Annotated in this window: 48 protein-coding genes and 3 pseudogenes (1 of these 51 cut by a window edge); 22 read left to right on the forward strand and 29 right to left on the reverse strand. The window is 75.1% G+C overall.

The features are described 5' to 3' along the window. Positions 1-377 (forward strand): annotated as a pseudogene (locus AB0D10_RS36765) (ABC transporter ATP-binding protein); the annotation flags it as partial. Further along, on the forward strand, positions 374-1264 hold the full coding sequence (locus AB0D10_RS36770) for an ABC transporter permease (RefSeq protein WP_360264276.1): 891 nt from the start codon (positions 374-376) through the stop codon (positions 1262-1264). The pseudogene AB0D10_RS36765 and the gene AB0D10_RS36770, both read left to right, overlap by 4 nt. A gap of 150 nt (positions 1265-1414) precedes the next feature. Here AB0D10_RS36770 and AB0D10_RS36775 read toward each other — a convergent pair whose 3' ends face one another. After that, positions 1415-2056: a maleylpyruvate isomerase N-terminal domain-containing protein gene (locus AB0D10_RS36775; RefSeq protein ID WP_360264279.1), complete on the reverse strand. Its 642-nt coding sequence runs from the start codon at positions 2054-2056 to the stop codon at positions 1415-1417. Continuing rightward, positions 2053-3549 carry an MFS transporter gene (locus AB0D10_RS36780; protein WP_360264282.1) on the reverse strand — a complete coding sequence of 499 codons (1497 nt, stop codon included), beginning with the start codon at positions 3547-3549 and terminating at the stop codon, positions 2053-2055. The genes AB0D10_RS36775 and AB0D10_RS36780 overlap by 4 nt, the downstream gene beginning before the upstream one ends. A 185-nt stretch (positions 3550-3734) precedes the next feature. On the opposite strand from AB0D10_RS36780, the pseudogene AB0D10_RS36785 reads away from it, so the two are divergent. Next, positions 3735-4580, forward strand: a pseudogene (locus tag AB0D10_RS36785) (MFS transporter); the annotation flags it as partial. Positions 4581-5202: 622 nt separating this feature from the next. On the opposite strand, the gene AB0D10_RS36790 reads toward AB0D10_RS36785, so the two are convergent. Next, complete coding sequence (locus AB0D10_RS36790; protein WP_360264285.1) at positions 5203-5991, reverse strand: hypothetical protein; 789 nt, start codon at positions 5989-5991, stop codon at positions 5203-5205. 140 nt (positions 5992-6131) lie between these two features. After that, a complete protein-coding gene (locus AB0D10_RS36795) occupies positions 6132-8897 on the reverse strand; it encodes an SdrD B-like domain-containing protein (protein ID WP_360264288.1) in 2766 nt (921 codons plus the stop codon). Positions 8898-9294: 397 nt separating this feature from the next. On the opposite strand from AB0D10_RS36795, the gene AB0D10_RS36800 reads away from it, so the two are divergent. Further along, on the forward strand, positions 9295-10263 hold the full coding sequence (locus tag AB0D10_RS36800) for an NAD-dependent epimerase/dehydratase family protein (RefSeq protein WP_360264291.1): 969 nt from the start codon (positions 9295-9297) through the stop codon (positions 10261-10263). 605 nt (positions 10264-10868) lie between these two features. Here AB0D10_RS36800 and AB0D10_RS36805 read toward each other — a convergent pair. The 3 genes from AB0D10_RS36805 to AB0D10_RS36815 all read right to left on the reverse strand — a co-directional run bounded on the left by AB0D10_RS36805 (position 10869) and on the right by AB0D10_RS36815 (position 14085). Next, complete coding sequence (locus tag AB0D10_RS36805) at positions 10869-11477, reverse strand: hypothetical protein (RefSeq protein WP_360264294.1); 609 nt, start codon at positions 11475-11477, stop codon at positions 10869-10871. A 103-nt stretch (positions 11478-11580) separates the two neighbouring features. Next, complete coding sequence (locus tag AB0D10_RS36810) at positions 11581-12627, reverse strand: TerD family protein (protein WP_360264297.1); 1047 nt, start codon at positions 12625-12627, stop codon at positions 11581-11583. 186 nt (positions 12628-12813) lie between these two features. Continuing rightward, the gene (locus AB0D10_RS36815) at positions 12814-14085 is read right to left on the reverse strand and encodes a cytochrome P450 (RefSeq protein ID WP_360264300.1); all 1272 of its coding nucleotides are present in this window, start codon (positions 14083-14085) and stop codon (positions 12814-12816) included. Positions 14086-14154: 69 nt separating this feature from the next. Here AB0D10_RS36815 and AB0D10_RS36820 point away from each other — a divergent pair, with 69 nt between their 5' ends. Then, complete coding sequence (locus AB0D10_RS36820; RefSeq protein WP_360264303.1) at positions 14155-15414, forward strand: pyroglutamyl peptidase; 1260 nt, start codon at positions 14155-14157, stop codon at positions 15412-15414. A gap of 152 nt (positions 15415-15566) precedes the next feature. On the opposite strand, the gene AB0D10_RS36825 is transcribed toward AB0D10_RS36820, so the two are convergent. After that, the gene (locus AB0D10_RS36825) at positions 15567-16067 is read right to left on the reverse strand and encodes an inorganic diphosphatase (RefSeq protein WP_360264306.1); all 501 of its coding nucleotides are present in this window, start codon (positions 16065-16067) and stop codon (positions 15567-15569) included. Between the two features lie 118 nt (positions 16068-16185). Between AB0D10_RS36825 and AB0D10_RS36830 the strand changes: the two genes are divergently transcribed. Together AB0D10_RS36830 and AB0D10_RS36835 are read left to right on the forward strand one after the other, a co-directional pair. Continuing rightward, positions 16186-17055: a hypothetical protein gene (locus AB0D10_RS36830; RefSeq protein WP_360264309.1), complete on the forward strand. Its 870-nt coding sequence runs from the start codon at positions 16186-16188 to the stop codon at positions 17053-17055. A gap of 77 nt (positions 17056-17132) precedes the next feature. After that, positions 17133-18209, forward strand: coding sequence for a restriction endonuclease (locus tag AB0D10_RS36835; RefSeq protein ID WP_360264312.1), 1077 nt, complete (start codon positions 17133-17135; stop codon positions 18207-18209). 83 nt (positions 18210-18292) lie between these two features. On the opposite strand, the gene AB0D10_RS36840 is transcribed toward AB0D10_RS36835, so the two are convergent. From AB0D10_RS36840 to AB0D10_RS36855, 4 genes are all read right to left on the reverse strand, one after another. After that, positions 18293-20188: a CocE/NonD family hydrolase gene (locus tag AB0D10_RS36840; RefSeq protein ID WP_360264315.1), complete on the reverse strand. Its 1896-nt coding sequence runs from the start codon at positions 20186-20188 to the stop codon at positions 18293-18295. Continuing rightward, on the reverse strand, positions 20185-20610 hold the full coding sequence (locus AB0D10_RS36845; RefSeq protein WP_360264318.1) for a hypothetical protein: 426 nt from the start codon (positions 20608-20610) through the stop codon (positions 20185-20187). The genes AB0D10_RS36840 and AB0D10_RS36845 overlap by 4 nt, the downstream gene beginning before the upstream one ends. Positions 20611-20705: 95 nt before the next feature. Next, on the reverse strand, positions 20706-21458 hold the full coding sequence (locus AB0D10_RS36850) for a Mut7-C RNAse domain-containing protein (protein ID WP_360264321.1): 753 nt from the start codon (positions 21456-21458) through the stop codon (positions 20706-20708). A 229-nt stretch (positions 21459-21687) separates the two neighbouring features. Continuing rightward, complete coding sequence (locus AB0D10_RS36855) at positions 21688-22968, reverse strand: MFS transporter (protein WP_360264324.1); 1281 nt, start codon at positions 22966-22968, stop codon at positions 21688-21690. A gap of 668 nt (positions 22969-23636) precedes the next feature. On the opposite strand from AB0D10_RS36855, the gene AB0D10_RS36860 reads away from it, so the two are divergent. After that, complete coding sequence (locus AB0D10_RS36860) at positions 23637-25877, forward strand: molybdopterin cofactor-binding domain-containing protein (protein ID WP_360264327.1); 2241 nt, start codon at positions 23637-23639, stop codon at positions 25875-25877. A gap of 86 nt (positions 25878-25963) precedes the next feature. Continuing rightward, the gene (locus tag AB0D10_RS36865; RefSeq protein WP_360264330.1) at positions 25964-26425 is read left to right on the forward strand and encodes a (2Fe-2S)-binding protein; all 462 of its coding nucleotides are present in this window, start codon (positions 25964-25966) and stop codon (positions 26423-26425) included. 95 nt (positions 26426-26520) lie between these two features. Here the strand turns inward: AB0D10_RS36865 and AB0D10_RS36870 are convergent, their stop codons facing one another. From AB0D10_RS36870 to AB0D10_RS36895, 6 genes are all read right to left on the reverse strand, one after another. Next, entirely contained in the window at positions 26521-27126 is a 606-nt protein-coding gene (locus tag AB0D10_RS36870; protein ID WP_360264333.1) for a TIGR03086 family metal-binding protein, read from the reverse strand. Positions 27127-27251: 125 nt separating this feature from the next. Further along, positions 27252-28001 (reverse strand): SDR family oxidoreductase, encoded by a 750-nt coding sequence (locus AB0D10_RS36875; RefSeq protein WP_360264414.1) that lies wholly within the window; start codon positions 27999-28001, stop codon positions 27252-27254. Between the two features lie 326 nt (positions 28002-28327). Then, positions 28328-29104: a transglycosylase family protein gene (locus AB0D10_RS36880; protein WP_360264336.1), complete on the reverse strand. Its 777-nt coding sequence runs from the start codon at positions 29102-29104 to the stop codon at positions 28328-28330. A gap of 556 nt (positions 29105-29660) precedes the next feature. Continuing rightward, on the reverse strand, positions 29661-30329 hold the full coding sequence (locus AB0D10_RS36885; RefSeq protein ID WP_360264417.1) for a response regulator transcription factor: 669 nt from the start codon (positions 30327-30329) through the stop codon (positions 29661-29663). A 100-nt stretch (positions 30330-30429) separates the two neighbouring features. Then, on the reverse strand, positions 30430-32097 hold the full coding sequence (locus AB0D10_RS36890; RefSeq protein WP_360264339.1) for a histidine kinase: 1668 nt from the start codon (positions 32095-32097) through the stop codon (positions 30430-30432). 128 nt (positions 32098-32225) lie between these two features. Further along, entirely contained in the window at positions 32226-34799 is a 2574-nt protein-coding gene (locus AB0D10_RS36895; RefSeq protein ID WP_360264342.1) for a SpoIIE family protein phosphatase, read from the reverse strand. 93 nt (positions 34800-34892) lie between these two features. Here AB0D10_RS36895 and AB0D10_RS36900 point away from each other — a divergent pair, with 93 nt between their 5' ends. The 3 genes from AB0D10_RS36900 to AB0D10_RS36910 all read left to right on the forward strand — a co-directional run bounded on the left by AB0D10_RS36900 (position 34893) and on the right by AB0D10_RS36910 (position 37418). Next, a complete protein-coding gene (locus tag AB0D10_RS36900) occupies positions 34893-35249 on the forward strand; it encodes a DUF4326 domain-containing protein (protein WP_360264345.1) in 357 nt (118 codons plus the stop codon). A gap of 184 nt (positions 35250-35433) precedes the next feature. Next, entirely contained in the window at positions 35434-36753 is a 1320-nt protein-coding gene (locus tag AB0D10_RS36905) for a PQQ-binding-like beta-propeller repeat protein (RefSeq protein ID WP_360264348.1), read from the forward strand. Positions 36754-36782: 29 nt separating this feature from the next. After that, positions 36783-37418, forward strand: a complete 636-nt coding sequence (locus tag AB0D10_RS36910; protein WP_360264351.1) for a uridine kinase — start codon at positions 36783-36785, stop codon at positions 37416-37418. Positions 37419-37450: 32 nt separating this feature from the next. Here the strand turns inward: AB0D10_RS36910 and AB0D10_RS36915 are convergent, their stop codons facing one another. Together AB0D10_RS36915 and AB0D10_RS36920 are read right to left on the reverse strand one after the other, a co-directional pair. Then, a complete protein-coding gene (locus AB0D10_RS36915) occupies positions 37451-38284 on the reverse strand; it encodes a DNA-formamidopyrimidine glycosylase family protein (protein WP_360264354.1) in 834 nt (277 codons plus the stop codon). Positions 38285-38337: 53 nt separating this feature from the next. After that, the gene (locus tag AB0D10_RS36920) at positions 38338-38787 is read right to left on the reverse strand and encodes a universal stress protein (protein ID WP_360264357.1); all 450 of its coding nucleotides are present in this window, start codon (positions 38785-38787) and stop codon (positions 38338-38340) included. A 174-nt stretch (positions 38788-38961) separates the two neighbouring features. Between AB0D10_RS36920 and AB0D10_RS36925 the strand changes: the two genes are divergently transcribed. Further along, the gene (locus AB0D10_RS36925) at positions 38962-39345 is read left to right on the forward strand and encodes a hypothetical protein (RefSeq protein WP_360264360.1); all 384 of its coding nucleotides are present in this window, start codon (positions 38962-38964) and stop codon (positions 39343-39345) included. 1 nt (position 39346) lies between these two features. Here the strand turns inward: AB0D10_RS36925 and AB0D10_RS36930 are convergent, their stop codons facing one another. The 3 genes from AB0D10_RS36930 to AB0D10_RS36940 all read right to left on the reverse strand — a co-directional run bounded on the left by AB0D10_RS36930 (position 39347) and on the right by AB0D10_RS36940 (position 42223). After that, the gene (locus AB0D10_RS36930; RefSeq protein ID WP_360264363.1) at positions 39347-40333 is read right to left on the reverse strand and encodes a zinc metalloprotease; all 987 of its coding nucleotides are present in this window, start codon (positions 40331-40333) and stop codon (positions 39347-39349) included. 96 nt (positions 40334-40429) lie between these two features. Beyond that, positions 40430-41092 (reverse strand): AAA family ATPase, encoded by a 663-nt coding sequence (locus AB0D10_RS36935; RefSeq protein ID WP_360264366.1) that lies wholly within the window; start codon positions 41090-41092, stop codon positions 40430-40432. Between the two features lie 204 nt (positions 41093-41296). Then, positions 41297-42223 (reverse strand): LLM class F420-dependent oxidoreductase, encoded by a 927-nt coding sequence (locus AB0D10_RS36940; protein WP_360264369.1) that lies wholly within the window; start codon positions 42221-42223, stop codon positions 41297-41299. 154 nt (positions 42224-42377) lie between these two features. On the opposite strand from AB0D10_RS36940, the gene AB0D10_RS36945 reads away from it, so the two are divergent. Continuing rightward, complete coding sequence (locus tag AB0D10_RS36945; protein WP_360264372.1) at positions 42378-42731, forward strand: DUF6401 family natural product biosynthesis protein; 354 nt, start codon at positions 42378-42380, stop codon at positions 42729-42731. Here the strand turns inward: AB0D10_RS36945 and AB0D10_RS36950 are convergent. Continuing rightward, on the reverse strand, positions 42665-43579 hold the full coding sequence (locus AB0D10_RS36950; protein WP_360264375.1) for a hypothetical protein: 915 nt from the start codon (positions 43577-43579) through the stop codon (positions 42665-42667). The two genes, AB0D10_RS36945 and AB0D10_RS36950, sit on opposite strands and share 67 nt — an antisense overlap. 200 nt (positions 43580-43779) lie before the next feature. Here AB0D10_RS36950 and AB0D10_RS36955 point away from each other — a divergent pair, with 200 nt between their 5' ends. After that, complete coding sequence (locus AB0D10_RS36955) at positions 43780-44544, forward strand: alpha/beta hydrolase (RefSeq protein WP_360264378.1); 765 nt, start codon at positions 43780-43782, stop codon at positions 44542-44544. 71 nt (positions 44545-44615) lie between these two features. On the opposite strand, the gene AB0D10_RS36960 is transcribed toward AB0D10_RS36955, so the two are convergent. Beyond that, complete coding sequence (locus AB0D10_RS36960; protein ID WP_360264381.1) at positions 44616-45038, reverse strand: hypothetical protein; 423 nt, start codon at positions 45036-45038, stop codon at positions 44616-44618. Positions 45039-45265: 227 nt separating this feature from the next. Continuing rightward, positions 45266-46267: a winged helix-turn-helix domain-containing protein gene (locus tag AB0D10_RS36965; RefSeq protein WP_360264426.1), complete on the reverse strand. Its 1002-nt coding sequence runs from the start codon at positions 46265-46267 to the stop codon at positions 45266-45268. A gap of 252 nt (positions 46268-46519) precedes the next feature. Here AB0D10_RS36965 and AB0D10_RS36970 point away from each other — a divergent pair. Continuing rightward, positions 46520-47287, forward strand: a pseudogene (locus AB0D10_RS36970) (helix-turn-helix domain-containing protein); the annotation flags it as partial. Here AB0D10_RS36970 and AB0D10_RS36975 read toward each other — a convergent pair. Together AB0D10_RS36975 and AB0D10_RS36980 are read right to left on the reverse strand one after the other, a co-directional pair. Further along, a complete protein-coding gene (locus AB0D10_RS36975; RefSeq protein ID WP_360264420.1) occupies positions 47268-48740 on the reverse strand; it encodes a HAMP domain-containing sensor histidine kinase in 1473 nt (490 codons plus the stop codon). The pseudogene AB0D10_RS36970 and the gene AB0D10_RS36975 sit on opposite strands and share 20 nt — an antisense overlap. 62 nt (positions 48741-48802) lie before the next feature. Next, positions 48803-49519, reverse strand: a complete 717-nt coding sequence (locus tag AB0D10_RS36980; protein ID WP_360264384.1) for a response regulator transcription factor — start codon at positions 49517-49519, stop codon at positions 48803-48805. 246 nt (positions 49520-49765) lie between these two features. On the opposite strand from AB0D10_RS36980, the gene AB0D10_RS36985 reads away from it, so the two are divergent. The 4 genes from AB0D10_RS36985 to AB0D10_RS37000 all read left to right on the forward strand — a co-directional run bounded on the left by AB0D10_RS36985 (position 49766) and on the right by AB0D10_RS37000 (position 53147). Then, positions 49766-51145, forward strand: a complete 1380-nt coding sequence (locus AB0D10_RS36985) for a ferredoxin reductase family protein (RefSeq protein WP_360264387.1) — start codon at positions 49766-49768, stop codon at positions 51143-51145. Between the two features lie 52 nt (positions 51146-51197). Beyond that, the gene (locus AB0D10_RS36990; protein ID WP_360264389.1) at positions 51198-51698 is read left to right on the forward strand and encodes an FMN-binding protein; all 501 of its coding nucleotides are present in this window, start codon (positions 51198-51200) and stop codon (positions 51696-51698) included. Between the two features lie 30 nt (positions 51699-51728). Further along, positions 51729-52481, forward strand: a complete 753-nt coding sequence (locus AB0D10_RS36995) for an FAD:protein FMN transferase (protein ID WP_360264423.1) — start codon at positions 51729-51731, stop codon at positions 52479-52481. 336 nt (positions 52482-52817) lie between these two features. Then, entirely contained in the window at positions 52818-53147 is a 330-nt protein-coding gene (locus AB0D10_RS37000; protein WP_360264392.1) for a hypothetical protein, read from the forward strand. Positions 53148-53287: 140 nt separating this feature from the next. Here the strand turns inward: AB0D10_RS37000 and AB0D10_RS37005 are convergent, their stop codons facing one another. Continuing rightward, the gene (locus tag AB0D10_RS37005; RefSeq protein WP_360264395.1) at positions 53288-54328 is read right to left on the reverse strand and encodes an NUDIX domain-containing protein; all 1041 of its coding nucleotides are present in this window, start codon (positions 54326-54328) and stop codon (positions 53288-53290) included. 249 nt (positions 54329-54577) lie between these two features. Between AB0D10_RS37005 and AB0D10_RS37010 the strand changes: the two genes are divergently transcribed. Both AB0D10_RS37010 and AB0D10_RS37015 read left to right on the forward strand, forming a co-directional pair. Continuing rightward, positions 54578-55834, forward strand: coding sequence for a sensor domain-containing protein (locus AB0D10_RS37010; RefSeq protein WP_360264397.1), 1257 nt, complete (start codon positions 54578-54580; stop codon positions 55832-55834). Then, positions 55822-56338, forward strand: partial view of a response regulator transcription factor gene (locus tag AB0D10_RS37015; RefSeq protein ID WP_360264399.1) — the 5' portion only. 140 nt of this gene lie beyond the right edge of the window; only the first 517 of its 657 coding nucleotides appear in the window; its start codon is at positions 55822-55824; its stop codon lies off the right edge, out of view. The genes AB0D10_RS37010 and AB0D10_RS37015 overlap by 13 nt, the downstream gene beginning before the upstream one ends.

Below are 56338 nucleotides of genomic sequence, written 5' to 3' on the forward strand. Positions count from 1 at the left end.
TGATGGCCGAGATGGAACACACCGCCGACCGCTTGGTGGTCATCGGCCGCGGCCGGCTGATCGCCGACGAGAGCCTCGCCGAGTTCTCGGCCCGCGCGGGCCGCGCCGCCGTGACCGTCCGGGCAGCCGAACCCGACCGACTGGCCGCCGTGTTGACGGCTGCGGGTGCCACCGTCCGGCCCGAACCGGAGGGCGCCCCCGCGGTGACCGCACGCGCCCTCACGGTGACCGGACTGGACTCCGCCCGGATCGGCGAACTCGCCCTGGAGCACAGGCTGTTGCTGCACGCCCTGACCGACCACAGCGCCTCCCTGGAGGAGGCGTTCATGGAACTGACCGCCGACAGCGTCGAGTACCTCACCGGAGAGCCCCGATGACCAGCGCACCGAAGATCAGCCCCCCGCAGAACAGCGCCCCAGCGAGCAGCAATCCGCAGAGCAGCAGCCCGCGGAGCAGTCCCCCGGAGACCAGCGGCTTCGGCGACCTGCTCGCCGCCGAGTGGATCAAGTTCTGGTCGCTGCGCTCGATCCCCTGGGTACTCGGCCTCAGCGTCCTCACGATCATCGGCGCCGGCCTCAAGTCCGCCCAGTACACCCACGCCCACTACACACCGGGCGACGGCGATCCCGCGGTCATGGCGCAGGTGGCCCTCTACGACGCCTTCAACCTCGTCTGCGCCGACGTCCTGATGCTCGTCGGCGGCGGCCTCGGCGCGATCGTCATCGCCGGCGAGTACGCGACCGGCCTGATCCGCACGACGCTGGCGGCCGTGCCGGACCGCCGGGCGGTGCTGGCGGCCAAGGCGTGCGTGCTGGCCGCCGTGATGTTCGGCTTCGGTGTGGTCAGCATCGGCGTCTCCTTCGGCGCCAGTCAGGCGATCCTCGCCGATCTGGGCATCGGGCAGTCGCTCACCGACCCCGCCGCCCTCCGGTACGTCTCGGCGGCCGTCCTGTTCGGCCCGGTCTGCGCGCTGGTCGGTCTCGGCCTCGGCACGCTGATCCGGCACAGCGCGGGGGCCGTGGTGGGCACCGTCGTGGTGCTGTTCTTCGTCCCCTCCCTCGTCACCGAGCGCTACCGCTGGACGGCCGACCTGCTGCACGCCCTGCCACTGCCCGCCTGGCAGCGCCTGGCCCGCATCTCCCTGGCCGGCCTGCGCCCCAGCGAGTACCCGGCGACCGTCGCGGGCTCCTGGATCACCTTCGCGGCCTGGTCACTCGCCTCGGTGGCGGTCGCGGCGTTCGTCATCCACCGCCGGGACCACTGACCCGAGCCCCTGTCCGGCGCGGCGCGGCCGGCAAACGTCGGCAACAGCTCGAACAGCACGAACAGCGGGAACAGCGGGAACAGCGGGAACAGCGGGAACAGCGGGAACAGCGGGAACAGCGCGCCCTTCGGGAACGCCGGTGACCGGGGCTCAGAACGCCGCGATACTCCCCGGCGCCCGCTCGGCCCGGCTGAGGGCCCGCAGCACGCCGACCCAGCCGTGGCGCCGCACGGCGAGCCGGACCAGCAGCCCGGCCACCGAGTCGGCGGTCTGCGGCGGGAGTCCCGGGGTCGGCACCCCGACGCTGACCGCCAGGTCGTCGGCGTGGACGGCCAGTTCCATCGTGCGGGTCGCCAGCAGGTCGTCGAGGGTCAGCGACCACGGCCCCCAGAACGGCAGCCGGGCCGGCCGGTCGCCCGCCGCCGTCGCCAGGGCGGTCGTCAGGTCCGCGACCGCGCCGGCGACCCGCCGGTGCAACGCCGCCGGCCCGGCCGCCGCGAACGCCTCGCTGCCCTCCCGGATCCGCACGTTGATCTCCGCCTCGGGCGCGGCGCCGATCCACGCCACCCGGGCGTAGTGGTCCAGCAGACCGACCGTCTCCTCGGCCGGCGCCGCGGCGGCCAGGGCCTCCGGTACGCACAGCACCTGATAGGCCAGGTGCCCGGCGAGCCCCCCGACGCTCCACTGCGCCAGAGCGCTCGGCCGGCGCCACGCCCCGGCCACCTCGGGGTGGCCCAGCAGCCGCTCGGCCGCGCCGGCCGCCGCCAGGAAGTCCGCCCGGGCGTCCGTCACGATCGGTTCCCCCTCAGGCCGGGCCCGTCCGGCAACCGGCCGGACACCGTCTCCACCACCGCCACCAGCAGCGCCGCCAGCACCAGGCCGGCCGCGACCGACACGCCCAGTTGGAAGGCCGTCGCCCAGTCCGGGTGGCGGCCCTGGGCGTGGCCGAAGAACACCGAGCCGACGACCGCGATGCCCACCGCCGAACCGACCCGCTGCGCGGTCTGCAGCACGCCGCCCGCGCTGCCCGCCCTGGCCACCGGCACCTGCTGGAGGGTCAGCGTCTGGTTCGGCGCGATCACCAGCCCGCTGCCGGCCCCGGCGACCAGCAGCGGCAGCGCCGTCGTCCAGCCCACCCGGGGGCCCGACCACAGCTCCACGGCGAGCGCCGAGGCCAGCAGGCCGGCCAGCACCAGCAGCAACCCGGCCACCACCAGCCGTCGGCCGAGCCGGCTCACCAGCCGCCCGCCCACCGCGGCGGCCACACCCGAGCCGACCGCGAACGGGGTGATCGCCAGCCCCGCCGTCAGCGCCGAGTAGTGCAGTCCGACCTGCAGGTACAGCGTGAAGATGAAGAAGATCGCGGTGAACCCCGCGAAGTACACCAGCGACAACAACACCCCCGCCGCGTACGGGCGCACCGCGAACAGTGCCATGCTCACCAGCGGTTCGTGCCGCCGCCCGTAGTGCACCTCCCAGCCGACGAAGGCCGCGAGCAGCACCGCCGACACCGGCAGCAGCAGCCAGCGCGCCGGGCCGTGCCACTGCTGCGCCTGGACGAACGGCAGCAGCAGCGCGACCGTGCCCGCGCCGAGCAGCAGCACGCCGACCGGGTCGAAGTCGCGGTGCCCGGCCCGTTCCGCGGCGGGGGCGGGCGGCGGGAGCAGCCGGTGGGCGAGCGGCAGGGCGGCGATGCCGATCGGCAGGTTGACCAGGAACACCCAGCGCCAGCCGTCCTGCGGGCCGAAGAGGTGGATGAGCAGCCCGCCGAGCAGCGGTCCGACGGCGGTGGACAGCCCGATGGTGGCGCCGAGCGCGCCGAAGGCCCGGCCGCGCTCGGCCCCCCGGAAGAGGGTCTGGATGAAGCCGGACACCTGCGGGACGAGCACGCCGCCCGCCGCCCCCTGGAACAGCCGGGCCAGCACCAGCCACTCCTGGTTCTGCGCCGCGCCGGCCAGCGCGCTGGCCGCGGTGAACAGGGCGAGCCCGGTGAGGAAGACGGCCCGCCGGCTGCGTGCGTCACCGAGCCGCCCGGACGGGACGAGCACCAGGCCGAAGGCCAGCGCGTAGCCGCTGAGCACCCACTGCAGTCCGCTCTCCGACATGTGCAGCCCGGCCCGTACGGTCGGCAGGGCGACGTTGACGATGCTGACGTCCAGCAGGGTCATGAACCCCGCGACCAGGCAGACCGCGAGTGCCCGCCAGCGCCGAGGATCGGCCCGCCCGGCTGCGGCGGAGGCGGGCCGGTCCGGGTGCGCGGTGCCGCGCGGGGGGTCGGGGGTCATGGGGTGCCTCCTCCCTGGGTCCGGGGCGGCCTTCGGCCCGGCCGGTGGGCGGCGGGCCCGATTCGGCCCATCGTGGCCCGGCGCCCCCCGTACCGCCACCCGGGCCACCTGCCGTCGCACCCGCCGTCGCACCCGAACGGTCGAACCGGATCGCGGTCGGCGCCCGCACCTCGGAGGCTGACGGCATGACCGTCGCCACCGGAACCCCACCGTCCGCCCCGCCGGTACTGGACCTCCGGCAGCGGAACGTCGTCTTCGGCGCCATCGTGCTCGGCATGCTGCTGGCCGCCCTCGACCAGACCATCGGCGGCACCGCGCTGCCCACCACCGTCGCGGACCTCGGCGGGGCCGCCCACATGTCCTGGGTGGTGACCGCCTACCTGCTGGCCGAGACGGTCGCCACCGTGCTGGCCGGCAAGTTCGGCGACCTGTACGGACGCAAGCTGCTGTTCCAGATCTCGGCGATCGTCTTCGTCGGCGGCTCCTTCCTGTGCGGCCTGGCCACCGGCATGACCCTGCTGATCGCCTGGCGGGCCGTCCAGGGCGTCGGCGCGGGCGGCCTGATGGTCACCGCCATGGCGCTCATCGCGGATGTCATCCCGCTGCGCGAACGCGGCAAGTACCAGGGCGCGATCGGCGCGGTGTTCGGCGTCGCCACCGTCATCGGTCCGCTGCTGGGCGGGCTGTTCACCGACCATCTGTCCTGGCGCTGGGCGTTCTACGTCAACGTGCCGATCGCGGTCGTGGTGGTGATCGCCGCCGCCCGGACCATCCCCTCGGTGCGCTCGGCGACCCGGCCGGTGATCGACTACCTGGGAATCGCCCTGGTCGCGGTCGGTGTCGGCGCACTGATCCTGGCGACCAGCTGGGGCGGCAACCAGTACCCCTGGAGCTCCGGTGTGATCATCGGCCTGTTCATCGGCGGAGCGCTGGCGCTCGGACTGTCCTGCTGGGCGGAGACCCGCGCGGCCGAACCGATGCTGCCGATGCGGCTGTTCCGCAACCCCGTGTTCACGGTCTGCTCGATCGTGCGCGGCGTGGACATCCGCACCGTCCGGAACATCGTCGCCGACGCCGACACCCGGGTGGACCTGGCCGGGGCCTGGGCCCTGATGACCGCCTCGTCCACACCGAAGCCGGCACCCGAGAGGTCCGGGCCCTCGGCCGCGCCTGGTCCGAGTGGCTCAACGCCCGCCTGGACGCCGACGCCGGCCGGCCGCGCAGCCCGCAACTGCGCACCGCAGCGGACGCCGTCGCCTGGCGCCTGCTGGTCGAGGACCTCACCAACGGCCTCCCGGCCCACGCCCGCTCGACGGACGGCGCGCGGGTCCAGGGCCTACAGCCCGGCGGTGTCGAGGTCGAGGTCGAGGTCGAAGGGCTCCGGGAGGCGGACGGACGTCCCGAAGGGGTGCGGGCCGCTCTGCCGCGCGCAACCGAGCCGGGTCGGTTCGCTGTACAAGAGGCAGCTGCGGTCCTGCCGGTCGATGAGCAGGTACAGCGGCGCACCGTACTGGCCGTAGCGGCGGCGCTTGACGACCGGTCCGTATCCGCGTTCGACGGGGAGCCGACCTCGACGATCAGGAGGGTCTGGTCCGGCAGCAACGCCCCCTCGGTCTCCGGCCGGGTCGACTGCCGCACGCCGGGCGGGTGCCGTCAGCCCGCCACCCAGGGGGCCTCGGGGAGTACAGCGCCGCTGCCGTCGCGGCCGGTGAAGTCCGCCGTGGTCGGCGTGCCCAGGCCGGGCATCCGCATCGTCACCCGCCGCAGTGCGCCGTCTCCGTCGACCCAGTACGTCAGCGGCGAGCGTTCGCCGTCGGGCGCGGAGCCCTGGGCGCGCGGCCCGGCGACGCGGTCGTAGCTGCGGCCGTCGATGCGGTCGCGGCCCAGCCAGCGCGCCCCGGACTGGGCGAGCAGCAGCGGGTTGTCGGGGCGGTCCGCGCCGAGCTGGACCACCAGGCGCAGCCCGGAGTCCAGGGGGTCGGCGGTGTAGGAGCGCGGCGACCAGCCCTGACGTGGCACGTGCTCGGCCTGCTGCCAGGCCGGACCGTCGACGCCGGCCGGTTCGGGGGCCAGGCCGAGGCCACCGGTGTCCCAGACGACCAGCCCGTGGTCGAGGGGGCCGCTCGCCCCGGTGGTCCGGTAGCGGCCGACGCCCCGGTGGGTCCGGTAGTCCACGACGCCCTCGACCCGGATGCCGACGCCCCCGCCCTCGTCGGCGGTGAGCGTCACCCCCACGGGGCTGGCCTGGTAGAGGTTCAGCCGTGACAGGGCCAGCCGGGCGGCCTCGTCCGTGGTGACCGGCCGTTCGGTGGCCTCGTCGGAGACCGTCCGGTAGACGACCAGGCCGCCCGCCGCGGTGGCGCAGACCGCGGTCGCGACCAGCGCCCGGAGCCAGGGGCTCCGCCACCGCCGCCGGGTCTCGGTCTTCGTCTTCCGGGCCATGCGGGTGCCTTCTCTCGTGGGTGGGTCGTCGGTGGACGGTGACGGCAGTCGGGCGGGTCCGGGGACCGTGGTCCTCGAACCCGCCCGATCCCGCACCGGCACGGGGGCGTGCCGGCGCCGGGTGTCCGGCGCCGGGTGTGCTAGTCCTGCCGGACGGCCCTGCGCCTACGGGCCAGCAGCACCAGCGCCGCACCGAGGACGAGCAGTACCGCCGCGCCCGCCACATAGAACGGGATCGCCGCGCCCGCACCGGTGTTGGGCAGGTGCCCGGGCGCGGGTGCCGGCGGGGCCGGCGGCGCCGGGACCGGGGTCGACGTCGTCGGCGGCGGCGTCGGGGTCTCGGTCGGTGTGGGCGTGGGCGTGGGCGTCGGGGTCGGCGTCGGGATCAGCCGGTTGACCGCCGTCACCGAGACCCCGTCGTCGAGGTTGCCCGAGGTGAGCACGAGCGGTCCGAACACCGTGGTCTCCGGGGCCGAGTAGCCTTCGGGCGGGCTCAGCTCCTGCCAGTAGTAGGTGCCCGGCACGCCGTTGCCCTGGCAGAGCCCGTCGGCCCCGGTGGTGCACGGTTCGCCCACCTTGGTGTCGGGCTTGTCGCCGGTCGGCTGCAGCCCGTCGGTGCCGTTCGTCTCGTGCCACAGCTGGAACTTGGCACCCGACAGGGGTTTGCCGTCCTGGTCGTGCTTGACCAGGCGCAGCGCGCCCTCCTGTTGGCGGAAGCCGAAGTCGTAGGTGTGGTCGTTCTCTCCGGGGCCGCCGGTGGTGAGTGCCCGTTCCGGGTACTTGCCGCTGGTGGGGACGATGCCCTTGGAGTCGATGAAGTGGTTGTCGCCGACGTCGTGTTCGGTGGCGACCCACTGGAACAGCGGGCCGTCCTTGGCGTAGTCGGCCGGGTTGTCCAGCTTGATGGTGTACTTGGTCTTCGGCTTGAGGCCGCCCTCGACGTTGCTGTCGTCGAAGTAGTACTCGCCGCGGGCCGTGGTCTTCGTCGTGCCGACGAGCTTCCCCGACTCGTCGTACAGGTGGACGGTGGCTCCCGGGACCGGGCGCTGGCCCGGCAGTTGGAGGCCGCTGCGCTCGGGGTCGTACCAGACCCGGTTGCCGATCTGGAGCGGCGCCTGGTCGCAGAGCACTTCGAGGTCGCCCATCGCGGCGCCCTTGCCGAAGGGCGGGAGCGGCCCGACGGGGTTGAGCCGCAGGCCGCCGTCGGCCTTGCCGTCGCGCTTGTCGAAGCCCGGGCCGTAGCCGAACGCCATGCCGTTGGTGTCGTAGCCCGAGGTCGCGATGGAGTCCTCGACCTTGGAGAACGCCATTCCGGCGTTCAGCGCGTTGTTGTGGCCGATGCGGTTGTTGTCGAAGAACCGGGTGCCCCGGGTGGTGGCCCCGCAGCCGTTGTTGGTGTCCAGCACGTAGGTGCCGTTCACCAGGCAGGCCTTGTTGAGGTCACCGCCGGGCAGGACCTTGGCCATCGTGCCGGCCGTCGGTCCGGCCGCCGACTGGTCGCCGAAGCGGTCCCGGAAGGCGATCAGCATGGAGCCGTCGGTCTCGAACGCGATCTCGGCCACCGCCGGCTCGGGGTTGGCCATGTAGTCGGTGCCGCAGGACCGACCGTTCTGCGTGGCCGGGTAGGTGTCCTGCCACGGGAACCAGCCCGCGCCGGGGCAAGCCGTGCCGACCGTGTTGCCGCGCGGGTAGTCGAGCGGCTGCTCCAGGACGGCCTTCTTGAACGTGCCGGTGGCGAGGTCGAAGGGCAGCACCACGGCCCGCAGGTCCGAGGCCTTGCCGGTCGACTCGCCGGAGCAGACACCGCCGAGGTAGCCGGTGCCGTCCTGCAGCCCGAGGCCGTACGGCCGCCAGTCCCCGGCCGCCGGGCAGCCCGGGTCGGGGACGGCGTACGCGGCCTTCGGTTCCGCCGCCGTCGGCCCGGTGGCGTCGTAGCGGTAGACCTTGCGGTCGTGGAGGTTGACGACGAACAGGTCCTTGCCGTCGTCGCTGATCTTGACGGCGCCGAGGCTCTCCTTGCCCACGGCGGGCAGGAAGGCGTCGTCGTCACCCGGGCCGTGCGGCGTGCTGCCGGCGTCCGGGACGGTCGCGAAGAGGGTGGTGGTCTTCTTCGCCGGGTCGGTCACGTAGATCGCGCCCGGGCCGCCGGGGCCGTACGCCGTGGTGCGTTTGGCCGAGGCGGTGGTGAAGAGCCGCTTGTCGGCCCGGTTCCACGCGACGCCGTAGATGTTGCCGGTCTGCTCGGCCGTGGCCAGGTCGGTCACGGTCGCGTCGGTGCCGGCCACGCCGCGGGCGCTGTACGGGAAGGTGACCAGGGTGTGCGCCGACGCGCCCTCCCTGGGGGCCGGCTGACAGGTCGACACCAGCGGCGCGTTCTTCTGGCAGTAGTCACCCGGGCTCCACAGGCCCGTGGTGAGTTCGACCTTCTTGCCGCCGGTGAGGTCGACGAACTCCTCGTTGCTGCTGAGCTTGTTCGGCGCGCCGGTGAGCCCCTCACGCGAGGCGAAGGCCGGGAACAGCACGCCCGGCTTCGGGTTCACCACCTGTACTCGGTACTTGCCGCCGGTCACCTTGGCCGCGGCCGGGGCCAGGGTCACGGTGCCGTCGGCCGCCGTGGTGCCCTCGATGCCGGCACCGGCGCCGTCCGTGAGCGTCACCTTCACGCCTGCCATGCCCGGTTCCAGCACCGGCGTCCACACGCCGCTGGTGTCCACGGCCCGGATCACCCGGACCGTCACCGTGCCGTCGCCCGTCTGCGGAAACGCCGACGGGGCCGCGGCCAACGAGCAGGCGCCGATCGCGGCGAGTGCCACCGCGCCGGCCGCGGTCCGGCGGCCGAGCCCGTCCGGTCGCCGCCGGTCCGCGCCTCGCGCGGCGCCGGCTGTTCGTTCACTTGTCGTCGTCATCCCTGCTCTCATCGTCACGTTGGGGCACTGTCCAGTGGGGTCTGCCACCCGATCTCGCGAGGGAGTTCGTGTGTGGCGGAAACCCGCCATTGTTAACGGGAGCTTAAAGCGGCCTCACGGAAGTTCGCAGGAAAACAAGGAACTTTGACGTCGCGTCAGACGTTTCGACGGCCGTCGCACCACTGCACTCTCCGCCCGGCTCCACCCCCCTGACCTGCGGAGGAGCGCGACCCGCCGCGAGCCGCCGCAGCCGGACACCGCATGAACCTGTCGACAATCGAACACGGGTCCCGCCCCGTCCGCACACACCGCGCTCCAAATCACCTGCCCCGGTGGCGACTTCCGTCCCCCCGCTCCCACCCGGCGCGGCCGAAACCCGCTCTGGCACGATGGCCCGATGCGCATACTGATCATGGGCGGAACCAGGTTCGTCGGCCTCCACTTCGCCGAGGCGGCCCTCGCCGCCGGACACCACGTCACGGTGCTGCACCGCGGCAGGTCCGGCACCCACCTGCTCCCCGACGCCACCCACCTGATCGCCGACCGCGACGCCGACCTGTCCGTGCTGCGCGGCCGCCGCTGGGACGCCACCGTCGACGTCAGCGCCTACTATCCCCGCCAGGTCCGCGACCTGGCCGCGGCGCTCGACCCCGGCGCCGCCGGGCACTACCTCCTGGTCTCGTCGATGGCGGTGTACGACACCCCGGCCGCCCCGGCCTTCACCGAGGACTCCCCGCTGCGCCCCGCCGACATCCCGGAGCCCGACGCCGTCACCGGCGAGACGTACGGCGTCCTCAAGGTGCAGTGCGAGCGCGCGGCCCGGGAGGCCTTCGGCCCGGAGACGTTGCTGGTCCGCCCGACGTACGTGATCGGCCCCCACGACTACACCCACCGCTTCGACTACTGGGTGCGGCGGCTCGCCCGGGGCGGCGAGGTCCTGGCCCCGGGCCGGCCCGACGCGCCGCTCCAGGTCGTCGACGCCCGCGACCTCGCCGCGTGGATGCTGACGCTGCTGGAACGGAACGCCTCCGGCGCCCTCCACGCCGCCACTCCCCCGCCCTTCACCTTCGGCGACCTCCTCGACGCCGTCGCCTCGGCCGTCGCCCCGGCCGGCACCACGGTGACCTGGGTCGCCGAGGACTTCCTGCGCACCGCCGGCGTCCCGGAGCGCGCGCTCCCGCTGTGGCCCGGCAGCCCCGAGCTCCGCGCCACCAACACCGCCGACCCGGCCGCCGCCCTGGCGAGCGGCCTCCGGCTCCGCCCGGTGGCCGACACGGCCCGCGACGTACCGGCGTTCGAACCGCTGCCGGAGACCCTGACACCCGAACGGGAGGCCGAGCTCCTCGCCGCCTGGCACCGCCGGTAGCCGGACCGGCTCCGGGCCGGCCGGGAGCGGTACGACCGGCTCCGAATCGCGCCGGGGTTTCCGTCACGTCAGCAGCGCCGACCGCACCGGCCACCCGTCGGCGCCCACCCCGGCCCGGCGCACCACCCCGGCCACCTCGACCGCACCTACCGCGGCTGAACTCGCCCCTCCCCCGGACCTGCTGTGCGCCACCGGCTCAGCTCGGCAGCAACGCCACGGCCCCGGCCCGGACATCTCCCGGGCCTGGGCCGCCGCGCGCCGTGAGCGGACCACCGTGGACCGGCTGCCGTGAACCGGCTGCCGTGAACCGACCGCGGTGAACCGGCCGCCGTGAGCGGCGCCGGCGCTCCGCCCCTCAGCCCGCGAGGGGCGGGTTGAGGCGGGCGAAGGCCTCCTGCCGCCGGACCGCTGGACGAGGCCGCCGCCGACCGTGCCGCGGCCGCCGCCGAGGCCGCCGCCCGCGCCGGGGCATACCGGCGCGCCGACGGTTGAGCGCGCGAACGGCCGCATGACGCAAGCGCGTCGTGCGGCCGTCGAATGCGGTGCATGCAGTGCGTACCGTGGACGCGGTGCATGCGGTTCATACGGTGGATGTGGTCACGAGATCAGTCCTCGTCGAGGTCCTCGTACTCCTCCCGGAGGTTCTCCACCACGTCGCTCCAGAGCTCGGAATCCTCCGGCCCCTGACCCAGCTCCTCCAGCAGCACGACGAATTCGTCCAGCGCGGTCTTCGCCTCGCCGTTGCGGATCCGGCCGTCGAAGCGGGCCAGCAGTGCCAGCGCGCCGATCAGCCCCGGCAGGGAGCCGGCCGCCTCGCCGCGGTGGCCGCTCGCGTGGTCCCAGCCGTTCGGGTCGTAGATCTGCACGGTGCCGGATTCCGCGTCGACCATCATGTGCAGTTCGCCGAACGTCCCGACGCAGTACCCCCAGTTGCTCGGCGGGGTGTCGTCGTCCGGCGTGCGGTTGCCGAACAGCTCGTCGAGGTCCGCCTCCCACATCCCGCGCTCGGGCAGGCCGGTCGCGTCGTAGTCGACGAGGTCGACCCCGACGGCCGGCAGTCCCACCCCGGCGAGGAACTCACGGGTCCCGCAGTCCTTCAGGCGCTCGGGCAGCGTCTCGGGCCGCCACAGCGCGCCCGGACCGAAGCAGGACTCCAGCCAGGCCGCGGTGGGGGTACGGGCCGCGGCGAGCAGCCCGGCGTCAGGCGTGGTCATCGGTGTGTCTCCCCCGGTCGGAACGGTGTGCCGACGCCATTCAAACGCACCGCTCCGACAACGGGGGCCGCCGGGGTGCCGCCCTGACGGCTCGCCCGGCGGCTCAGAAGAGGCCGTCGTCCTCGTAGTAGTTGTTGACGACGACCTCCGGGCCGTCGTCGAACGCCTCGCTCAGCAGGGCGCCGCCGACCAGGCCCGCCGCGCCCGCGCCGATCAGCGCGCCGGTGCCGAAGCGGCGTCCGCCGCCCTGGTCCTGCCGGCCCTGCTGGACGGGCGCCTGCGGGTACCCCTGCTGCTGGACGGGCTGCGGGTACCCCTGCTGCGGGGTGTAGAACGGCGGGACGGTGGTCTGCACCCGCTGGGCGCAGGCGACGCAGGTCTCGATCTGGCGCGGCACGCCCCACTGCGGCGACCACAGCACCGCCGTCGTGCCGGCACCGTGCGAGGGGTCGAAGAAACACGTCACGGGGGAACTCCCTGGTACTGGCGGGGTCTGCGGAACGGGGGGCGCTGCGACGGGAACCGCCGGCGGCAGCGGGGCCGGCGGCACGGCCGGCTTCACCGGGGCAGGGGCGGGCGGGGCCGCCGGAGCGGGCTGCAGGACGTCCACGCCGAAGTCGGCGGCGATGCCCGCGAGCCCCGCGGCGTACCCCTGACCGACGGCCCGGAACTTCCAGTCCGCGCCGTGCCGGTAGAGCTCGCCGAACACCATCGCCGTCTCGCTGCCCGCCTCCGGCGCCACGTCGTAGCGGGCCACCTCGGCGCCGCTTTCCGGGTCGGTGATCCGGACGTACGCGCCGCGGACCTGCCCGAAGCTCTGGCGCCGCTGCGCCGCGTCGTAGATCGCCACCGCGAAGACGATCTTCTCCACGGCGGCGGGGACCTCTGCCAGCCGGACCTCGATCTGCTCGCGGTCGGCCCCGCCGGAGCCCCCCTGGTGGCGGACCGAGCCGTCCGGGCTCCGCAGGTTGTTGAAGAACACGAAGTTCTGGTCCGAGCCGACCTTTCCGTCCGCCCCGCACAGCAGCGCACTGGCGTCCAGGTCGTACCCGCCCGCGGCCGTCCAGCCGAGGCCGACCCGAACCACCCTCAGCCCGGGGGCCTGCTTGCCCAGGGAGACGTTGCCGCCCTTCGTCAGGGCCACACTCATGGGACTTCCTCCACGACCGTACGAGTTCCGCTGTTCGACTACGACAACGCTGTAGAACTCGCACCGGTTCCCGGCCCCGCCGTCAGGATCGCGTCAGTGCCGCGCCCGGGCCGGGGGCCGGACCGAACCCGGCCCGGCCCCCGCCCCGCACCGCACCGCACCGCACCGCACCGCACCGACCACGGATCAGTACCGGACGGGGAGTTCCAGCAGGCCACGGGCCCGCAGGGTGGGGCGGTGGCGCAGCTGCCCGACCGGCACGCCGAGGGCGAGGCCGGGGAAACGGCGCAGCAGTGCGGTCAGCGCGACGGCGGTCTCCATCCGGGCCAGCGGCGCGCCGAGGCAGTAGTGGATGCCGTGGCCGAGGGCGAGGTGGCCGGTCTCGCGGCGGCGCAGGTCGAGCCGGTCGGGGTCGGCGAACTGCCCGGGGTCGCGGTTCGCGGAGCCGAGGGCGAGCAGGACGGTCTCCCCCGCCGGGACGGTGACGCCGCCGATGCCGACGTCCTCGCGCGCGAAGCGGCGGATGGCCAGCGGGGCGGGGCCGTCGTAGCGGGCGAACTCCTCGACGGCGCCGTCGATCAGCTCCGGCTCGGCGCGCAGGGCCGCAAGCTGCTCGGGGTGGGTGAGCAGGGCGAGGACGGCGTTGGCGATGAGGTGGACGGTGTTCTCGTAGCCGGCGAAGAGGATGAGGAAGGCGAGCGAGGTCAGCTCGTCCTCGCTGAGCCGGTCGTTCCCGGCCCCTGCCCGACCACCTTCCCGCCCCTCGCCGACCCGCCCCTCGCGCACGGCCTCGCCCCCGGCGGACTCGTCCCGCACCGACTCGTCCCGCACCGCGATCAGGTCGGAGAGCAGGTCGTCGCCGGGTCGGGTGCGCTTGCGCTCGATCAGTCCGGTGAAGAATCCGAGCATCGCCTTGACTGCGGCGCGGGTCGCCTCGGGCCGCTCGGGGTCGGGGGTGATCAGGCTGTCGGTCCAGGCCCGGAAGTCGTGCCGGTCGTCCTCGGGGACGCCGAGGAGGTCGCAGATGACGGTGATCGGCAGCGGTGCGGCGTACGCGGCGAGCAGGTCGGCGCGACCGGCCGGGGCCATGGCGTCCAGCAGTTGTTCGGCGACCTTCTCGATCGGGGCGCGCAGGGCGGCGATCCGGCGCGGGCCGAAGGCCTGGGCGACCAGGCGGCGGATCCGGGTGTGGTCCGGCGGGTCCATGTTGAGCAGGTTGGCGTCCAGCGCGGGCGGCAGCGCGAAGCCTCGGTAGTTGCCGGGTGCGGCGTGCGCCTTGTCGAGGGCGAGCCGCGGGTCGGCGAGGGCCTGGCGCACGTCCGGGTAGCGGGTCACCAGCCAGACGGGCAGGCCGTCGGGGCCGACGACCCGGTGGACGGGAGCGTCGGCGCGCAGCCGGGTGTAGCTGCCGTACGGGTCGGCGATCAGGGTCGCGAGGGTGAGGTCGGGCGCTGTCACCCGCCCAGCCTACGGGCCGTGCGGCGGCACCCTGGCGGGGCGTCAGGTCCGGACCTATTGTCAGGTGACATGACACTTCTCCGCCGTACCGCCGGACTGGCCGCCGCCCTCACCGGAACGCTCGCCGCCCTGCTCGCCCCGGCAGCCGCCCACGCCGACGCGGGCGGCTGCCGCACCGTCACCACGGCGGCGCCCGACGCCGAGCAGGCCCGCCTCCAGGACGCCCGCACGGCCGCCTTCACCGAGCGGTCCGGCCTGCGCGACCTGCTCCGGGGGTTCCCGGCCGCCCTGTGCTCCGCCCGCACCGCCCACCGGGCGGAGCAGGTGGTGGACGCCTGGGGCCGGGCGCTCTGGCAGGCCGGCGTGGACCGCGCCCAGGGCCGGCGGCCGAGCGGCGAACTGCCCGCCCGCGACGACCGCCCGCTGTACTGGACCCGGCTCGCCATGACCGTGCGGCTGGCGGACTGGCAGCCCGGGTTCACCGTCGACCGCGCCGGGCTGCGGGCGCGCTTCGAGGACGCCTCGCGCGGCCTGGGCGACCGCTTCGCCGCCGCGCCCGGCGTGCGCCGGATCTTCGTCAGCGGCTTCGACCCGTACGGCCTGGACAGCGAGCCGCGCCGCGCCAACCCCTCCGGCGCGGCCGTCCTGCAGCTGAACGGACGGCGGATCACCCTCGCCGACGGCAGCACCGCCGAGGTGCGGGCCGTCGTCCTGCCGGTCCGCTACCGCGACTTCGACGAGGGCATCGTGGAACGCGCCTTCGGCCCGCACCTGGTGCCCGGCCCGCAGGCCGCCGACCTGATCACCAGCATCAGCCAGGGCTACCCCGGCACGTTCACCCTGGAGGCCTGGGCCGGGCGCGCCCGCTCCGCCGACCCGGCCACCGACAACGTCGCCGCCCTCTCCGGCGGGACGACCCGGCACCCGGTCGACGCCCCCGGTCTGGCCGCCGGGCCCCAGTTCATCCGCACTACCCTGCCCACCGACGCCATGACGGCGGTCCAGCAGCCCTACCCGGTGCTGCTCAACACCCCCGTCACCGAGATCCCCGCCGGCGCCACCGACCCCGTCGTCCGCACCGACGGCCCCACCCCCGGCTCCCGCGCGGTCGCCGGCGGCGGGGGCGGCTACCTCTCCAACGAGGTCGCCTACCGCTCCAACCGCCTGCGCCTCGACCTCGCCCCCGGTCTCCCCGGCGGCCACCTCCACACCCCGGTCCTCACCGGCCTCCCGGCGGACCGGAACCGGCTCACCGCACCGGAGTTCGAGCAGAACGAGGCCGCGATCGCCGATCAGGTCCGCGCCGTCCTGAGCAGCGCCCGCCTCTGACCCTCAGCTGACGGCTCCACCCCGCAGCGGACGGCTCAGCCCCTCAGCCGACGGCCCGGCCCGTCGCCCGGCGGCCCGAGGAGGCGGCGGCCCGGGGGCGTGCGGGCCGGCCAGGAGGCGGCCGGCGGCGCGCCCCCGCTCCACTCCCGCCCTCACGCCGGGCCGGCGAAGTGCGTCCCCACGGCCCGGGCGCGCGAGGCGGCGATCTCCGCGTGGGCGGCCTCGCGATCCGCCCAGTGCGAGCCCTCGACGGACTTGCCGCGTTCCAGGTCCTTGTAGACCCGGAAGAAGTGGGTGATCTCCAGCAGGTCGAACTCGGGCAGGTCGTCGATGTCCTGCAGGGAGGTGTAGCGCGGGTCACGGGCCGGGACGCAGAGGACCTTCTGGTCGGGGCCGCGCTCGTCGCGCATCACCCACATGCCCACCGTCCGGCAGGTCAGCACGCAGCCGGGGACGGCCGGTTCGCCGCCGAGCACCAGGGCGTCCAGCGGCTCGCCGTCGCCGCCGAGGGTGCCTTCGACATAGCCGTAGTCCGCGGGGTAGCGAGTGGCGGTGAACAGGGTGCGGTCGAGGCGGATCCGGCCCGCCGCGAAGTCCATCACGTACTTGTTCCGCGACCCCTGCGGGATCTCGATCATCACCTCGAACTCCACCGCGGCCTCCTCCTCGGCTCCTCGGGAGAGCGCACGGACTCCCGGAGAGAGTGTCGGCAGTTCGGGCACCCTCCGAAACCGCCTCCGCCATTCGGCGGAGTCCACTAGCATCCGGGCCATGGGGAGCTGGCGGGTCACGGTCACGGACCACCGACGCAGGAGCGGCGGACGGCCGCAGGGACGCCCGGAGGGCCCGCTGGCCCGACGGGACGGGCTGGAGATACACGGCCGCGATGGCGAACTCAGCTGCGTCGAGGCCGCCGGCCGGGTCCGCTGGCGCCGGCCCTGCCCGGGCCGGCCGAACGCGGCCCACATCTCCGCCGACCGGGTGCTGGTCACCACCGACTCCTTCGACTACACCGCCTGGGGCCACCTCGGCCCGGCCCTGCTGCTCGACCTCGCCGACGGCACCCCGGTCGCCGAACTCCGCGGCGAACGCGCGGCGGCCCTCGGCGGCGGCCGCTTCGCCCTCGGGCTGGAGGGCTACGACACCTTCGACACCTGGGCGTACGACCGGGACGGCACCCTGGTCGACTCCTGGCGCAGCTACGGCCACTACGTCGTCGGCAGCGGCCTGCGGGTGGTCGAGACGGACCGCCGCCGCCCGACCGCGAGCCGGGTGGTGCGGCTGCTGCCCGGCGGGCGGATCGAACGCGGCCCGCTGCTCGCCGACCCGCAGGCCCCGGAGCCGCTGGTGCTGCCCGACGGCACCCTCCTGGTCCTCGACGCCGGGACCCTGCGGGCCGTCGGGCGCGACCTGGACGACGCCGTCCTCGCCGAACTGCACCCGCTGGCCCCCGACCGGCAGCACCGCTTCACCGGCTCGCTGCACCGCACCGGCGGCCGCCTCGACGTGAGCCTGGTCGAACGCCACCCGACCCGGATGGGCGCGTACACCACCCACGCCTGGCGGCTCGAACTGCACCCGCCGCACCGGGGCCGGGCGGACGCCCCGCCGGCCCAGGTATCGATTGAGCAGCGGAACTGACGGGCCGACAATACTTCGCCCACGATTCCCCTACGGTGACGCCTGCAACAATCGTCACCTGCAAGAGGGGGCACTCCATGTCCCGGAGCCGGAAACTCCACCGCCTCAGCAACCCCGACGCCGACGAACGCCGCGCCCAGCGCGTGCTGTTCCGCCACCTCCGCGACGACACCAACGCCAACCGCGGCCGGATGGCCAAGCGGGTGCGCGAACTCCAGCTCCTCGTGGCGATGGACCCGGTCGAGTTCGAGCAGCTCGTCGCCCGGCTGATGGAGTCGATGGGCCTGAAGGTCGAGCTGACCGCCCGGTCCCGGGACGGCGGGGTGGACGTCCGCGGCGTCGACACCGACCCGTTCCGCGGCGGCAACGTGATCGTGCAGGTGAAGCGGTACCGCGACACGGTGCCGCCCTCGGCCGTGCGGGACCTCTACGGGACGCTGCGCCACGACGAGGCCGCGACGAAGGCCGTCCTCGTCACGACCAGCCGGTTCGGCCCCAGCTCGCACCAGTTCGTCACCGGCAAGGCCGTCACCCTGATCAACGGCTCCGAGCTGGTCGGCCTGCTCAAGCACCACGGCTTCCACGAGGTGTTCGCGGCCGCCCAGGAGGAGTCCTCCGTCGAGGCGGCCGGCCTGGACGGGCTGCCCGCGATCGAGATCGCCGCGGAACCCGCCCGGCTGCTCCTGCACTGGACCGGGGAGGAGGAGTACGACATCGCCGCCCTGGTCTGCCGGGGGAACGTCGCGGTCTCCGACGACCACCTGGTGTTCTACAACAACGGCTCCACCCCCGACGGCTCGGTCCGGCTGGTGACCGGCTACGAGGACGCCAACGCCTGCCTGATGGTCGACTTCGACGCGCTGCCGGCCGACGTCGACCGGCTCGTCGTCATCGCCGCGGCCGACACCGAGAACCACCCGGACGCCACCATGGCCGGGTTCGCCGGACCGGCACTGATCCTGGAGACCGGCGCCGAGCAGGACGCCGCCGTGATGCACCTGGCCGACGGCGCGGAGACCAACACGGCGATGCGGCTCGGCCGGTTCGACCGCGACGCCTCCGGGGACTGGGAGTTCACCCCGGCCCTCGCCGGCTACCCGGGCGGGCTGCGCCAGGCCGTGGTCGCCTACGGCCTGGAGGTCGACGAGGCGTAGGCCCCGTCCGGCCACCGGGGCCGTCCGGCGGCGGAGGCTCCACCGCCGGACGGCCCCACCGTGAGGGCACGGCGCCGCCGCTCTCAGCCCACGACCGGCAGTTCCAGCACCGATCCGCAGTCCCCGCCCCACCCGATCCGGTAGCTCGCCCGCCCGTCGGCCGGGAGCAGCTGGAAGGAGTCCGGGTTGGCGGCGGCCACGGTGAGCCGGATCCGTTCGCCGGCCCGGAACAGCACCGAGACCGGCTGGAGGTCGATGGTGACGCGCTGCGCCTCGCCCTGCGGGAAGTCCTCGGCATCGTTCGCCGCGTAGGTGCGCGGCGTGCGCAGCCGGCGCCAGTCGGGATTGTCGTCCCGGTCGGCCACTTCCCGGTCCTGCAGGGCGAGTTGGCCCTCCGTCAGATACGTGACACGGCCGTCCGGGGCGACGTCCTCCAGGTACACGTGCAGGGCGCCCCGGGCCGATCCGGTCAGGCCGGTCACGTCGAGGGTGACCTTTCCGTTCCCGGTGACCCGGGTGTCGGCGGTCAGCGGCGCGGTGGTGTAGCCGAGCAGCTTGGCGTCGACGGCGGCGCGGTCGGGGTAACTGACCTCGTCGCCGCTGAGGTTGGTGTTCCAGCGGTCCAGTGGGCCGGTGCCGGCGGTCGGGTCGAGGCGCAGCAGGTCGGCGCCGGTGCGGCGGTCGTCCGGCCGGCGGCCGAGCGTGTTGCCGGCCCCGGGGTAGAACGCCTGGGTCCGGGTGCCGGGCACCGGCCAGCGGGTGGTGGTGCGCCAGAGGCCCTCGTTGAAGGTGTAGTAGTGCACCTGCCGGGTGCCGTCGGGGCGGGCGTCGCCCCGGACGTAGCGGTCGAAGAAGTCGGAGGTGCGCCGGTCGAGCACAGCGTGTTCCGGCTCGGTGAGCGGGCGGGCCGGCTGGAACGGGTCGGCGAGCCAGCCGGCGCCGTGGTTCCAGGGGCCGATCCAGTCGTCCTGGGTGTCGGCGAGGCCGGTGAACTGGGACAGCACGCCGTTCGCGGTGCCCGCGTCGAGCCAGCCGGCCCTGGTCAGGATCGGCACCCCGCCCGCCTCGACGGCGTCGGTCCGTTCACCGACGCTGCCGACCGTCCAGCTCTTCGGTCCGTCCCGGTAGTCGCGGAAGACGCCGGAGTCCGCCATCTCGACCAGGTTGGCGTTGCCCGCGTGCTCGGCGCGGGCGGCGGCGAGCAGGGCCGGTCCGTCCGGGCCGTCGACCGGGCGGGGCTGGAGGCCGGTGAGGCCGGTGCTCGCGCAGAGCTCCCGGGTCCGTTCGTCGGTGTCGCAGGTGGTGCCGCCGGCCTGGTCGAGGATGCGCAGCAGCAGCGCGTACGGGGCGAGCCGGGGCTCGATGAGCGCGCCGCCGGGGCGCACCAGGTCCTCGTAGGGGTCGAAGTCGTAGGAGATCGGGGCGGCGGCGGTGATGTGGTGGTTGCCGAGTGCGGTGGCGAGCATCGCGGTGTCGCCGCTGTAGGAGATGCCCGTGGTGCCGACCCGGCCGTTGGACCAGGGCTGGGCGGCGATCCAGTCGCTGAGCGGCCCGCTGTCGGCGACGGCGGCGGCGCCCAGTTCCGAGGTGAGGGTGCCGAAGGAGGCGCCGGTGCCGCGCAGGTCGGCGATGACGAAGGCGTAGCCGCGGGTGGTCCACAGCCCGGACTCGCCGTCGGCGCCGCCGGGTTCGCCGGGTTCGCCGGCCCGCACCCGGGCCCGCCAGTAGCGCTGGGTGACCAGGACGGTGGGCAGGTTCGCGCCGGCCCGGGTGCCTTCGGGCAGATGGACGTCGACGGCGAGGCGGACCCCGTCGGGCATGGTCACGTAGCGCGACTGCAGGGACGGTTGAACGGCTCCCGTGGCGGGCCGGGCCGGCCCGGCGGCGGGCGCGGCAGCCGCCGGGACGACCGTGAGCCCCAGCACCGCCGCGGCCGCAGCCAGCGCCGCCAGCGGGCGGCGCGGCAGCGGGCGCCTCATCGGACGGTCGCCTTCCAGGGGCCTTCCTCCGGGCGTGCCTCGCCGTCCGTCCCGGGCCAGGGCGGCATGGTGACGGCGGTGATGCGCAGCGGCCCGGCGGAGTCCTCGTCCGCCCGGAACTGGAACGCGGTGCCGAGCGGTACCGACACGGCGGTGCCGGGAGCGAGCCGTACGGTCTCCTCCCGGCCGCCCTGGCGGCGCCAGAGTTCACCGCTGCCCGCGGTGACCTGCCACAGTTCCTGGACGGTGGCGTGCGAAACGGCACGGGTCACCTGTCCGGGAGCGAGCGCGAACACCGCAAGGCTCCCCCGCCCCTCCAGGACCAGCAGCGGGTACACCTCGGCGCCGTCCGGGGCGGTGACCGCGGGGGTGTCCCCGGGGTCCGCGGTACCGAAGGGCGGGTGCTGTTCGTGAGTGCTCATCCGACGACCTGGCCTCTCTCGTGCAACCGAGTAGCGTGGGTCTCGTCCCCCACCGCCGATGGGACCACGGCTGCCGGGGCGCCCGCCAGAGCGGGCTACCCGGAGACGACCCCGAGGTGACCCCGACCTTCCCCGAAGTCCCGGACGGCTTCGGTGACGATCGCCTCCAGCCGGGCGTGGTGGGCGCCGCGCCAGTAGGCCTGCCCGCACTCGGTGCACTGGGCGAAGGCGTCGTAGGAGCGTTCGGTGCCGTCCCGCAGCTGCTCGCGGACCGAGGTCTTGGTGGCCGCGCGCAGGGTGCCGTTGCAGGTGGTGCAGCGGCTCCAGGGGGCGAGCGGCGGGGCGAAGCGGGAGAGCACGTCGCGCAGCTGCTCGGCGGGGCGGTGGCTGTAGACGTAGGCGCCGGCCCAGAGTTCGCGGCGGCGCAGCAGGCCGCGGTCACGCGAGAGCATGATGCGCTGCTCGGCGGCGGATCGGGCGGCCAGTGCGGCGTCGCCGATGTCGGGGTTCTCGTAGGCGGCGTCCACGCCCAGCAGGCGCAGTCGGCGGGCGAGGGTGCCGAGGTGGACGTCGAGCAGGAAGCGGGGCGCCGTCGCCGAGGGCTGCGGCCTGGTCACGGCCCGGACGGCGATGTGCTCGCCGTCGGCCGGAACGTGCGCGTCGGGGACGGCCCGGCCGTCCGCCAGCAGGGCGCCGACCTCGGTGAGCGGGACGCCCAGGGACTCGACGACGTGACCGAGGGTGGAGACACCGTCGGTGCGCAGCTCGGTGCGGCCCGCCCGGCGGGGCGCGGAGACGAAGAGGTGCAGCTCAGGGGCGAAGTCGAGCCAGATCTGGGGTCGGTCCACGCGGCCAGCATGCCAGCGCGCGGCGGGTTGGGGCCACCGGTTTCCGGCTTCCCCCGCCGGTTGTCCGTCCCGGACCCCCGCGCAGCGCCCACCGCACCCGCGTGCTCTCCCGCTGCACGCGCCCCGCGCGCCCATGCACCCGCGCGCCCATGCACCCGCGCACCCGTCACACCGCGCGCCCGCGCATCCACCCGCCACCCACCCGCCACCCACCCGCCGTCCGGCGCCGCTACGCGCCCTCCGCCGCGGCGCCCGTCACGACCGGCGGCGCCGGTGACACCGCGTGACCGCGGTCCCGCTCCGCCCACCGGGCGACCGGCCCCATCGCGTAGCCCGCCGCGAGGAACACCCCGCCCAGGACCAGCCAGCCCGCGAGGCCGCCGTCCAGCAGCAGCGCGGTGAGCAGCAGCGGCCCGAGGGTACGGGCCACGGCGACGCCGGTGCCGAAGAAGCCCTGGTACTGGCCGATCCGCTCCGGCGGGGCGAGGTCGAAGCCGATCTGCCAGGAGCCGGCCGACTGCCGCATCTCGCCGGCCACCTGCAGCACGGACGCCGCGACCAGCAGCGCGCCGACCGCCCAGACCGGCACGTCGAGCGCGGACAGTCCGAAGACCGCGCAGCAGCCGAGCAGCAGCACCCCGGCCGAACGGACCGCCCGCGCGGCCGAGTCCAGCCCGGTGACGTCCCGTGCCGCCCGGACCTGGAACACCAGCACAGCCAGGGTGTTGAGCACGAACAGCGCCGAACCGAGCCAGCCGATCCCGGGGGCGCGCTGGGCGATCCAGAGCGGGATGATCAGGCTGAGCAGCGGCATGCGCAGCAGTAGTACCGCGTTGATCAGGGTGACGGCGGCGTACCGCCGGTCGCGCAGCACCGCCAGGCGCGGTCCGGTGCCGGACTCCTTCGGGCCGGGCGGGACTTCGGGCAGCCGGCCGAGGACGAGCGCGCCGATCAGCAGGCCGATCGTGGTGACGACGAAGGCGCCCAGGTAGGCGGTCCGGGTGCCGACACTCAGCGCGATGCCGCCGACCGCCGCGCCGACGGCCAGGCCCCCGTTGAGGGTGGACTGCAGGTGGGCGAGCAGTCCGGTCCGCTCCCCGGCCGGCACCAGGCCGGCGACCAGCGCCTGCCGCGCCGCGGTCAGCCCGGACTGGGCCGTCGCGTAGAGGCAGACCGCGACCAGGAACAGCGGGTAGGAACGGATCGTCAGGAAGGCGGCGGCCACGGCCGCGGCCGCGAGCCCGAGCGCCACCGCGGTGCGGCGCGGGCCGCGCCGGTCGGCGAGGTGGCCGAGCGGGACGCCCGCGACGGAGCCGAGCGCCCAGCCGACGGCGAGGCCGAGACCGAGGGCGGTCGGTGACATGCCGACCACGCGGGTGAAGTAGAGCGCGGAGCAGGTGTAGTACGCACCGTCGCCCACCGCGCTCGCCAACTGGGCTGCGGCCAGGGTCCGCTGGGGGCCGGCGGGCGGCAGCAGGCTGCCCGGCCGGGCGGCTCGGTCGGTCGGCACGTCTCTCCTTCGGTGGTGACGGACCGTCACCGTTCGCCCGACGGGGGGCCTTCCACCCACGGACGGGCGACAGCACCGCGGCGACGAGCGGCGCACGGGCCGGACGTTCACAACCGTCGGCGACGGTTCGCCACCCACCCTAGGCAGAAACCGGCCCAGCCGACAGATCCAGTGATCAAGGAATTTCCTGGGCCACTTCCGTCAGCCGCCGCACCGCCGACCGAGCGCTGAACCCTCGTGCGACACCGTCCCGTTGGGGTCTCCGCGCGCTTCGGGAGGGCCTCGCCCCGGCCTTCCCCGCGCCACCGAAGTGCCGTCCGTACCCGCTCCGAATCCGCTCTCCCCGAACGCTGCAAAACCGCGATCGGCCAAGCCTGGGGCCAACTTTGACCGTGTTGACCCGTCAGTAGCGCCCTTTTATGCTCGACGGCGTTCGCGATCCGGCACCGGGGCCGGGGCCGCCGTGCCCGCCCGATCCGGCGCCGTCTCCGGCTCGAAGGGCTCCTCCCATCAGCACCTCCGTCGCGCCCTCGAACCCCACCGGACACCCGGAGCCCACCGGACACCCGCGCGCCCCCACCCTCCCCGGCTCCGCCGACCGCCCGTCCACCGCCACCCGCCCGGGCACCGCCGACCGCCGCGACGCGACAGCGGCCGCCGGGGCCGGCGTGACCCGCCGCCGCCGCTTCCTCACCTACCTGCTGGCCGCGCCCACCCTCACCGTCGGAGCCCGCCTCGGCCTCGACGCCGCCGACCCCGCCACCGCACGGGCCGCCACCCCGGGTCCCGGACAGGCCGCCGGGCAGGCCGTCCACGCCGCCGCGGCCGCCCGGGACGCCGCGTCCCCGCGGCTGGTCGGCCTGCCCGGAATCCCGGACATCGTCGACCTCGGCGACGCGATGATCCTCGCCGGACTGCCCACCTCGCACCTGCTGGTCCTGGAAGTCACCCCCGCCGGGCGGGCCGTGCTGCACCTGCCCCGGCTGGAGGTCGGTCAGGGCCTGACCACCGCGATCGCGATGCTGGTCGCCGAGGAACTCGACGCCCGGCTCGGCGACGTCGACGTGCCGCTCTCCGACGGCCGCCCCGAACTGCTCTTCAACCAGCTGACCGGAGGCTCCAACTCCATCCGCTCGCTGTACGACCCGGTGCGCGGCGCCGCCGCCGCCGCCCGCGCCCGGCTGGTGACCGCAGCCGCCAGGCGCTGGAACGTTCCCGCGCCCACCCTGCGCACCGCCGACTCCACCGTCCTCGCCCCCGACGGCCGACGGCTCGGCTACGGCGAACTCGCCGCCGCCGCGGCCGCGATCGCCGCGCCCGCCGTCCCCGCCCTCCCCAAGGCGGCGGACCGGCTGCGGCTGGTCGGCCGGCCGACCGGCCGGATCGACGCCCGCGACATCGTCACCGGCCGCGCCCGGTACACCGGGGACCTGTCCGTGCCCGGCGCCGTCCCCACCGTGGTCGCCCGCCCCACCACCGTCAACGGCACCCTCAAGTCCCTGGACGCCTCCGCCGCCCGCGCCATGCCCGGGGTGCTCGGCGTGGTGCAGGTCCCGAGCGGCGTCGCCGTCCTCGCCGAGACCTTCGACCAGGCGCTCAAGGCCCGCGACGCCCTGCGCACCACCTGGAACCCGGGCCCGGTCGCGGGCCTGTCCGACGCCGACGTCAGGGAACGGCTGCGCGCCGCCCACGCGCCGTTCCTCCCGCCGCCGCCGCTCGCCCAGCACCTGGACGCCGAGTTCGACTTCGCCTTCGTCAACCACGCCCCGATGGAGGTGCTCACCGCCATCGCCGACGTCCGGGCGAACCGGGCCGAGCTGTGGTTCGCCGCGCAGAGCCCGATCGTCGCCCAGCAGACCATCGCGGCCGAACTCGGCCTGCCGCAGAACGCCGTCACCGTCCACGTGGTGCGCGGCGGCGGCTCGTTCGGCCGGCGGCTGTTCTTCGACGCCGCCCTGGAGGCCGCCCGGATCTCCAAGGCCGCGGGCCGCCCGGTCAAGCTGATGTGGACCCGCAACGACGACATGCGCCACGGCCGGATGCGCCCGGCCGGCCACCACCGGATCCGGGCCGTCTACGGCCTCGACCGCGTGCTCGCCTGGGAGCACCGCGCCGCCAGTGTGCGCACCGACTTCGGCCACGGCCTCGGCGAGGCGCTCACCGCCGCCGGCTACGACCTCCCGCTGGCCGGGCTCACCACCTCCGAGGTGTTCTTCCTGCTCACCGAGAAGAACCCGTACGACGTCGGCGTCCCCGTCCAGCTGCTCGCCGAGGTCCCGCTGGACCTGCACACCGGCAGCTGGCGCTCGGTGTACTCGGGGACCGTCCGGGTCTGCGACGAGATCGTGATGGACGAACTGGCCCGCCGGATGGGCCAGGACGAGGTCGCCTTCCGCCGGGCCCGGCTGCGCGGCGCCGCCGGCCGGGCCGTCCTGGACACCGTCGCCGCGAAGGGGAACTGGAGGCGCCCGATGCCCCCCGGCCGGGCCCAGGGCGTCGGGTACCACGAGGAGAACGGCGGCGCCGCCGCCTACCTGGTCGAGCTGGACGCCACCGACCGGGCCAACCCCCGGGTGACCAGGGCGGTGGTCGCCGCCGACGTCGGCCGGGTCATCAACCCCCGTGGCCTGGAAGCCCAGTTGACCGGCGCACTGGTCGACGGCATCTCGGTGATCCTGCAGGCCGGCAACCACCTCGACAACGGAGCCTTCCGGGAAGGCAGTTACGGCGACTTCCACTACGCCCGGCAGCGGCACACCCCGCCGGTGGTCGAGATCCACCTGATGCCGCCGAGCGGACCGCCCGGCGGCGCGGGCGAGTTGGGTGTCCCGGCCGCGTGCGCCGCGGTCGCCAATGCCTACGCGCGCGCGACCGGCACCAGCCCGCGCTCCTTCCCCATCGACTTCTGAACCCTCCCGGCACCACCACCGGGCCGGCGCCACCACCCGGGCGTCACAGCCACCCGACCATCCAGAGCCGAGGATCCCGACTCCCCATGCCCACCCACACCTTCGTCCTCAACGGGCAGCCCGTCACCGTCGAGGCCCCGGACGACATGCCGCTGCTCTGGGTGCTGCGCGACAAACTCGGCGTCACCGGCCCCAAGTACGGCTGCGGGGTGGGCGTCTGCCGCGCCTGCACCAGCCACCTCGACGGCCGGGAGTTCCAGCCCTGCACCCGGTCCGTCAAGGACTGCGCGGGCCACACCGTCACCACCATCGAGGGCCTCGCCGACGGCGAGAACCTGCACCCCGTCCAGGAGGCCTGGCTCGCCTGCGACGTCGCCCAGTGCGGCTTCTGCCAGCCGGGCCAGATCATGGCGGCGGTCGCCCTGCTGCGCCGCACCCCGAACCCGACGGACGCGGACATCGACGGGATCCAGAACGTCTGCCGCTGCGGGACCTACCCGCGCATCCGCGAGGCGATCAAGCAGGCCGCGGCCCGCCGACCGCTGTGACCCGGGCAGGCCCCGCCCGGTCCGGGCGGGGCGCGGGCGCCCGGTGGCACCGACCGGTGCGTCCGTGCCGTCGGCGGACCGGGGGCGAACGCGGCCTACGGCACGACCGGCGCCGCCGGGTCGCGGCCGAAGAACGCCGCGAGCCGGTCGTACGGCGGGGCGTCCTCGGGCACGGCGACGGCCGGACCGAAGGCCTTGTGCTCCTGCTCGGCGCCACGGTACTCGGGCTTGAGCGCACCCTCGGCCCAGGCCAGGGCGGCGAGCGCCACCTCGTGGTCCAGGCCCTCGGTGGACTGGCCGCCGGAACGCGCCAAGTCCCATCCGTGGACAGCGAATTCGGCGATCTGCTGGTCGACCGGGAAGCGGGCCGGCAGGGTGCCGACACCGGGCACCTCCAGCGTGCCGCCGAGGTCCCCGGCCGCGCGCCAGGCGTCGACCAGCTGCTCGGCCCCGGCCTCGAAGGCGTGCAGCCAGTCGTCCTCGACCCGCTCGAAGGGCTGCGACCAGTCCGGCTGCCCGCCCCTCGCCCGGACGGTGAACTGCCGCAGGTCGTGGAGGAGGTGGCTGACCAGGTCGCCGACGTCCCAGGAGCGGCAGGGGGTCGGGTGGCCGGCCAGTTCGACGCCGGTGCCGTCGATCAGCCCGGCGGTCTGCGCGAGGGCCCGGGCGAGCAGTCCGATCGGGTCTTCCGCTGCGGTCATGGCACACCTCTCGGTCGGGGACACGGGTCGTGCCGGGCGATCGTAAGCGCGAGCGCCGACGACCGTCCGGCACGACACCGCCCCGCGTGCGCCGGTGCGTGCCGCCGACCGGGCCCGCCGGGCGGTCAGGCCGCGAAGCCGCCGTCCACCGCGAGCTCCGCGCCGGTCACGTACCGGCCGTCCCCTCCCACCAGGTAGGCGACGGCGGCCGCGACCTCCGCCCCGGTGCCGAAGCGGCCGAGCGCCGTGAGCCCGCTCTGGAACTCTGCCGACGGGCCGCCGGCCGGGTTCATGTCGGTGTCGATCGGGCCCGGGTGCACCAGGTTGGCGGTGATCCCGCGCGGGCCGAGCTCACGGGCCAGCCCCTTGGTGAGCCCGATCAGCGCGGCCTTGCTGGTCGCGTACAGCGTGGCGCCGGGGAAGGCGACCCGCTTGGCGACGCAGCTGCCGATGGTGACGATCCGTCCGCCGTCGGCCAAGTGCGCGGAGGCGGCCCGGGCGTACAGGTAGGGCGCCCGGACGTTCACCTCCAGCACCCGGTCGACGTCGTCGAGCGCCGGCTCGCCGATCGGGCCGAGGACGCCGACGCCGGCGTTGTTCACCAGGATGTCCAGCCGCCCGAAGCGCTCGGCGACCGCGGCCACCGCGGCCGCCACCTCCTGCGGGTCGGCGCTGTCCGCCCGGACGGCCCAGCCGGTCCGCCCCATCGCGGTGATCTTCGCGGCGACCTCGTCGGCCCGCTCGGCGCCGCCCCGGTAGGTCAGCACCACGTCGGCGCCGTCCTCGGCCAGTCGCAGCGCGACCGCCGCGCCGATCCCACGACTGCCGCCGGTCACCAGGGCCACCTTGCCGTCGAGCACTGCCGCACCGTTCATCGTCATATCTCCAGAACTCCTCGTTCCGATCTCGGACATGACTCGATCCTGGTCCGGGGCGCCGCGGACCTCCGGCGGTATTCGGACATCGCGTTGAAATTTCAACCATGCCTCGAAGTGCCCCGGCCCCGGCGTGCACGCCACCCACCGGCCGTACGAACCGACCCCCGGCCGCCCGCACGGTTCGGCCCTGCGGCCGGGACCAGCCCGGAACGCACCGCGCCGAGCGGCCGCCCCCGTGCACAGGGGCGGCCGCTCGGCCGGGTCGCGAGGCTCCGTCGGAGGCTGGGTCAGGCGCTCCGCCGCAGCGGCACTCGCGGGTTCCGTCAGACGGTCAGCGTCTGGCCCGGGAAGATCAGGTCCGGGTTGCCGCCGATGACACGTGCGTTCTTGTTGTACAGGCCGTCGGTGTCGACGCCGAACTTGGCCGCGATGTCGCTCAGGGTGTCGCCGGCCTTGACGGTGTAGCTGCCGCCCGCGGTGTTCCTCGCGGTCGACGGCGCGGACTGCGCCGGCTTCGCCGACGGCCGGCCCGCGGCCGCCTCGGCTGCCCTGGGCGCCTGCTGCCTGGCCGCCGGGGCGGCCGGGGCCGGCTTGGCGGCGGGCTTCGCCGCCTTCGTGGCGGGCTTGGCGGGCTTGGCGGGCTTGGCGGGCTTGGCGGGCTTGGCGGGCTTGGCGGCCGACGTGGTGTCGACGTCGGCCGGGGCGCCGCCCTTGCTCAGACCCGCCTTCTTCGAGCAGACCGGCCAGGCACCCGGCCCCTGCGAGGCAAGGACCTTCTCGGCGACGGCGATCTGCTGCGCCCGGGTCGCCTGGCTGGCCTGGGGGGCGTACGCGGTGCCGCCGTACGCCCTCCAGGTGCTGGGGGAGAACTGCAGGCCGCCGTGGAACCCGTTGCCGGTGTCGGTGCTCCAGTTGCCGCCGCTCTCGCACTGGGCGACGGCGTCCCAGGAGGAGGCCGGTGCGGCGGAGGCCGAGGTGGCCGTGACGAGGCCGGCCACCGGCAGGGCCGCGACGGCGGCGCCCGCGACGACCGCCATCCGCACGCGGTTGCGCTTGGTGGTGGTCTCGGTGGCAGCGGCGGTCTCGTGACGGGGATTCATACAGATCCTCTCGACAAGCCCCGGGCGGGCAGACGGAACCAGGCCCGGGACAGGGGCCGGTGGTGTTCGCTCACCTCACTCGACGGGCGGCCGTGCACGCGTCGGACGTGCCCTGCCGCCCCGGTCACCTCCGCTCGCCGACGGCCTGTTCGAGCCGGCCTGGTCGGCGGGCACCGCCCTCGCGCCGTGGGTCAGTCGGCGGGCGGTGCGTCGGGGTGAACCCGGGTGGCGCTCGGTGCGCCGCCAATGAAGCTAGGGGGCAACCTCGGCGCACAGCAAGCAATTCTTGGATGTCGCAGGTCAGTTGACTGTTACCGGCGGTATCGATCAAGAAACGATGCCCGGCTTGACCGGTTTTGACCGCATTCTCAAGATCAAATGTTCAGTTCCCGTGCCCTCGCTCACATCTGTTCACCCGTAAGCGCCCCCCGCACCCCCCACACACCGTCACCGATCACCGACGGACCGTCAGTAGCCCGGCCGGAGTTCCCGGTTCCGCACGGCCGCCGAGTGGCATCCACCACACCCGACACGTTCCGTGACCGTGCGGAAGCGCTCAGCTCCGGCCGTCGAGCTCCGCGTCCCGCGCCAGCAGCGCCGCCTGGACCCGGTTCTCACACCCCAGCTTGGCCAGGATCCGGCTCACGTAGGTCTTCACCGTCGCCTCGCTCATGTGGATCCGGGCCCCGGCGTCGGCGTTGGACAGGCCCTCACCGAGCAGCGCCAGCACCTCCAGCTCCCGCTCGGTGAGCACCTCCAGCCGGCGCCGGGCCGCGGCGCCGCGGGCGGCCAGCGAACCGCTGTGTGCGGACGCCAACGAGTCGACGATGTGCCGGGTGGCCGCCGGGGAGAGGAAGGCGTTCCCGCCGGCCGCCGCCCGGACGGCCTGGATCAGCTCGTTCGGCGCGGTGTCCTTCAGCAGGAAGCCGGCGCCGCCCTCGGTCACGGCGCGCAGGACGTTCTCGCGCTCCCCGAAGGTGGTGAGGATCAACGCCCGCGCGCCGGGGGCGGCCTTCGACAGCTCCCCGAGCGCCGTCAGCCCGTCCATCACCGGCATCTGGATGTCCAGCAGCACCACGTCCACCCGGTGCGCCCGCGCCAGCTCCAGCGCCTCCCGGCCGTCGGCGGCCTCGGCGACCACCTCGATGTCGTCGGCGGAGCCGAGGATCATCCTGATCCCGGCCCGGATCAGCGGCTCGTCGTCGGCGACGAGGACTCGGATCACGCTGGTCATTCCCCTCGAACGGTGCTTCGGCTGCGGCACCATCCTCACATCCCCGCCGTCCGGACCGGACCTCCGGCCCCCGGTCCGGACGCCCGCGCGGTCAGTCCTTGCCGACGTACTCCTGTTTCTCCACCAGCACCCCGTCCTTGAAGCAGAACCGCGCCACGTGCTGGTCGTTCCAGCCGTCGTCGGACGAGCCCTCCAGGAGGTACCAGCGGCACTGCGCCCCCGCCGGCGGGGTCGGTCCACCGCCCTTGTACTCGTCGGTGAAGAAGCTGCTGCCGGACGGCAGCTCACGCATCACCGCGGCCTGCGCCGCACCGACCTCGATTTGGTCGTACCGCGGCTTCTTCAGCGTCGCGGCGCGGGTGCCGTCCACGAAGCCCACGACGCCCCAGACCAGCAGGCCCAGCACGGTCAGCCCGACCGCCACCACGCCGACCGCGCACCCCAACGCCGGACTGCGGCGCTTACCGGCCGCGTCGTCGACCGGCAGGCCCTCGAACACCCAGTCGTCCACCCCGGTCGCCGCGGCGGCGCCCTCCTTGCCGCCCTCCGTCCCCTCGTACGGCAGGACGGCGGCCAGCCGGAAGCCCTGCTCGGCCGTCGACCCGGCGTGCACCATGCCGCCGGCCAGGCGGGCACGCTCCCGCAGCCCGGTCAGCCCCTGGCCGCCGCTCACGGCCTGGCCCACCCCGACGCGCGCGCCCACGAGTTCCGGCGCACGGTCGTTGGTGACCTCCACCACCAGCGCGTCCGGCTCGTACCGGAGCGCGACACCGATCGGCGCGCCGGGGGCGTGCTTGTGCGCGTTGGTGAGCGCCTCCTGCACGATCCGGTACGCCGCGTGGTCGACCGAGGCCGGCAGCGGGCGCGGCTCGCCCTCCCGGGTGAGCACGACCACCGCTCCGGCCGCCCGGGAGGAATCCACCAGCCCGTCGATCCCGTCCACCCCGCCCCGGGCGGGCGTCGCGCCCACCGCACCCGCCGCGGGCGGCACCGCCGTCGACTCGTCGTGCAGCACCCCGACCACCTCGCGCAGCTCGCGCATCGCCGCGACCGCGGCCTGCCGCAGCACCCCGACCGCCTCCCGCTGCCGGTCGGTGAGCGTGCGGTCCACCTCCAGCGCGCCCGAGTGCACGGAGATCAGCGCCAGCTGGTGCCCCAGGCTGTCGTGCATGTCCTGGGCGATCCGGTGCCGCTCGCGCAGCCGCGCCTGGTGCACCACCATGACCCGCTCCCGCAGCAGCTGGTCGTTGCGCTCGCGCAGCGCGTCCAGCAGGGCCCGCCGCTGCGCGCGGTAGCGGCCGTAGAGCCCGGGCAGGACCGCGAGCACCAGGAAGCCACCCAGCGACAGCCCCAGGAGCAGCTCGGGCGAGAACGAGGAGGCGTCCTTCAGCACGCCCGTCACGGTGAACAGCACCCAGCCCAGGACGAAGGTGCCGACCAGCGCCCAGACCCGGCGGATCCGCGCGCCGGCCGCCCAGCCCGCGCAGATCAGCAGCAGCACCGGCCCTCCCGACCAGCCGGTGGCGGCCGCGGCGGCCAGCAGCACGGTGACCGGCAGTCCCCGCCGCAGCACCCACAGCACCGCGACGCCCAGGCCGAAGGGCACCGCCAGGCCGGTGCCGGCGGCGACCTCCATCACGGCGGCGAGACCGCCCATCAGCAGGGCGAGCACGGCCTCGCCCACCACCCGCCACGGCCGCCAGGGCCCCGGCAGCGCCGTCCGTACCGCCTTCTTCCAGGCCCGCGCGATCGCATCCACCCGTCGAGGCTAACCGGCCGGCCGGAGCCCCCGCCGTCCACCTTCGTCGTCGCCGGGTCCGACGAAAGTCTCCTGGTCACACCGGCGGCCGGTCACACCTGCCTGTGCCTGCTCGCGCCGATGTCCGATCACACCGACGGCGGCGTCGGCCCGGCGGCGGCCCGGCCGAAGGCCGTCAGCAGCAGCGCCACGTCGTCCACCCGGCGGGCCGAACCGACCTCGCGCAGCAGCCGCTCGGCAGCCTCCTCCAGCTCCTCCCCCGGCTCGGCCCGGGCCATCGCGGCCCGCAGCCGGTCCACGCCCTCGTCGATCGCCGCCGCCGGGTCCTCGACCAGCCCGTCCGTGTACAGGGCCAGCACCGAGCCCGGGCTCAGCCTCAGCTCGCTGACCGGGTACGCGGCCAGCTCGTCCACCCCCAGCAGCGGCCCGCCCGCCACGTACAGCGCCTCGGTCCGCCCGTCCGGGTGCCGCAGCACCGGCGGCATGTGCCCGGCGCGGGCGATCCGGGCGGTTCCGTCGGCCGGGGCGAGCCGGACCAGGCAGCAGCTGGCGAGCAGCCCGGGGTCGAGGTCCAGCAGCAGCCGGTTGGTGTGGGCGAGCACCTGGTCGGGCGGGTCGCCGCCGGTCGCGAAGGCGCGGACCGCACTGCGCAGCTGGCCCATCGTGGCGGCGGCGCCGACGCTGTGGCCCTCGACGTCGCCGATCACCAGGGTGACGTCCCCGTCGGTGACGATCGCGTCGTACCAGTCGCCGCCGATCTCCATCCCCTGGGTGCCGGGCAGGTAGCGGGCGGTGATCCGGATCCCGGGCACCTCGGCGAGCCGGTGCGGCAGCAGCGCCTGCTGCAGCCCACGGGCCACCGCGAACTCGGCGTCGTACAGCCGGGCGCGTTCCAGGGCCTGGGCGATGAAGCCGCCGAGCGCCGTGAGCAGACCGCGCTCCTCGACCGTGAACGGGTGCGGGCGGTCGAAGCCGAGGATGCAGCTGCCGACCGCCCGGCCGGAGGCGATCAGCGGCAGGAACGCCCAGGCGCCCATCTCGTCCAGGGCGAGGCCGGGGTAGGCGGCGGCGAGTTCGCGCACCGACTCGAAGAAGATCGCGGTGCCGGTGCTGAGGGTCTCCGCGCCCGGGACGCGGGCGTCGACCGGGGTGCCCTCGAAGGAGTCCAGGAAGCCGTCCGGGTAGCCGGACTGCGAGACCAGCTGCAACTCCTGGTCGTGCACCGTGTAGATGGCCAGCTCCTGGCCGCCGAAGGCCGGCAGGATCTCCTCGGCCACCGCCCGGCACACGTCGCGAACGGTGACCGCCTCGGTCAGCGCACTGGCCAGCTGGAGCAGGTGATGGGTGCCGCCGACGCCGGTGCGGACGGCCGGCGGCGGAGCGGCCGGCAGGGGCTCGACGGCGTCCGGCAGGGGCTCGGCGGAGACCACCCGGCCGGTGACGCCGTGCGCGTCGGGATAGAGCGAGAAGGCGAGCCAGCCGTCCGGCGGGCGGGCCGCCAGGAAGGTGGCGGGCCGTTGGGAGAGCAGCGCCGCCCGGTAGCGGTTCTCGTAGAACGGGTCGGCGAGCCAGGGCAGCACGTCCCAGGGGTGGTGGCCGATCAGGTCCTCGCGGCGGGCCCGCAGCAGTGGCTCGGTGGCGTGGTTGGCGTAACGGATCCGGCCGTCCAGGTCGAGTGAGAACACGCCCTCGCGCAGCCGCTCGACGGCGGCCGCGGCGGCGGTCAGGCTCCGGGCGTCCAGCACGGCGCCCACCAGGTGGGTCCGGCCGCGGGAGACCGCCGCGGGTGCCCGCGCCCACAGCTCCACCGGGTACGGCAAGCCGTCCGGCCCGAGCACCCGGACCCGGGCGGCCAGCACCTCGCCGTGCTCCAGCGCCGTCCTGGCGGCGGCCCGGAACTGCGGCAGGTCGCCCGGGGCGATCCTGCCGCTCAGGGAGGTCGCCGTGCCGTCGAACTCGCCCGGGCCGAAACCGAAGATCTCCCGGAACTGCTCGTCCGCGGCGAGTGCCCCGGTGGCCACGTCCCAGTCGAACAGCCCGACCCGGATGGTCGGCACCGACGACGGCGGCGGCAGCTCGACCACCGTCGGCTCCCCCTCCCCGCCCGGCTCCACCGACTGCCCGGACTCCTCCAACCCGGCCAGCCCGTCGCCCAGTTCGGCCGCGACGGCGGCGATCAGCGGACGCGACGACTCCGGCACCCCGTCGTCCGAGGCCGGCCACAGCACGCTCAGCACCCCGAACCGCTCGCCGCCGTGCTCCACCGGCACGCAGGCGGACGCGAAGTCGTACGGCAGACCGACCGCGAGCTGCGGGAAGCGCCGCATGGTGTCCTCACCGCCGGTGAGCACGATCTCGTGCCCGGTCCGGAAGCAGACCCCGACCGGCAGCGGCCCGGCCGCCGCGACCCGCCGGAACGGGCTCATCACCGCCAGCGGCACCCCCGCGATCGTCCGCAGCGCCAGTGACCGCCGGTCCCGCGACCGCAGGTACACCAGCGCGCCGTACGCCCCGGTGCGCCCGAGCACCCCGCGCACGGCGTCCGCGAACAGCTCGTCCCGACGGTGCTCCGCAGGCCGGTCCGCCGCAGGCCCGGTCCGGGGAGCAGCCCGGCCCACCACCGCGTCGGCCCCGGGCTCCCGCGGCTGGTCCGGCCCCGACCACGCCCCAGGGGCCCCACCGGTCGCATGCGGATGGCGCATGCTCTTTTGCTACGCCGGGCCCGGAACGGTGTCAAGGCGAGCCCGCCCCGCCCCGGGCTGCCGCCGGGCCCCGCTTGCACCAGCATGGACGGCATGCCGAGCCCGTCCCGCCGCACCACCGTGGTCAACCTCAAGGGCCACCGCGACGACCCCGCCTACGGCGACGCCGTCTACGTCGGCCGTGCCGCGCACCGCGGCGGCTGGCACCTCGCCGAGTCCCCCCTGCACTGCCCCTACCGGCCGGGCCCGGACCTCACCCGGGAGGAGATGGTCGCGAAGTACCGCGCGTACCTGCTCGCCCGCCCGGACCTCCTGGCCCTCGTCCCGCCTCTGCGCGGCCACCGCCTCGCCTGCTGGTGCGCCCCGCTCCCCTGCCACGCCGACGTCCTCGCCGAGCTCGCCGACCACCCCCCGAAGGACTCCTCGAAGCACTCCCCGAAGCGCCCCTGAGGACCGGCGCCCGAGGAACCGCTTCCCCTCCTGCCCGCACCCGCCGCGCTGCCCGCCCGCGCCTTCCTCCAGCGGTGCCGGGCCGGGGCCTCCCGCCGTTGCGCACGTTCGAACCGTTCGGGGACCGTTCGATATCCTCCGGACGGGTGGCGGCGCGGGGCCGCCGGTGGGGAAGCGAGAGCGTATGCAGTCGCCGTCGTCCGGGAACACCGCGCACGAGGCGTCGTGGCAGTGGGACGGGGAGGAGAGCAGCGGCGGCGAGGCGCCCGAGGACGTGATCGGCGGCGGCGGGGACGGTCCGCGGCCGAGCCGGCGCCGGATGCTGATCGGGGCCGGGGCCCTCGCGGCGGGCGGGGCCGCGTGGGCGTTCGGCCGTTCGGGTGCCGACGGGGCGCCCCCCGCACCGAAGCCGACCGAGCCGCCGCCCACCGCCCTCTCCGGGCCGACTCCCCTCTGGACCTACCGCGGCCCCGAGGCGATGACCCCGGCGCGGCTCACCGGCCCGCCGGCCCGTCCCGTCTACCTGTCCAGGAACGGCCTCCAGGTGCTCGACGCCGCCCGGGGCACCGCCGCCCGGCTGCTGGTCTTCGACCCGCCGGACAGCCGGGACTGGCCCAGCGACCTCGACCTGCTCGGCAAGGTCGTGATCGGGCCCGACCTCCTCTTCACCACCACCTACGAGGGCCACCTCGAAGCCAGGCACTTCACGGACCCCGCGGCCGACTGGAGCCTGCCGCTGCCCGACGAGCTGCAGGGCCAGACCCGTCTCACCGGCTACGACCGCGGCATCCTCTACGGCTACTCCTGGGGCCGCCCCGGCCCCGACGGCGCCCCGCCGGACAACCACCTCTTCGCCCTGCGGGTCGCCGACCGCTCCTTCCTGTGGACCGTCCCGACCGAGCAGGAGGAGCAGCCGGTCGCCCCCGCCACCAGGATCGGCAGCAACGTGGTGGCCTGCGTCCGCTTCCTCGGGTTCCGCGCCGAACTGGTGGCCCGGGACGCCGCCACCGGCCGCCCGCTGTGGACGGCGCACGGCGACGAGGACCTGCGCTGGTGCGCCACCGGCACGCAGGACGTCTACGTCCCCGACGGCAACGGCGGCGTGCGCATGCTGCAGCCCACCGGCGAACCGGGCTGGACCTACTCCCCCGCCCGGGGCGACTCCTGGCGGGCGCTGCCGCCCGTCCCGGACGGCCCCCGGGTGTACGTCCCGAGTGACCACGGCATCGTCACCTGCCACGACGCGGTCACCGGCGGGGTGCTGTGGACCTGTCGGCTGCCGTTCCTGCTGGACCGCCGCAGCCGTCCGGTGGTCGCCGCCGACATGCTGTTCGTGCCGGGCACGGCGACCGGCGGGGTCAGCGCGATCCACACCCCGACCGGGCGACTGGACTGGACCTTCCACGACTCCGGCCCGGGCAAGGACGTCTGGAGCGTCGCCACCGACGGCGGCCGCCTGTACGCGGGCCACGACGACGTCCTGCACGCCCTCCCCCTGAGCTGAGCGGCTCCACGACGCGGCAGGATGGCCCGATGCAGGTACGCCCGATCTCCCCCGACAACCTGGCCGAGCTGCTCGCCGACCGCATCACCGCCCTGCCCGGCGCCGCCGACCGCCGGCTGCGGGTGGCCGTCGACGGCGCGGCGGCCGCCCGCCCCGAGGCGCTCGCCGACGCCCTGGTGGAGCCGCTGCGGCTGCGCGGCCGCCCCACCCTGCGGGTGTCGGCGGCGGACTTCCTGCGCCCGGCGTCGATCCGGCTGGAGTACGGCCACCACGACGCGGACGCCTTCCACGACCTGTGGCTGGACGACGGCGCGCTGCTGCGCGAGGTCCTCGACCCGCTGGAGCCCGGCGGCAGCGGCCGTGTCCTGCCCACGCTGCGCGACCCGGTGACCGACCGTTCCACCCGCGCGGCGTACACCCGGCTCCCGCCGAACGGCGTGCTGCTGCTCGACGGAGCGCTCCTGCTCGGCCGCTGGCTGCCGCTGGACCTGACCGTCCACCTCGCCCTCACCCCGGCCGCGCTGGCCCGCCGCACCGCCGCCGACCAGCAGTGGACCCTGCCGGCCTTCGCCCGCTACGACGCCGAGACCACCCCCGCGCAACTCGCCGACCTCACCGTCCGGATGGACGACCCCCGCCACCCGGCGCTGGTGGAGCAGCCGTAGCGGCCGTCTCCGCACACCGCCTCGGCGCCGGCTCACCGACCCGGCCGGCTCCCCCGGGCGGTCCGGACGGCTTCCGGGGCGGGGCCGCGCTGGCAGTAGGGGCACCAGAAGACCGTGCGGTCGCGCGGCGGCGTGCCCTGACGTCCGGTCACGACGGGGGTGACGCAGCGCGGGCAGGGCCGGCCGGCCCGGCCGTAGACCCAGTGCTGGTAGCCGGGCCTGGTGTCGCCGGTGGTGATGTGGCCGGGGCGCAGCTTGTTGGCCTCCAGCATCTGCCGGGCGCGCTCCACCAGCCGGTCGGGGTGCGGGAGTTCGCCGACCTCGGTCCACGGTGTCACGCCGGCCACGAAGCACAGTTCGTTGGCGTAGACGTTGCCGATCCCGGCCAGGTTGCGCTGGTCGAGCAGGGCCTCGACGACCGGGCGGCCGGGCCGGGCGAGAAGCCGGCGGACGGCCTCGACCGGGTCCCAGTCGGGGCCGAGCAGGTCCGGGCCGAGGTGGCCGACGATCCGCCGCTCGTCGGTGGTGCGCAGCAGTTCGACGACGGGGAGCCGGTAGCCGACGGCGGTGCCGCGGTCGGTGCCGAGGACGGCCCGGATCTGCCAGTCGGGTCCGCCGGTCCACCGTTCGCCGGGGCGGTAGACCTCCCAGCGGCCGTCCATCCGCAGGTGGGTGTGCAGGGTGAGGCCGCCTTCGAGACGGGTGAGCAGGTGTTTGCCGCGCGGGGCGACCTCCAGCACCCGGCGGCCGGCGAGTGCGGCGGTGGCGTGGGCGGGCACCCGCAGGTCGGCGGCGGTCAGCGGCTGTCCGGCGAGGGCCTCGTGCAGCCGGGCCGCCACGCGGTAGACGGAGTCACCTTCTGGCATGACTCCATCCTCTCCCGCGCGGCGGCCCGGCGACGACCGGCCGGCTCGTGGGCCTACTGCCCGGGGTGGCCCTCGCGGACGACGACGACCGGGCACGGCGCGTGCTCGGTGAGGTGGCGGCTGACCGAGCCGAGCAGCACGCCGGAGAACCCGCCGAGGCCGCGGCTGCCGACGACGATCAGCGCCGCGCCGCCGGCGGCCTCCAGCAGCGCCTTGGCGGCGTTGCCGGGCATGACGGTCTCGCTGATCCGTACGCCCGGGTCCTCGCCGACCACCTTGGCGACGGTGTCGGAGAGGGTCTTGCCCGCGAGTTCCTCGGGGTGGAAGGTCTCGACGGTCGGCACGCCCTGTCCGGCCCAGCCGTAGAAGGCGGGGTACTCCCAGGCGGCGATGGCGTCGACGGTGCCGCCGACGGCTTTCGCGTAGTCGACCGCCCAGTGCAGCGCCTGCTCCGAGGCGGGCGAGCCGTCCACGCCGACGACGATCCGGGGACTGGCACTCATGGCCTTGCTCCTTCGCTTGCTCCTGCCGGCTGGTGCAGCCGGGTGGGGCTCCTGATCGGTCCGACCTTCAAACATAGATCAAATCGGACATATGTCCGGCATTTGCCGCGCCGATCATCGGGTGCCGCATTCAAATCGAGTGCGCTCACCCCGGCCGGCTGGGACGATGCCCGGATGCCGAACAAGCCCCGCCGCCGGTCCGGCGGTTTCGCCGAGGTCCTCGCGGCACTGCCGCCGCAGGAGGAGCACGAGCCCCTGGAAGTCCGGAACCCGATCGGGTCGGGTGGCTTCCTGGACGGTGCGGGCTGCTACTGGCGGCTGGCCCGCGGCCCGGTGGACCGGCGGCTGGCCCGGCGGCTGGCGGCCGGCGCCGACGAGCTGACGCTCGGCCTCCGGGGCCGCCGGCACGAGGCCTTCCCCGACCACTTCGTCCCCGTCCTGCTCGCCCCCGAGGAGCGCCCGGCTGCCTGGCACGCGGCCTGCGCCGAGGACCACCGGGCGTACGAGTTCCGCGCCGCGGACGGCCGGACGCTGCTCTACCTCGACGTCTCCTGTTAGATCAACTCCGGTAGGCGGACCACGAGTTCACCATTCGCTGGATCTGCCCGGGGGTGAACTCGCTCATGCACTCGTCGTAGCTGTAGTCCATGAAGTCGTGGATCGGGTCCGCGCCGGTCGTGGGGCAGGTGTCCCGGCCCTCGGGGCAGCCGAAGGCCGCGCTGCGCTCGGGCGGGGTGTCGTCCACGTAGTCGCCCGGGAGCAGGCAGCCGCCCTGGAAGGTGTGGAAGAGGCCGAACCAGTGGCCGGTCTCGTGGGTGACGGTGTTGCCCTCGTTGTAGTGGGTGGCGGAGCCTCCGGGCAGGGAGGCGTCGAGCACGACCACGCCGTCGTCGGCCGGGTCCGACCGGTAGGCGTTCGGGAAAGTCGACCAGCCGAGCAGGGACTGGCCGAGGTGGGCGGTGTAGAGGTTGAGGGTGCCCTGGTCGCCCTTGCGCAGCTGCTTCTTCATCGCCTTCTCGGCGGCCGAGCCGGGCGTCATCCCCGTGTACCAGGCGGCCTTGTCGGTGTAGTCGGTGCCGGCCAGCGCGAACCGGAAGCCGGTGGGGGTGTTGCCCTCGCCCTCGCCGCCGTAGGTGGCGTTGAGGTGGTCGATCTGGGCGGCGACGGTGCTGTCGGCGAGCCGGCCTGCGCTCCCGTCGTGGATGACATGGACGTACACCGGGACGGTGGTCGCGCCGCCGGACAGCGGGACGTGGGTGGAACCGAGCGCGGCGAGCCGGTCGTCGAGGTCGGCCTGCATGGCGCGGGCCTGGGCCGCGGTGACGGCGTTCGGATCCTTCCCGGCCTGGCTGCCGGCCGGCCTGCGGGCGGCTGCGCCGAAGAGAGCGTCGGCGTCGGAGCCGTCGCACGCGGTCGTCGTCGGGGCGGCGGCCGCGCGCTGCGGGGCCGGCGCCGCGAACTGGCTCACGCCGAGGGCGGCGACCAGTGCGGCGGCGCAGGGGAACAGGCGGGGGGCACGCGAGCGCACCCGGGCAGTACGGCGCATCTGCGCTCCTGACGGGGAGGTGACGGAGTCTCGGCCACGCCCCGGCGCGCTCCGGCCGGACCCGCCGGCCCGCTGCCCGGCGCGGACTCGCCGAGACTACGACGCCGTGAAGTCGATCTCCCGCAGGGCGCGCGCGGCGGCCCGGTCGAGTACCACGGCCGATGCACACCCGGCCGGCAGCCGGCCGGCCCCGATCCACCTGCGCAGCCGGGCGAGGCCGGAGCGGTGCCGCACGAAGGCGTAGCGGGAGACGCCGCGCCCGCGCCGCCGCTGCCCGGCGAGCGCCTCGGCCGGGTCGACGTCGAGCACCAGCAGGTGCACCCGACGGCCCTGACCCGCGGCGGTGCGGGCGAGCCAGGCCCGCACCCAGGGCAGCGTGCCGCAGTCGTGCACCGCGAGCGACCCGCCGTCCAGCACGGCGCGGCGCAGTCGCCGGTAGTGCGCGACCCGGGCGAGCGGGCGGTAGAGGGCGTACGGGAGGCGGCCGGGCAGCCTGGCCGCGTACTCCTCGCGGACCAGCTGGGAGTCGATCAGCGGGGCGCGGACGCAGCGGCGCATCAGGGTGCTCTTGCCGCTGCCGGGCAGACCGGTGACGACCAGCAGGTCACCGGCCGGGTAGCGCAGGGCCGCCGGACCGGGTCCGCGCAGTTCGTGGAGGGCGGTCGGGTCGTGCGACGGAGGCAGGACGACGCGTTCCCCGGCGGTGCGCCGCGGCGGCACCCTCGGCTCCGCCGCCCGCGCCGTTCTCGTCCCGCTCACCGCTTCTCCCCCCGCCGTTCCCTGCTCAGGAGCATGGCGCATTCCCAAGAGCGAGTAAAGGGCGAAGGTCGGAGCGGGTACGGACGGTCCCTGCCGGGCCCGGCCCCGTGACGGGACCGGGCCCGTTTCCGGACGCCGCCGTCACCGACCGGGCCCGCGGCCAGGGAGCGGCCGGAAGGGGCCGCCGCGCACCGGCGCCGTTCGTCAGCCGAGCTGCGGGGCGACCCGGGAGGCGATCAGCTCCAGGTGGTCGAGATCGTCCAGGTCGAGGATCTGCAGGTAGATCCGCTCGCTGCCGACGGCCGCGAACCGGCCGATCCGCTCGACGACCTCGTCCGGGGTGCCGGCCAGGCCGTTGGCCTTCAGCTCGTCGACCTCGCGGCCGATGGCGGCGGCCCGGCGGGCCACCTCCGCGTCGTCCCGGCCCACGCAGGCGACCAGGGCGTTGGAGTAGACCAGGTCATCGGCCCGGCGACCGGCCCCCTCGACGGCGGCGCGGACCCTCCCGAACTGCGCGGCGGAGTCGTCCACCGAGGCGAACGGCAGGTTGAACTCGTCGGCGAAGCGGGCGGCCAGCGCGGGGGTGCGCTTCGGGCCGAGGCCGCCGACCAGCACCGGGATGCGGTCCTGGGCGGGCTTGGGGAGCGCGGGCGAGTCGGTCAGCGTGTAGTACTCGCCGGCGAAGTCGAAGGTGTCGCCGAGCTTGGTGTTCCACAGCCCGGTGATGATCGCCAGCTGCTCCTCCAGCCGCCCGAACTTCTCCTTGGGGAAGGGGATGCCGTAGGCGGTGTGCTCGGCCTCGTACCAGCCGGCGCCGAGGCCGAACTCGACCCGGCCGCCGCTCATCGCGTCGACCTGGGCGACCTGGATCGCGGTGACGCCGGGCAGCCGGAAGGTCGCGGCGGTCATCAGAGTGCCGAGGCGGATGGTGCGGGTGTCGCGGGCGAGGCCGGCCAGGGTGATCCAGGCGTCGGTGGGGCCGGGGAGGCCGTCCACCTCGCCCATCTTCAGGTAGTGGTCGGAGCGGAAGAAGGCGCTGAACGCGCCGAGCTCCTCCGCGGTGCGGGCGACCTTCAGGAGGGTGTCGTAGCTCGCGCCCTGCTGCGGTTCGGTGAAGATGCGGAGATCCATGCGGACCATTCTGGTACGGGACCACCCGGGCGTGAGCGCAGGGAACCGGCCACACCACGGAACGTGCCGGTACCCGCCGTCGGGTGGCCAAGGTCTCAGCACGGAACCGTCACGGGCGCCCGCTCCCGCCGCGGCGCTCGCCTACCGTGGACGGATGTTCGCGACCCCCGACGAATCCTTCCGGCGCTCCCCCGACGAGCCGGCCGGCTGCCCGCTGCCAGGCATCGTGACGGCGTTCACGCCGCGGCTCGCCGAATTCGCCTTCGAGCCCGGCGTCGTCGCGGCGGTCGACCAGCACGCGGCGATGCTGCGCGAACTGCTGTACGTGCAGGGGCCGGAGCTCGCGCCCCGGCCCCTGGACCGTGAGGAACTGTCGGACTACGCCCTGGGCTTCCTGGACGCGCTCACCGAGATCGGCTGGCGCGAGCCGGTCGGCTACGACTACGCCGTGCTCCGGCTCACCGCGATCTGCTGGCTGGTGCGCGAGCAGGGCCTGCTGGAGGTCTGAGCCGCCCGGTGCCCGTCAGTGGTCCCGCCGGGTTCGATGCCCGGGGGCGGCGGGGTGCCAGGTCCGGTCTGGGTCCCCGGGCCGGTCGGGCCGGTCTGCGCCGCCGGCCGGACCGGCTGGTTGGCCAGCACGTCGGAGCGTCCGGCCTGGTAGGCGCTGCCGCGCAGCTTGGCGGTCTCCTGCTCGGCGCTGTCCAGCCACCGCTCCCAGCGCTGCCGCATCGGCATGATCGGACCGCCGCCGACCCCGACCACCAGCACGCCGGCGACGGTGGCGAGCACGGCGATCAGCACCGGCGTGGTGATCGCCGTCGCGATCCCGACCTGTCCCAGCGCGGCGATCACACCGAGCGCCACGATGAACGCCCGGACCGTGGTGGCGACCGCCCGGCCGTAGGAGGCGCCGGAGAGCGAGTTGCCCACGATGTCGCGCACGCCGTTGGCGATGGCCATCGCGACCACCACGATCACGACGGCGACGATCGCGCGGGGCAGCCAGGCGACGATGCTGTGGATCATCACGCTGATCGGGTTCGGGCCGAAGACGCCGAACGCCAGTTGCAGGGCCATCAACAGCACGATGTAGTAGACGACCTTGCAGACGATGCCGGTCAGGTCGTACTTCGAGCCCGCCAGGCGCGCCGCCATCCCGGACCGCTCCGCGACCCGTTCCGACCCGAGCCTGCGCATCACCCGGTCGAGGACCTTGCCGATGGCCCTGGCCACCAGCCAGCCGATGGCCAGGATCACCAGGAAGGCGATGAACTGCGGGATGACCTTCGCGATCTTCGACCAGGCTTCGGTGAAGCCCGACCCGAAGTCGACGGACAGTGCGAGCTGCTGGACCACGGAGTCCTCCACTCGGTGACGCGGCGCCACGAGCGGGCACCCGGTGGCCCCCCACCCTTCGTGGATAGCAGGCCCCCTGCGGGCCGCGCGCGCCCGGTGTCCGGGATGCTCCCCTCGGGTGAACGGTCCGCAGGTCCGCGCGCGTACAGTGGCGGTCCGGGGGAAGGGCGACGGGGCGGGACGGACGGGACGGTGCGGCAGTGAGCGGTACGACGGCGGACAGCGCGGTGGAGCACCGGGCGCTGCACTGGCGGACCCGCCCGGAACAAACGCGGGCCGCCGTCCTGGTCCTGCACGGCGGCGAGGAGCACAACCTCGCCCGGCCCGGTCGCCTCAACCTCCCCCTGCTGCGGATGCACGGCTTCCTGCGCTCCCTGACCAGGGCGACCGCGGACTCCGGGGTCGCCATCGGCACCGTCCGCTACCGCCACCGCGGCTGGAACGGCGAGCGCGCCGACGCCGCCCGGGACGCACTCGCCGCACTCGACGAACTGGCCGCGCTGCTGGGCCCGGTGCCCACCGTCCTGATCGGCCACTCGATGGGCGGGCGGGCGGCGCTGCAGGCCGGCGGACACCCCTCCGTCACCGGCCTGGTCGCCCTCGCCCCGTGGTGCCCGGCCGAGGACCCGTGCGAACAACTCGCCGGCCGGGACGTCCTGCTGCTGCACGGCGACCGCGACACCGTCACCCTGCCCGCCGACACCCGCGCCTTCGCCGTCCGCAGCCGCGCCGCCGGCGCCCGCGTCTGCGGCTACACCGTCACCGGCAGCGGCCACGCCATGCTCCGGCGTGGCCCCGACTGGCACCGCGCCACCACCCGCCTCACCACCGCCCTGCTCGGCCTCCACCCGCTCCCCGCCGAAACCGCCTCCGCGCTCGCCCTCCCCGCCACTTCCCCCGAAGCCCTCGCGCTCCCGCTGCCCCGCCAGCCACGCCGCACCCCGGTCCTCCCGGCCGACGCCTGACCGGGGGCAACCCCTCGCCCGCCGCCCCTGCCCGCCGCCTTCCTGCCCGCAGACGCGGCTTGACGACGGGCCTAGAGAACCCGCCACAGGGCGGTGGCGAAGACCGCCGTGACCCAGGTCCAGAGGACGGAGAGGGCGAGGTGGGCGGCGGTGCGGAGCGGGTCGCCGCGCCACAGCTTCGGGGGGAAGACGGCGAACTCGAAGAGCCAGCGCAGGCCCCAGAAGAGGGTCTGACCGGCCAGCAGCGCGGTGCCGAGACGGGTGCCGGCCAGGAGGTCGGGGGCGAGGCAGAGCGGGAGCAGGCCGAGGAGGGTGCAGCCCAGGCCGATGAAGAACACGTGGGCGTAGGAGACCTGACGGGTCAACAGGGCGGTGCCGCGCAGGTCGGCGGGCCAGCCGATGGCGCGGGGCAGCACCGCGTGGAACAGGCCCATCGCGACGAGGGCGGCGCCGACCAGGTGCAACTGGGCTTCGAGGGTGAACGGTTCGGTCACGGTGCGGGCTCTCGGAACGCGGCGGCGGTGGCCGGGCCTGCGCCGGCTCCCGGTTCCGGTCAGGGTGTTCGGGGCGTGGCGGGGCGCGGGCGAGGACGGCCCGGGTCCGTCCGTCGCCGCAGGCCGCGGCGGGGAGCTTCCCGCGCACCCTCATCATGGCGCACGGCTTTGAACGCGTTCGGCCCGGGGGGTCTCCCGGACCCCCGGCAGCCGCCGCGCCCGCGAGGTCAGGCGGCCTCGGGCCCGGCGTCGCGGGACGGCACCCGGCCGGCCAGGAGGGCCTCGCCGAGCGGGGTGGGGCGGTGGGTCACGGTGCGGCCGGTGCGGTCCTTGGCGGTGAGGCCGGAGTCGGCGAGGACGGTGGCGTGCTCGCTCGCGGAGGCACTGGAGATGCCCAGGTGAGCGGCCAACTCCTTGGTGGAACAGGGGCCGTGGGCGGAGATCGCCTCCAGTGCGGCTGCCCTGGTCTGGCCGAGCAGGGCCGTCAGGGTGCGGCTGGGGGTGGCGGTCGGTTCGGGCTCGGCGCGCAAGGGTCCACCGATCCGGGCCGGGTAGAGGAGCACGGGCTGCTGCTCCGGGTCTTCGAAGCGGGCGATGACGGGGCGGCGGGGGCCGAACACGCAGGGCTGGAGCAGTAACCCCCGCCCGTCCAGCCGCACGTCGTGCCGGCACCGGTTCGCCAGCGGGAAGCTCAGCACCGGGCGGCGCCAGGACACCGCCGGGTGCAGCGAGCCCAGGACCCGGTCCGGCTCGGCGATCCGGTGCCGCCGCCCGTGCTCGGTGGTGACGATGGTCTCGATCTGCCGCCGGTACGGGTCGATCGCCCGGACCTGGTAGTCGGCGGTGACGTTGCCGAGCAGTCTCCTGGCCCTGCGGTCGCCGGCCGCCACGCCCCGCGCGAAGGCGCTCAACTGCCGCTCCCCGCCCACCGAGCGCAGGTGGTCGCGCAGCGGCGCCTCGGGCGCCTCGGCGGTCGCGCTCTCGGTGGCGCCCGGGTCGCGCCGCACGGCGAGGAACTCCGGGATCGCCGAGCGGGTGTAGAGGTCGAACAGCAGCGCGGTGCGCGGGTTCCAGGAGGCCCGCAGGTGGTCCCGCCAGCCCTCGAAACGCGGATCGCGCAGCCCGCTCACCAGGGCGTGCACACTGAGGGACAACTCCATCGACATGTCGGGGCGCTCCGCGACCCGGACCCGCGCCAGGTCGTCCGTACCGAAGAAGATTCGCAGCACGACCGCGATCGTCTCGCCGGGACCGGCACCTGCGCAAGACCGTTCGGCGAGGACCGAATCGTTTGCCCGGAGCCCGTCCCCCGGCCAGGCTCGGGCCCCTGCCCCCTCCGGGCGGGGTGTCCGGGTGCCGGACCGGACACCCGGCGGCGGGCGGACCCGGGAGCCGCGCGCCGACGCGCGCAGCCCGGGTCCGCTCCCCGTTCCCCCGTCCCTCAGCCCAGGTCGGCCGGGGACTCCACCACCACGCCGTACACCGATCCGGCGGTGGTCGACCGGGTCCGCACGCCGGCCGCCCGCTCCCGCCGGGTGGCCAGCGTCTGCGTCGGCGCGCACCTGCTCGCCGCCGCCGGACTGCTGGACGGCCGGCGGGCCACCACCCACTGGTCCACGGCCGGCCAACTCGCCGCCGAGTACCCGCGGATCGAGGTCGACGCCGACCCGATCTTCATCCGCGAGGGCGAGATCTGGACCGGCGCGGGGATCAGCGCCTGCCTGGACCTCTCACTCGCCCTGGTCGCCGAGGACTTCGGCGAGGAACTCGCCCTGCGGGTCGCCCGCCAGCTCGTGATGTACCTCAAACGCCCCAGCGGCCAGAGTCAGTTCAGCGTCCCGCTGGAACCGGTCTCGACCACCCGGCGGATCGAGGAGCTGCGCCACCACGTCCTGCGCAACCTCTCCGGCCGGCTCACCGTCCCGGGCCTCGCCGCCCACGCCCACGTCAGCGAACGGCAGTTGACCCGGATCTTCAAGACCGAGCTGGGCACCACCCCGAGCGCGTACATCGAGTCGGCCCGGGTCGAACTCGCCCGCCACCAGCTGGAGTCCGGCGACGCCACGCTCGAACGCATCGCCACCGCCTGCGGATTCGGCACCGTCGACACCCTGGTGCGCGCCTTCCGTCGGCGCCTCGGCACCACGCCGACCGACTACCGGCAGCGCTTCCGCACCGCGGGTACTGCGGCAGGGGGCACCGCGGCAGGGAGTACCGCGGCAGGGGGTGTCACGGCAGCCGGACGGTGAACGCCGTGCGGCCCGGCCGGCTGGCCGCGTCCACCGTGCCGCCGTGCGCCTGGACGACGGCCTGGACGATCGCCAGCCCGAGCCCGGTCGAGCCGGTGGCCCGCGACCTGGCCCGGTCGCCCCGGACGAAGCGCTCGAAGACCCGGTCGAGCAGCTCCGGCGCGATCCCCGGCCCGTCGTCGGCGACGCTCAACTCGACCCGGCCGTCGGCCCGGTCCCGCACCAGCCGCAGCTCCACCCCGGTGCCGGCCGGGGTGTGGGACCGCGCGTTGGCCAGCAGGTTGGCCACCACCTGGCTCAGCCGGTGCTCGTCACCGCGGATCACGACCGGTTCCTCGGGGAGGACGAGCCGCCACCGGTGGTCCGCCCCGGCGGCGCGGGCGTCGGCCACGGCGTTCAGCGCGATCCGGGTCAGGTCCACCTCGGCGGCGGCCAGCGGGCGGCCGGCGTCCAGCCGGGCGAGCAGCAGCAGGTCCTCGACGATCGTCCCCATCCGCACCGCCTCGGCGTCGATCCGCTCCAGCGAGTGCCGGACCGGCGCGGGCACGGCCCCGGGGTGGCGCAGCGCCAGCTCGGCGTGGCCGCGGACGGCCGCGACCGGGGTGCGCAGCTCGTGGCTGGCGTCGGCGGCGAAGGCCCGCAGCCGCTCCTCCACGGCGTGTCGGCGGGCCAGGGCGCCGCCGACGTGGCCGAGCATCCGGTTGAGCGCCGCGCCGACCCGGCCGACCTCGGTGCGAGGGTCGTCGTCCGGCACGCGTTCGGCCAGCAGGACCTCACCACTGGCGAGCGGCATCGCGCTGACCCGCTCGGCCATGACCACCACCCGCCCCAGCGGGCGCAGCGACCAGCGCACCCAGAGCGCCCCGGCCGCACCGGCGGCCACCACGGCGATCGCGAACACCGTCAGCTCCAGGGTCTCCAGCCGCCGGAGGGTGTCCTCGGCCGGGCGCAGCGGCAGGCCGCTGACCAGCACGTCGCCGTCCCGCCCGGCGACCGCGCGGACCCGGTAGTGGCCCTGCGCCCCGCCCAGGTCGAGGGTGTCGGCCGGACCGCCGGGCGGCAGGGCGGCGAGTGCGCGCTGCTGGGCGGCGGTGAAGGCGATCCGGTCGTCCTCGTCGTCGGGGCCGTCCGTGTCGTCGGCGTCGCCGTCGACCACGCCCGCCGCCGTGACCCGGCCGCCGACCAGCCGCACGCCGAGGGTGCCCGGCGTCTGCGCCCGGGTGTCGGGGCCGGTGCCCTGGCCGGCGTGCTCCAGGCTCGCGGCGTAGCGGCCGCCGGACTCGGCGAGCTGCTGGTCGAGGCGGTCGACCAGGAAGTGGCGCAGCGCGGCGGTGGTGGCGAAGCCGACGGCGGCGCAGGTGACGACGAGCAGCACCAGCAGGCCGGCGATCAGCCGGGCGCGCAGGGTGCGCGGAGCCAGGCGGGTACCGCGCGGGCGCGGGGTGAGCCGGATGCGCGGTGGGCGCGGGGTGAGCCGGATGCGCGGTGGGCGCGGGGTGAGCCGGATGCGCGGCTTCACGGTGCGGCCTTGATCAGGTACCCGGCGCCCCGCACCGTGTGGATCATCGGGCTCCGGCCCGCGTCGAGCTTCTTCCGCAGGTAGCTGATGTACAGCTCGACGATGTGCGCCTGCCCGCCGAAGTCGTAGGACCAGACCGCGTCCAGGATCTGCGCCTTGCTGAGCACCTGCCGGGGATGGCGCATCAGGTGGGCGAGCAGCGCGTACTCGGTCGGGCTGAGTTCGACGGTCTCACCACCGCGGGTCACCTCCCGGGCCCGGTCGTCCAGGACGAGGTCGCCGAGCACCAGCGCGTGCGCGGGCGGCCCGCCCTGCGCGGCGGGCGGGGCGGCCCGGCGCAGCAGGCCGCGCAGCCGGACGACCACCTCGGCCAGGCTGAACGGCTTGGTCACGTAGTCGTCGCCGCCCGCCGCGATGCCCGCGATCCGTTCCTCGACGGCATCCCGGGCGGTGAGGAAGAGCACCCGCACCTCCGGCTGCGCGGCGTGGACGCGACGCAGCACCTCCAGGCCGTCGAGGTCGGGCAGCATCACGTCGAGCACCACGGCGTGCGGGCGCCACGCCGCGGCGGCCTCCACGGCGGCCCGGCCGGTGGTCGCGCCGCGCGCCTGCCAGCCCTCGTAGCGGACGGCGCCGCACACCACCTCGACCAGGTCCGGCTCGTCGTCGACCACCAGCACGCGCCACTCCGGGCGGTCGGCGGTGTCGTCCATGGTGCTCCCTCGGGCTGGTGCCGGCTGGCGGGGCCCGTGCCGGGCGACGTTCATTCTGCACCGCCGCGATGAGAAAGCCGTGAGACCTCCGGAGGCCGTTCGTGGACCAGCACACATGCCCTGACCTGCGGTGATGAAGATGATCGAGGGCGCGGGAAGCGGGCTCGTTCAGAGGCGGCTCAGAGTTTGCGGTGCGATCGTGGCGGCCTCGGCGGCACCTGCTGCCGGGCGCTGAGGAGGTTCCCGATGAGCACTGCCGCCGCACCGGAGTCGCGGCCCGGGCCCCGGCCGACGACCGTCCGCCGAGGCCACCGGGCCGCGGGCCGCCCCCCGTTCGCCCTGGACCCGGCCGTCGCGCTCGGACTGATCGCCGTCGGCGCGCTCGGCGTGCTCGGCCTGTGGTGGACGGGCACGCCCGCGGTCGTCGGCGCCGCAGGCTGGCTGACCGGCGCCGGGCGGATCACCGGGCTGCTCGCCGGGTACGCCGCCCCGGTGCTGCTCCTGCTGATGGCCCGGCTGCCGCCGCTGGAGCGCGGGGTCGGCGCGGACCGGCTGGCCCGCTGGCACGCCTTCGGCGGGCGCTGGCTGGTGGCCGCCGTCTCGGTGCACGTGCTGACGGTCGTCTGGGGCTACGCGCTGACCGACGGGCGGGGCCTGCTCGGCGAGGGCGTCGAGATCGTCTTCCACTACCCGGAGATGATCAAGGCCACCCTGGGCACCCTGCTGCTGCTCGGCACCGGCGCGGTCTCCGCCCGGGTCGCGCGCCGGCGCCTGTCCTACGAAGCCTGGTACTACCTGCACCTGGCCACCTACCTGGCGGTGGCACTCGCCTTCTCCCATCAGCTCGCCACCGGCGCCGACCTCGGCGGCGGCCCCGGACAGGCCGCCTGGTACGCGCTCTACTTCGGGACGGCGGCCCTGCTCGGCTGGTACCGGCTGGCCCGGCCGTGGCTGCTCGACCGGCGGCACGGGCTGCGGGTCGCGGAGGTCCGGCCGGAGGGCCCCGGCGTGGTGTCGCTGTTCCTGACCGGGCAGCGGCTGGACGAACTCGGCGCCGAACCCGGACAGTTCTTCCGCCTCCAGTTCCAGGCGCCCGGCCTGCGCTGGGCCGCCAACCCGTACTCGCTGTCCGCGCCGCCGCACCCGCGCTTCCTGCGCTTCACGGTCAAGGACCTCGGCGGGCACAGCGCCGCGGTCGCCGAGCTGCGCCCGGGCACCCGGGTGCGCGCCGAAGGCCCGTACGGCGCGTTCACCGGGCGGCTGCTGCGGCGGCGCCGGGTCCTGCTGCTCGGGGCGGGCGTCGGGATCACCCCGCTGCGCGCCCTGTTCGAGACGCTGCCGGGAGAACTGACGCTGGTCCAGCGTGCCCGGCGACCGGAGGACCTGCTGTTCCGGACGGAGCTGGCCGACATCGCCCGCCGCCGCGGCGCGGTCGTGCACGAGCTGCTCGGCCCGCGGGAGCAGGTCGGCGACCTCGGCACCGCGCTCGCCCGGCTCGTCCCGGGCCTGGCCGAGCACGAGGTCTACCTGTGCGGGCCGGAGGCGCTGACCGAGGAGTCCGTCCGCGCGCTGCGGGCGGCGGGAGTCGCACCGGGGCGCATCCACCACGAGAGCTTTTCCTTCTGAGCCCGGCTGAGCCCCGCCGAGCCGTCCCGCACTCCCGAGGAGCGTCGAATCCATGCGCCGAGCCGTCGTCACCAGTGCCGCCACCGCCGCCGGGGTGGTGCTGTTGCTCTCCCTCAAACCGCACGAGGCAGCCGGGCCGGCCCCGGTGATCGGCTCCGGGTCGGGCAGCGCCACGGGCTCCGACGTGTCCGCACCGTCGAACGCCCCCTCCTCCGGCAGCCAGTCCGCCGCCGGCCCGTCCGCCGCCGCGGCCCCGTCCGCCTCGGCCGCGGGGGCCACCCGCAAGGTCAGCGGCGACACCGTCAACACCCGGTACGGGCCGGTGCAGGTCCAGGTCACCCTGGCCGGCAGCCGGATCACCGCCGTGGACGTCGTCAAGTACCCCACCTCCGAACGGCGCGACCGCGAGATCAACACCGCCGCCCTGCCCGTGCTCAACCAGGAGGCGATCTCCGCGCAGAGCGCAGGGATCGACGTCGTCAGCGGCGCGACGTACACCAGCGACGGCTACATCCGCTCGCTGCAGAGCGCCCTCGACCGGGCCAAGGGCTGAGGAACCGTGCTCCGCCACGCCGAACCCGTCATGGGCACCGTCTTCTCGATCACCGTCCGCGACCCGACCCCGCGGACGCCCGAAGCGCTGGAGCGGATCGTCGAACGGCTGCACCGGATCGACGCGGTGTTCTCCACCTACCGGCCCGACAGCGACATCAGCCGACTCGACCGGGGCGAACTCACCCCGGACGACTGCGACCCCGACGTCCCCGTCGTCCTCGCGGCCTGCCGCGCGGTGGCCGCGGAGACCGACAGCTGGTTCACCGAACGGCCCGGCGGGCGGCTCGACCCCAGCGGCTGGGTCAAGGGGTGGGCCGTCGAGGAGGCCGCCGGCCTGCTGCGGTCCTCCGGCGCCCGGCACTACTGCGTCAGCGGCGGCGGGGATCTGCAGACCAGCGGCGGGCCCTGGCGGATCGGCATCGCCGACCCCTGGCAGCCGGGCCTGCTCGCCGCCGTCCTGGCCGGCCACGACCTCGCCGTGGCCACCTCCGGCACCGCCGAACGCGGCGCGCACGTCCTCGACCCGCGCACCGGCCGCCCGGCCACCGGCCTGGCCTCCCTCACCCTGGTCGGCGCCCCGGGCACCGGCATCGCCCGCACCGACGCCTGGGCCACCGCCGCCTTCGCGATGGGCCCGGACCGCGCCCTCGCCTGGGCGACCCGCCGGCCCGGCATCGAAGCACTCGCCGTCCTGCCGGACGGCACCAAACGCTGGACACCGGGCCTGCCCGGCCACCTCCCGGCGAGCGGACCGGCGGACTGGCGGTCCGCCGTCGGCTGAGCGCGGTGCCGTGCGGTGGGTGACGAGGAACGTTCAGGGGCGGGCCGCATGAGGAGGACTCATGCACCGGGGATATGAGGCGCTCCCATGGGCCGGCGTCATGAGGCGCTCTCATGGGCCGACTCATGAGGTGCGCTCATGCCGCACGCCCATGAGGTGCGCTCATGGCATCGCCCCATGAGAAGGCCTCATCGCAGGACGGCGAACGCGGCGGACCGGCTCCGGCACGAGTTCCGTGCAAGCCGCTCGGGAAGTCCGTTCGTGGATCGCGCAGTTCGGCGGACCGGCTTGAGCAACGTGGTCGATCCGTCCGGACGCACACCGTAGGGTTTCCGTGTGACGGATGAGCTGTTGTTCGAACCGGCGCAGGCCGGCGGGTCCGGCTGCCCTCGGTGCGAGGAGACGGCAGAGATCACGATGTTCCGCGAGCAGTACCGGCCCGTGCTCCGGGGCAGAGGCGCCGTGCGGTTCCTGGCGGCTGCGGTACTCCTCGTCCTGGCCGCCGAACCGCTGCTCAGCGGGCAGCCCGCAGGCGTGTTGCTGTTCGCCCTCGCCGCGCTGTCCGCCGTGTCGTGCGCGCGGGCCGTGACACGGGCCCGCTCCGGTGGGCCGGTCGAGGTCCTCTACTGCCATCAGTGCACCACCCGGTCCGGGAGAACGCCGTGAGCGTGGCGCGGCCCCGGTGACGTCCCGGCTGGTCCCGGCTGGTCCCGGCCGGACCTGCAGGCGAGTGCAACGCCCCGCGGAGCCTCCGCGGACTCACCGCGCAACGACCCTGACGGAACGTCGGGCCGGGACGCCGCCCGTCACGCCTGCGCGCTCCACCCCCGCTCCTGCTGCGCCGCCCGCCAGGCCTCCCACGCCACCAGCGGTGCGAGGTACGACCAGCGCCGCGAGCCGTCGGGGCACACGCCGCCCTCGACCAGCCCGGACACCGAGCGCCGGGTGAACGGCACCCAGACCGCCATGTCGTGCTCGAAGGTGCTGTGGCAGGCCTCGCGGCGGCGGTCGATCTCCGCCGCGTCGAGCCGGGCCCGGACGGTGGCGACCAACGTGTAGCAGGAGGCCGGCTCGCTCCAGCCCAGCCACGTGATCACCGTCGGTCCGACGTCCGCCGGAAGCAGTCCCAGCTCCTCCTCCAGCGCCCGCTGGACCAGTGCGTAGAAGTCCTCGGCCGCACCCGGCTCGTCGCGGTACTTCATGGTCTCGTTGATCCCGACCGTCCACTGCGCCGGGAAGGTGTTGACCGCCAGTGAGCGGCGGAGCAGCAGCAACCGGCCCGCGCGGTCCCGCACCGCGACGCACGCGCTCATCATCGTGGGCGGTGCGACGGCCACGAAGCTCGTCAGGCCCTCGTCCAGCGCCTCGTGCAGCAGCCGGCCCGCCTCCGGGTCCTCCCGGCCCAGCCTGGTGGTGGCCATGCACTCCGCGTAGTCGCTCTCGGCGATGGTCACCTCGCACACCCGGGCCGCGCCGTGCTCGCCGTGATCGACCGTCAGGCGTGAGACGTACGCCGTCCGGCCCGCCGCCCCGGCGGCCCGCTGGCGCGCCACCTCCTCGGCCCACCCGACCCCGTCCAGCACGTGCGGGCGGACCACCCGCCCGTCGTACGACGTGACCAGCGTGCCGGGGGTCAGCGGCCGGGCCGCCGACCAGGTGATCAGCGGCGCCAGCCCGTCCGCCCGGACGTCGTGCGCCCGAGCCGCCTCCGACAGGGTCGCCCGCCGGACCCGCGGCGCCGGCACCCGTGAACCGACGCGCGAGCCGCCGTACTTGGCGAAGTCGTACACCAGATTGGTCACCACCCCGAGCAACAGGGCTCCGCCGATCCCCAGCAGCCACTCCACCCGGTCCCCCCTACCGTCATGATCCGCCCGCCCCATTGTGGGGTTGCCGGCCGTCCGGCGGAAGGGCTCCCCTCCGCACGAGCGGGCCACCGCACCAGCCATCGAACCTGGCCACCGAAGCAGGCCGCCGCACCAGGCCGCCGACCGAACCACCGGCAGGCCCGCCCGGCCCGCCGGACCGACCGCCAGAGCGTCCACCGGCCGGTGCTAGGGTGATCGGACAGTCGACGCGGAGGCACTCAAACGATCGTGCGGGCAGCCGGAATCACCGCAGCGGCCGCAGCCACCGCCCGGTCGACGGCCCGCCGCTCCCCCTCTGCCGCCTGGTACGCGCTCCGCTGCCTCGGCACCGGACTGGGCGCCCTGGTCGCCGTCGCCCTCCTGACCGTCGTCCTGGCCCTCTGCCCGGTCGGCGTCGGCTTCCTACTCCTCCCCCGCGCCCTGCAACTGCTGCGCCGCTACGCCGAGTTCCACCGCCGCCTGGTGGGCCGCCGGCTCGGGGCCGAGGTCCGCTCGCCGTACCGTGACCGGCAGCCGTCCCCGCGCGACCCGGCCGTCCGCAAGGACCTGCTCTGGCTGTTCGTCCACGGCACCGCCGGCACGGCCCTGTGCGCCGCCGCCCTCACCCTCTGCAGCCACGCCGTCAACTGGCTTACGGCGCCGGTGTGGTGGCGGTTGCTGCCGAGCGAACGGGACACCATCATCCTGCTGGACGTGGACTCCTGGCCGGTGGCGGCCGCGGCGGCGGTCGGCGGGGTCGGCTACGCGCTGGTCGCGCTGGCCGCCCTGCCACCGCTGGCCGACCTGCACGCACGGGCGTCCCGCCGACTGCTGGTGGCCCGCCGCCGCGAGTCGCTCGCGGAGCGCGTCCGGGAGTTGACGCTGAGCCGGTCCGGGGCGCTGGACGCGCACGCCGCCGAACTGCGCCGGATCGAGCGGGACCTGCACGACGGCGCCCAGGCCGACCTGGTGGCCGTCTCGCTGCGGCTCGGCATGATCCGCCGGGCCCTCGCCCACCGCCCGGACCAGGTCGAGGAGTTGGTGGACTCCACCCAACGCGTCGCAGAACAGGCCCTGGGGTCCCTGCGCGCCCTGGTGCGGGGCATCCACCCGCCGGTGCTCGCCGACCGCGGGCTGACCGAGGCCGTCCGCTCGCTCGCCGCCCACTGCGCCGTCCCCACCCGGACCGACCTCGACGGGAGCGCCGACCCGCCGACCCGCGCACCGGCCGCCGCCGAGGCCGCGGCCTACTTCGTGGTCGCCGAAGCGCTCACCAACGTCGCCCGGCACAGCGGCGCCCGCACCGCGCTGGTCCGGCTGCGGATCACCGCCGGCGCGATCGCCGTCCGGGTCGAGGACGACGGCAGGGGCGGCGCGGCCGAAGGCGCCGGGAGCGGCCTCCCGGGCCTGCGGCGCCGGGTCGCCGCCTTCGACGGAACCACCGCCCTGTCCAGCCCGCCCGGGGGCCCGACCGTACTGGAAGTGGACATCCCATGCGCATCCTGATCGCCGAGGACAACGCCCTGCTGCGCGAGGGCCTGGTCCTGCTGCTGACCAGCGAGGGCCACGAGGTGTGTGCGGCCGTCGGCCACGGCGACGACGTGCTGCCCGCCCTGCTCGACCACCGTCCCGACATCGCCGTGGTCGACGTCCGGCTGCCGCCCGGCTTCCGCGACGAGGGCCTGCGCGCCGCCGTCGAGGCCCGCCGCCGGCTGCCCGGGCTCCCCGTCCTGATCCTCTCCCAGTACGTCGAACACGCCTACGCCACCGAACTGCTCGCCCGCAGCGCGACCGGCGTCGGCTACCTCCTCAAGGACCGCGTCGGCCGCGCCGAGGAGTTCCTCCAGGCCCTGCGGCGGGTCGCCGACGGCGGCACCGCCATGGACCCCGAGGTCATCACCCACCTCATGGCCCACCACACCGCCCGGGACCCCCTCGCCGCCCTCACCCCGCGCGAACGCGAGGTGCTCGCCCTGATGGCCGAGGGCCACAACAACCCCGCCATCGCCC

It is taken from the genome of Kitasatospora sp. NPDC048545 (assembly GCF_040651155.1).
In the GTDB taxonomy this organism is placed as follows: Bacteria; Actinomycetota; Actinomycetes; order Streptomycetales; family Streptomycetaceae; genus Kitasatospora.

What these genes read in the sequence shown, in the direction of transcription:
- AB0D10_RS36985 (WP_360264387.1), top strand. Translation starts at nt 49,766, where the DNA reads ATGAGCACTGCCGCCGCACCGGAGTCGCGGCCCGGGCCCCGGCCGACG.
- AB0D10_RS36900 (WP_360264345.1), top strand. Translation starts at nt 34,893, where the DNA reads ATGCCGAGCCCGTCCCGCCGCACCACCGTGGTCAACCTCAAGGGCCAC.
- AB0D10_RS36980 (WP_360264384.1), bottom strand. Translation starts at nt 49,519, where the DNA reads ATGGACGACACCGCCGACCGCCCGGAGTGGCGCGTGCTGGTGGTCGAC.
- AB0D10_RS36810 (WP_360264297.1), bottom strand. Translation starts at nt 12,627, where the DNA reads ATGAGTGTGGCCCTGACGAAGGGCGGCAACGTCTCCCTGGGCAAGCAG.
- AB0D10_RS36780 (WP_360264282.1), bottom strand. Translation starts at nt 3,549, where the DNA reads ATGACCCCCGACCCCCCGCGCGGCACCGCGCACCCGGACCGGCCCGCC.
- AB0D10_RS36840 (WP_360264315.1), bottom strand. Translation starts at nt 20,188, where the DNA reads ATGAGGCGCCCGCTGCCGCGCCGCCCGCTGGCGGCGCTGGCTGCGGCC.
- AB0D10_RS36770 (WP_360264276.1), top strand. Translation starts at nt 374, where the DNA reads ATGACCAGCGCACCGAAGATCAGCCCCCCGCAGAACAGCGCCCCAGCG.
- AB0D10_RS36915 (WP_360264354.1), bottom strand. Translation starts at nt 38,284, where the DNA reads ATGCCAGAAGGTGACTCCGTCTACCGCGTGGCGGCCCGGCTGCACGAG.
- AB0D10_RS36820 (WP_360264303.1), top strand. Translation starts at nt 14,155, where the DNA reads ATGACACTTCTCCGCCGTACCGCCGGACTGGCCGCCGCCCTCACCGGA.
- AB0D10_RS36920 (WP_360264357.1), bottom strand. Translation starts at nt 38,787, where the DNA reads ATGAGTGCCAGTCCCCGGATCGTCGTCGGCGTGGACGGCTCGCCCGCC.
- AB0D10_RS36835 (WP_360264312.1), top strand. Translation starts at nt 17,133, where the DNA reads ATGTCCCGGAGCCGGAAACTCCACCGCCTCAGCAACCCCGACGCCGAC.
- AB0D10_RS36795 (WP_360264288.1), bottom strand. Translation starts at nt 8,897, where the DNA reads ATGACGACGACAAGTGAACGAACAGCCGGCGCCGCGCGAGGCGCGGAC.
- AB0D10_RS36875 (WP_360264414.1), bottom strand. Translation starts at nt 28,001, where the DNA reads ATGAACGGTGCGGCAGTGCTCGACGGCAAGGTGGCCCTGGTGACCGGC.
- AB0D10_RS36930 (WP_360264363.1), bottom strand. Translation starts at nt 40,333, where the DNA reads ATGCGCCGTACTGCCCGGGTGCGCTCGCGTGCCCCCCGCCTGTTCCCC.
- AB0D10_RS36800 (WP_360264291.1), top strand. Translation starts at nt 9,295, where the DNA reads ATGCGCATACTGATCATGGGCGGAACCAGGTTCGTCGGCCTCCACTTC.
- AB0D10_RS36790 (WP_360264285.1), bottom strand. Translation starts at nt 5,991, where the DNA reads ATGGCCCGGAAGACGAAGACCGAGACCCGGCGGCGGTGGCGGAGCCCC.
- AB0D10_RS36905 (WP_360264348.1), top strand. Translation starts at nt 35,434, where the DNA reads ATGCAGTCGCCGTCGTCCGGGAACACCGCGCACGAGGCGTCGTGGCAG.
- AB0D10_RS36945 (WP_360264372.1), top strand. Translation starts at nt 42,378, where the DNA reads ATGTTCGCGACCCCCGACGAATCCTTCCGGCGCTCCCCCGACGAGCCG.
- AB0D10_RS36940 (WP_360264369.1), bottom strand. Translation starts at nt 42,223, where the DNA reads ATGGATCTCCGCATCTTCACCGAACCGCAGCAGGGCGCGAGCTACGAC.
- AB0D10_RS36845 (WP_360264318.1), bottom strand. Translation starts at nt 20,610, where the DNA reads ATGAGCACTCACGAACAGCACCCGCCCTTCGGTACCGCGGACCCCGGG.
- AB0D10_RS36925 (WP_360264360.1), top strand. Translation starts at nt 38,962, where the DNA reads ATGCCGAACAAGCCCCGCCGCCGGTCCGGCGGTTTCGCCGAGGTCCTC.
- AB0D10_RS36995 (WP_360264423.1), top strand. Translation starts at nt 51,729, where the DNA reads ATGGGCACCGTCTTCTCGATCACCGTCCGCGACCCGACCCCGCGGACG.
- AB0D10_RS36865 (WP_360264330.1), top strand. Translation starts at nt 25,964, where the DNA reads ATGCCCACCCACACCTTCGTCCTCAACGGGCAGCCCGTCACCGTCGAG.
- AB0D10_RS36990 (WP_360264389.1), top strand. Translation starts at nt 51,198, where the DNA reads ATGCGCCGAGCCGTCGTCACCAGTGCCGCCACCGCCGCCGGGGTGGTG.
- AB0D10_RS36895 (WP_360264342.1), bottom strand. Translation starts at nt 34,799, where the DNA reads ATGCGCCATCCGCATGCGACCGGTGGGGCCCCTGGGGCGTGGTCGGGG.
- AB0D10_RS36830 (WP_360264309.1), top strand. Translation starts at nt 16,186, where the DNA reads ATGGGGAGCTGGCGGGTCACGGTCACGGACCACCGACGCAGGAGCGGC.
- AB0D10_RS36870 (WP_360264333.1), bottom strand. Translation starts at nt 27,126, where the DNA reads ATGACCGCAGCGGAAGACCCGATCGGACTGCTCGCCCGGGCCCTCGCG.
- AB0D10_RS36910 (WP_360264351.1), top strand. Translation starts at nt 36,783, where the DNA reads ATGCAGGTACGCCCGATCTCCCCCGACAACCTGGCCGAGCTGCTCGCC.
- AB0D10_RS36805 (WP_360264294.1), bottom strand. Translation starts at nt 11,477, where the DNA reads ATGACCACGCCTGACGCCGGGCTGCTCGCCGCGGCCCGTACCCCCACC.
- AB0D10_RS36880 (WP_360264336.1), bottom strand. Translation starts at nt 29,104, where the DNA reads ATGAATCCCCGTCACGAGACCGCCGCTGCCACCGAGACCACCACCAAG.